The sequence below is a fragment of the Accumulibacter sp. genome, assembly GCF_023806625.1.
GTDB lineage: Bacteria > Pseudomonadota > Gammaproteobacteria > Burkholderiales > Rhodocyclaceae > Accumulibacter.
Genome location: NZ_JAMTDX010000004.1, coordinates 1 through 50,013, shown reverse-complemented (window position 1 = coordinate 50,013; position 50,013 = coordinate 1). Strand labels below are relative to the sequence as shown.

34 protein-coding genes and 1 pseudogene are annotated in these 50,013 nt (G+C 67.3%); 12 read left to right on the top strand and 23 right to left on the bottom strand.

Annotated features, from left to right (window positions below; genetic code table 11):
* Positions 1 to 203 precede the first annotated feature (203 nt).
* The gene (locus NFW05_RS00880; protein WP_295301960.1) at positions 204 to 1,457 is read left to right on the top strand and encodes an ISL3 family transposase; all 1,254 of its coding nucleotides are present in this window, start codon (positions 204 to 206) and stop codon (positions 1,455 to 1,457) included.
* Between the two features lie 502 nt (positions 1,458 to 1,959).
* Entirely contained in the window at positions 1,960 to 3,303 is a 1,344-nt protein-coding gene (locus NFW05_RS00875) for a hypothetical protein (RefSeq protein ID WP_295301958.1), read from the top strand.
* A gap of 91 nt (positions 3,304 to 3,394) precedes the next feature.
* Here NFW05_RS00875 and NFW05_RS00870 read toward each other — a convergent pair whose 3' ends face one another.
* Genes NFW05_RS00870 through NFW05_RS00845 form a run of 6 tightly spaced genes read right to left on the bottom strand, consistent with a single transcriptional unit; the run spans position 3,395 to position 10,569 of the window.
* A complete protein-coding gene (locus tag NFW05_RS00870) occupies positions 3,395 to 4,081 on the bottom strand; it encodes a response regulator (protein WP_295301956.1) in 687 nt (228 codons plus the stop codon).
* Complete coding sequence (locus NFW05_RS00865; RefSeq protein ID WP_295301955.1) at positions 4,078 to 5,628, bottom strand: ATP-binding protein; 1,551 nt, start codon at positions 5,626 to 5,628, stop codon at positions 4,078 to 4,080. Before NFW05_RS00865 ends, NFW05_RS00870 begins: the two co-directional genes overlap by 4 nt.
* On the bottom strand, positions 5,625 to 7,775 hold the full coding sequence (locus tag NFW05_RS00860; protein WP_295301954.1) for an urea transporter: 2,151 nt from the start codon (positions 7,773 to 7,775) through the stop codon (positions 5,625 to 5,627). Before NFW05_RS00860 ends, NFW05_RS00865 begins: the two co-directional genes overlap by 4 nt.
* Position 7,776: 1 nt before the next feature.
* Positions 7,777 to 9,186, bottom strand: coding sequence for an alanine racemase (locus tag NFW05_RS00855; RefSeq protein ID WP_295301952.1), 1,410 nt, complete (start codon positions 9,184 to 9,186; stop codon positions 7,777 to 7,779).
* Between the two features lie 19 nt (positions 9,187 to 9,205).
* Positions 9,206 to 10,318 carry an ATP-grasp domain-containing protein gene (locus tag NFW05_RS00850; RefSeq protein ID WP_295301950.1) on the bottom strand — a complete coding sequence of 371 codons (1,113 nt, stop codon included), beginning with the start codon at positions 10,316 to 10,318 and terminating at the stop codon, positions 9,206 to 9,208.
* The gene (locus tag NFW05_RS00845) at positions 10,315 to 10,569 is read right to left on the bottom strand and encodes a PqqD family protein (protein WP_295301949.1); all 255 of its coding nucleotides are present in this window, start codon (positions 10,567 to 10,569) and stop codon (positions 10,315 to 10,317) included. Before NFW05_RS00845 ends, NFW05_RS00850 begins: the two co-directional genes overlap by 4 nt.
* A gap of 169 nt (positions 10,570 to 10,738) precedes the next feature.
* On the opposite strand from NFW05_RS00845, the gene NFW05_RS00840 reads away from it, so the two are divergent.
* The 3 genes and pseudogenes from NFW05_RS00840 to NFW05_RS00830 form a co-directional block, all read left to right on the top strand.
* The gene (locus NFW05_RS00840; RefSeq protein ID WP_295301948.1) at positions 10,739 to 11,983 is read left to right on the top strand and encodes a DUF1566 domain-containing protein; all 1,245 of its coding nucleotides are present in this window, start codon (positions 10,739 to 10,741) and stop codon (positions 11,981 to 11,983) included.
* Positions 11,980 to 12,705 carry a hypothetical protein gene (locus tag NFW05_RS00835; RefSeq protein WP_295301947.1) on the top strand — a complete coding sequence of 242 codons (726 nt, stop codon included), beginning with the start codon at positions 11,980 to 11,982 and terminating at the stop codon, positions 12,703 to 12,705. Before NFW05_RS00840 ends, NFW05_RS00835 begins: the two co-directional genes overlap by 4 nt.
* Positions 12,706 to 13,215: 510 nt before the next feature.
* Positions 13,216 to 13,695 (top strand): annotated as a pseudogene (locus tag NFW05_RS00830) (XdhC family protein); the annotation flags it as partial.
* Between the two features lie 267 nt (positions 13,696 to 13,962).
* Here the strand turns inward: NFW05_RS00830 and NFW05_RS00825 are convergent.
* On the bottom strand, positions 13,963 to 14,907 hold the full coding sequence (locus tag NFW05_RS00825) for an aldo/keto reductase (protein WP_295301946.1): 945 nt from the start codon (positions 14,905 to 14,907) through the stop codon (positions 13,963 to 13,965).
* A 320-nt stretch (positions 14,908 to 15,227) separates the two neighbouring features.
* Between NFW05_RS00825 and NFW05_RS00820 the strand changes: the two genes are divergently transcribed.
* Together NFW05_RS00820 and NFW05_RS00815 are read left to right on the top strand one after the other, a co-directional pair.
* Entirely contained in the window at positions 15,228 to 15,908 is a 681-nt protein-coding gene (locus NFW05_RS00820; protein ID WP_295301945.1) for an alpha/beta fold hydrolase, read from the top strand.
* Complete coding sequence (locus tag NFW05_RS00815; protein ID WP_295301944.1) at positions 15,892 to 17,007, top strand: aminopeptidase; 1,116 nt, start codon at positions 15,892 to 15,894, stop codon at positions 17,005 to 17,007. The genes NFW05_RS00820 and NFW05_RS00815 overlap by 17 nt, the downstream gene beginning before the upstream one ends.
* Positions 17,008 to 17,009: 2 nt before the next feature.
* Here NFW05_RS00815 and NFW05_RS00810 read toward each other — a convergent pair whose 3' ends face one another.
* The 6 genes from NFW05_RS00810 to NFW05_RS00785 all read right to left on the bottom strand — a co-directional run bounded on the left by NFW05_RS00810 (position 17,010) and on the right by NFW05_RS00785 (position 26,122).
* Complete coding sequence (locus NFW05_RS00810; RefSeq protein WP_295301943.1) at positions 17,010 to 17,705, bottom strand: tetratricopeptide repeat protein; 696 nt, start codon at positions 17,703 to 17,705, stop codon at positions 17,010 to 17,012.
* 42 nt (positions 17,706 to 17,747) lie between these two features.
* A complete protein-coding gene (locus NFW05_RS00805) occupies positions 17,748 to 18,971 on the bottom strand; it encodes a glycosyl hydrolase 108 family protein (RefSeq protein WP_295301942.1) in 1,224 nt (407 codons plus the stop codon).
* Between the two features lie 167 nt (positions 18,972 to 19,138).
* Positions 19,139 to 20,890, bottom strand: coding sequence for a dihydrolipoyl dehydrogenase (gene lpdA / locus NFW05_RS00800; protein WP_295301941.1), 1,752 nt, complete (start codon positions 20,888 to 20,890; stop codon positions 19,139 to 19,141).
* A gap of 15 nt (positions 20,891 to 20,905) precedes the next feature.
* Positions 20,906 to 22,234: a dihydrolipoyllysine-residue acetyltransferase gene (gene aceF / locus NFW05_RS00795; RefSeq protein ID WP_295301940.1), complete on the bottom strand. Its 1,329-nt coding sequence runs from the start codon at positions 22,232 to 22,234 to the stop codon at positions 20,906 to 20,908.
* 12 nt (positions 22,235 to 22,246) lie between these two features.
* Positions 22,247 to 24,940 carry a pyruvate dehydrogenase (acetyl-transferring), homodimeric type gene (aceE, locus tag NFW05_RS00790; RefSeq protein ID WP_295301938.1) on the bottom strand — a complete coding sequence of 898 codons (2,694 nt, stop codon included), beginning with the start codon at positions 24,938 to 24,940 and terminating at the stop codon, positions 22,247 to 22,249.
* A 375-nt stretch (positions 24,941 to 25,315) separates the two neighbouring features.
* The gene (locus NFW05_RS00785) at positions 25,316 to 26,122 is read right to left on the bottom strand and encodes a hypothetical protein (protein WP_295301937.1); all 807 of its coding nucleotides are present in this window, start codon (positions 26,120 to 26,122) and stop codon (positions 25,316 to 25,318) included.
* A gap of 344 nt (positions 26,123 to 26,466) precedes the next feature.
* On the opposite strand from NFW05_RS00785, the gene NFW05_RS00780 reads away from it, so the two are divergent.
* Positions 26,467 to 26,742 carry a type II toxin-antitoxin system prevent-host-death family antitoxin gene (locus NFW05_RS00780; protein WP_295301936.1) on the top strand — a complete coding sequence of 92 codons (276 nt, stop codon included), beginning with the start codon at positions 26,467 to 26,469 and terminating at the stop codon, positions 26,740 to 26,742.
* 241 nt (positions 26,743 to 26,983) lie between these two features.
* Positions 26,984 to 28,345: a VWA domain-containing protein gene (locus NFW05_RS00775; RefSeq protein WP_295301935.1), complete on the top strand. Its 1,362-nt coding sequence runs from the start codon at positions 26,984 to 26,986 to the stop codon at positions 28,343 to 28,345.
* A gap of 89 nt (positions 28,346 to 28,434) precedes the next feature.
* On the opposite strand, the gene NFW05_RS00770 is transcribed toward NFW05_RS00775, so the two are convergent.
* On the bottom strand, positions 28,435 to 28,863 hold the full coding sequence (locus NFW05_RS00770) for a hypothetical protein (protein ID WP_295301934.1): 429 nt from the start codon (positions 28,861 to 28,863) through the stop codon (positions 28,435 to 28,437).
* A 266-nt stretch (positions 28,864 to 29,129) separates the two neighbouring features.
* On the opposite strand from NFW05_RS00770, the gene ptsP reads away from it, so the two are divergent.
* On the top strand, positions 29,130 to 31,259 hold the full coding sequence (ptsP, locus tag NFW05_RS00765) for a phosphoenolpyruvate--protein phosphotransferase (protein WP_295301933.1): 2,130 nt from the start codon (positions 29,130 to 29,132) through the stop codon (positions 31,257 to 31,259).
* A gap of 684 nt (positions 31,260 to 31,943) precedes the next feature.
* Positions 31,944 to 32,732, top strand: a complete 789-nt coding sequence (locus tag NFW05_RS00760; RefSeq protein WP_295301932.1) for an SPFH domain-containing protein — start codon at positions 31,944 to 31,946, stop codon at positions 32,730 to 32,732.
* 242 nt (positions 32,733 to 32,974) lie between these two features.
* On the opposite strand, the gene NFW05_RS00755 is transcribed toward NFW05_RS00760, so the two are convergent.
* Entirely contained in the window at positions 32,975 to 33,427 is a 453-nt protein-coding gene (locus NFW05_RS00755) for a hypothetical protein (protein WP_295301930.1), read from the bottom strand.
* The gene (locus tag NFW05_RS00750) at positions 33,396 to 33,890 is read right to left on the bottom strand and encodes a hypothetical protein (RefSeq protein WP_295301929.1); all 495 of its coding nucleotides are present in this window, start codon (positions 33,888 to 33,890) and stop codon (positions 33,396 to 33,398) included. The genes NFW05_RS00755 and NFW05_RS00750 overlap by 32 nt, the downstream gene beginning before the upstream one ends.
* Before the next feature lie 193 nt (positions 33,891 to 34,083).
* On the opposite strand from NFW05_RS00750, the gene NFW05_RS00745 reads away from it, so the two are divergent.
* Positions 34,084 to 35,079, top strand: a complete 996-nt coding sequence (locus NFW05_RS00745; RefSeq protein ID WP_295301927.1) for a YafY family protein — start codon at positions 34,084 to 34,086, stop codon at positions 35,077 to 35,079.
* A 378-nt stretch (positions 35,080 to 35,457) separates the two neighbouring features.
* Here the strand turns inward: NFW05_RS00745 and NFW05_RS00740 are convergent, their stop codons facing one another.
* From NFW05_RS00740 to NFW05_RS00710, 7 genes are all read right to left on the bottom strand, one after another.
* A complete protein-coding gene (locus tag NFW05_RS00740; protein WP_295301925.1) occupies positions 35,458 to 36,360 on the bottom strand; it encodes an efflux RND transporter periplasmic adaptor subunit in 903 nt (300 codons plus the stop codon).
* Between the two features lie 2 nt (positions 36,361 to 36,362).
* Positions 36,363 to 38,372: a hypothetical protein gene (locus NFW05_RS00735; RefSeq protein ID WP_295301923.1), complete on the bottom strand. Its 2,010-nt coding sequence runs from the start codon at positions 38,370 to 38,372 to the stop codon at positions 36,363 to 36,365.
* Positions 38,365 to 40,512, bottom strand: coding sequence for a PqqD family peptide modification chaperone (locus NFW05_RS00730; RefSeq protein WP_295301921.1), 2,148 nt, complete (start codon positions 40,510 to 40,512; stop codon positions 38,365 to 38,367). The genes NFW05_RS00735 and NFW05_RS00730 overlap by 8 nt, the downstream gene beginning before the upstream one ends.
* A gap of 22 nt (positions 40,513 to 40,534) precedes the next feature.
* Positions 40,535 to 42,244, bottom strand: coding sequence for an HlyD family efflux transporter periplasmic adaptor subunit (locus NFW05_RS00725; RefSeq protein ID WP_295301919.1), 1,710 nt, complete (start codon positions 42,242 to 42,244; stop codon positions 40,535 to 40,537).
* Positions 42,245 to 42,505: 261 nt separating this feature from the next.
* Positions 42,506 to 42,817 (bottom strand): DUF3467 domain-containing protein, encoded by a 312-nt coding sequence (locus NFW05_RS00720; RefSeq protein WP_295301917.1) that lies wholly within the window; start codon positions 42,815 to 42,817, stop codon positions 42,506 to 42,508.
* A gap of 65 nt (positions 42,818 to 42,882) precedes the next feature.
* Entirely contained in the window at positions 42,883 to 43,446 is a 564-nt protein-coding gene (locus NFW05_RS00715; RefSeq protein WP_295301915.1) for a cohesin domain-containing protein, read from the bottom strand.
* A 176-nt stretch (positions 43,447 to 43,622) separates the two neighbouring features.
* Positions 43,623 to 49,937 (bottom strand): cohesin domain-containing protein, encoded by a 6,315-nt coding sequence (locus NFW05_RS00710; protein ID WP_295301914.1) that lies wholly within the window; start codon positions 49,935 to 49,937, stop codon positions 43,623 to 43,625.
* Positions 49,938 to 50,013 lie beyond the last annotated feature (76 nt).

Below are 50,013 nucleotides of genomic sequence, written 5' to 3'. Positions count from 1 at the left end.
GGGTCTATGTCGTTTCGTGTGGAAACGGCGTATGCGGAGGGGCATCGAGGGTACGGCGATGTCAAGGGCGGACGAAGTCCGGGCGAAGCCGAACCCTTGACATCGCCATACCCTCGCCAACGCTTCCGCAAGGCCGATGGTGGCAGACAGCCGCCATCGGCCTGGAGGACAATCGCGGCCTTTCGCTTGTGTCGGGGTGGGTCATGATCGAGATGCTCTTCACCCAGGCGCTGGGCCTGGTTGCTCCGTGGCAGGTCAAGCAGGTCGACTTCAACCGGGAGGCCGGCCGGATTGACTTTCAAGTGACGTTTGGCGGCAGCCGGCACGTCTGCCCGGCCTGTGGAGCGGCGGCGCAACCTTTCCATGATCGACTGGCGCGCTCCTGGCGACATCTCGACTTCTTCCAGTACGAGGCGTACCTGCACGCCGAAGTGCCGCGAGTGGCGTGCTCGGGCTGCGGGAAGGTGACCCAGATTCCCGTGCCGTGGGCCCGTGAGGGGAGTCGCTTCACGCTCCTGTTCGAAGCCTTGACGCTGATGCTCGCACCGACCATGTCGGTGCTCGCGGCTGGCCGCCTGGTTCGTGTACCGCCCCGTCGGCTGTGGCGGGTCATTGAGCACCATGTCGGCAAGGCCCGTGCCAGAGAGTCGCATGCCGAGGTGCGCGCGGTCGGAATCGATGAGACGGCCTGCCGGAGGGGCCAGCAGTATCTCTCTGTTTTCTATGACCTGAATGCGCAGCGTCTGATCTTTGCCACGCCCGGCCGGGACAAGTCCTGCCTGCAGCGGTTCGCCGAGGACCTGACCGTACATGGCGGGCAACCGCAAGTGGTCACGCATGTCAGCATGGACATGAGCCGTTCGTTTCAGGCCGGCGCCGCCGAGCACTTCCCGCAAGCCACCGTCTGCTTTGACCGCTTTCATGTCGTCGCACTCGGCAGCAAGGCGCTCGACGAGGTGCGACGCGCCGAGGTCAAGAGCCAGCCCGAACTCAAGGGTACGCGCTGGAGTCTGCTCAAGAATCCATCCGCCTGGACGATCCCGCAACTCCAGACCATGCACTGGCTGCAGCGCTCCAACCTCAAGACCGCGCGGGCTTGGCGCATCAAGCAGGCCTTGCGAGCCATTTACGCAACGGCCCGATCGCCTGACGAAGCCCGGCCCCTCTTCCACCGCTGGCTTAGCTGGGCCAGGCGCTGTCGACTCGATCCCTTCAAGCGCCTGGCCCGAACGCTCACCACCCACCTCACCGGCATCCTCAACGGCTTCGAAGCCGGCAAGCACAACGGCCGCGTCGAGGCCATGAACCGCGCACTCCAGGAAGCGCGAGCCCGTGCTCGTGGCTACCGCCGCATCGAAAACTTCATCGCCATGGCCTATCTCGTCGCCGGAAAACTCACTCACTTGCCCACCCCGCCTTTCGCCCAGATGGCCACCGTTCCACACAAGACGGAGTAAACCCAAACCGCGCTCTCCAAGATTGTTGGCGCCCGGACGTCTGCTCATCTCTGGATCCGCCGGACGGACTACGGATGGATCCGGCCCGAGCGGTGATAGGGGTTGCGGCCACGATCGGTCAGCAGTCCTTCGGTTACGCTTCGTCGCAAGACTCCAAGATGCCTCCAAGATGTCTCCGCAGCCTCTGCGCAGTCCATCGCAACAATGCGATTGAGCACGCGGGAAGTTAGGGGATCCTCACAGTCATTGATTGGGCTTGACTGCCCCGCAGGCCGAGTAAACGCGAACCTTTGAAGGGCGTTCTGCAATGAAATCGCAACCGACCGCAGTTTTCCTGGCCATTGGACTGATGACGTCCTTGGCGGCAGCCCAGAGCTCAATGCCACCGTCGCCATCGAGAGACGCGTCTGCCGGGAGACGCGAACCGCCGCCCAATGCTTACGCCGATTGCCGCGGCAAGAAAGCCGGGGAGACGGTACAACACGAGACGAGGGAAGGGGCCGTGGCCGCCACTTGTGTCGAATCGCCGAATGGCCTGGTGGCCAGACCCAGTCAGCCGCGTGGTGGTGGAAATCGCCCGGAGGGGCGTAACGAGGACCGCGACGACTCCCCGGGCTATGGCGGTGGCTTGCAGCGCGAGGAAATGCAGCGCAACGCCGGTCAGGATCGCCGCAGTGACGGAGGAAACCGTGGCGGCAGCAAATACTCCCTGGAGCAGGCCATCTCCAACCGTGCCCAGCTCAACACCATCGCCTTCGATGGGCTGGCCTTCCTCACCGGTGACTTCGGCTACGACACCTTCCTGCCCCCCGGCAAAGTATCCGACTACTTCGGTTTCCAGTACATGCGCGACATCGACGCGCGTGAAGGCGGGCACAACACCAACTTCCTGACCAGGATCGCCCACAACATGCTGGCAATCATGAACGACAGCCAGAAAGCGCAACTGATCGCCCTGGCCAAGGATCAGGAAAGCGACATCCACCGCTTCGCCGAAATGCGCCTGCCGCTGATCAAGGCCTTCCGCCTCAACCTCGAAGGCAAGCTACCCGCCGGCAGCAGTGGCCTCGACAAGCAGGCGGTCATGAGATACTCGGCCGACCTCTATGCCCTCGACGGCAAGCTCTCCTACGAGCGTGCCCGGGGGATGGCCAGGGTCTATCGCAGCTTCACCGATGCGCAGAAGGCCGCCCTGGCACGGCTCAAGTTCGGCGACTCGGGCACCTGGCCGGAAGTGGCCGAGCCGCTGGACCGCCGCAGCCTGTCGCACGAGAACCATGTCGCCGTGATGACCTACGCCAGCGAAATGTTCTCCTGGGTAGCCGGTTCGCTGGAGGCCGACACCTACTTCTGCCCCGAACGGCATGGCATGTACTTCGGCGGCTTCGGCATGAAGACTGCCCCGGCGATGGGCAAGCGGGATTACTCGATCAGCACCACGCTGACCGGCAACAGCGGGGAGAACTTCATCGCTACGCTGAACGAGTCACAACGCCGCCACATCACCGCGTTGCCCGACCTCCAGAGACAGGATCTCAACGAGATCGTCCGCGTGCGCCGCGAAATCTCCGCCGAGTTGCGCCGCTTCCTGAAGGGCGAGACCGCCGACCAGAACAAGGTGCTGGCGCTTTCGAGGCGCTACGGCGAACTGGACGGCAACCTGTCCTACCTCTATGCCACCGCCTTCGCCAAGGTCGGACAGACGCTGACGCCACAGCAGAAGCAGACGCTGAGCTCAATGCGCGTATCCAACCCGAACGATCCCAAGGGACCGTTCCTCTACTCGGCGCCGATCAGTACACCCAATGTCGGGAACACGGACATGTTCTTCGGCGGGCGGCGATAGGTCGGATTCTCGTGCAATTCACTTCATCAACTTGTGAAGGCATCATGCGAGATCATCCCGACGGCGAGGTGGCCTTCGGTTGCCAGCTTGCTCACCGTTCGAAGACAAAACCTACGCCGTAGATCGAACGGATCGGTTCGGCGTCGGGCATGGCCTGCGCCAGCTTCTTGCGCAGGTTCTTCATGTGGCTGTCGACTGCGCGCTCGCTCACGTCGAGGTTGTCCTCATAAATGGCGTCGAGCAACTGGCCCCGCGAAAACACCCGGCCGGGCTTTGCCGCCAACGCCTGCAACAGCTGGAACTCCTTGGGAGTGAGGTCGAGCCGCTTGCCGTTGATGCTGGCCTGCCAGCCGGCGGGATCAATGTCCAGTCCGGATGTCGGCGCCGGCAGGACGGCGCCCGTGTCGGCTACTGGGCGACTGCGACGCAGAACCGTCTTCACGCGCGCCACCACCTCCCGCGGCGAATAGGGCTTGCACACGTAGTCGTCGGCACCGAGCTCGAGACCGATCAGGCGGTCAACTTCCTCGACCTTGGCCGTGACGAGAATCACCGGCAGCGTCGACGTCTTGCGCAACTCGCGCAGGATGGAGAGGCCATCCATGCCCGGCAGCATCAGATCCAGCAAGAGCAAGTCGGGCGGAGAACGCCGCAGCTCACTCATGGCCTGATCGCCATCGGCGATGGTCGTCGCGGCAAATCCCTCGCGCTTGAGGTAATCAACGAGGATCTCGGCGAGATCGGTTTGGTCTTCGACAACGAGAATCCGTGTGCTCATGCATTCTCCAGCGGAAGTTCGATGCGGATCGCCAGCCCGCCCAATTCGGAGAGGCTTGCGCTGACACAGCCCCCGTGCGCTTCGACCAAGGCCTTGCAGATGGCGAGGCCCAGGCCGGAGCCGCCCAGCGCCCGGCTGCGCGAGGGTTCGGTGCGATAAAAGCGCTCGAACAGATGGGGCAACGCCGAACGCGGTGGCGCGGGTGCGCTGTCGTCGAACTGCAGGGCCAGGCGCTCTGCATTGATGCCGACGGTGATACGCAGGCGGCCGCCGGCATCCGTGTAGCGCAAGGTGTTCTCCAGCAGGTTGGCGAAGACCTGGGCCAGTCTTCCGGCATCGCCGCGTACTTGCCCCTGGGTGTCCAGCATGCCGGAGACCTCCATGGCAATGTTTGCGGCCGCGAAACGCTCGCGGAAGGATTCGATGGCTTCGTCGAGCACGGCCAGGGGCGAAAACGGCCGATGCTCCATTGCGCCGGCACCAGGGGCTTGGTCAACCGTCAGGCGCAAATCGTCGACCAGAGCAGACAGTTGTTGCACCTGCTTGTGCAGTCGAGTCAAGGTCGCTGCGTCCGCGATGCGAACGCCGTCCTGAAGCGCTTCAATTTCGGCACGCAATACCGCCAGTGGAGTGCGCAGTTCATGGGAGGCATCCGAAATCCAGGCGCGGCGCGATTCCTCGACCTTGGCCAGGCGCTCGGCCATCGTGTTGAAACTGCCTGCAAGTTCGCCCAACTCATCGTCCCGTCGCACCGGAATCCGGGCATCCAGCCAACCCTCGGCAATGCGGCGGGCGCCATCGGTGACATCGCGAATCGGCGCCAGGAGGTGGCGTGCCAGCAGCCACGCGGCGAGCAACGACAATCCGAGCGCAGCGAAACCGGCCAGCATCAGGTTCCGGTTCTGGCTGGCGAGAAACGCCTTGTCCAGTTCCTGCACCGACGTCGGCGAGGCCTCGAGCGTCAGCCGACCGACGAGCTTTCCCTGGTGCAGGATCGGCCTTTCGGCGCCGACACGCTCTCCATGGGGATTGCCGGCCAGTCGCTTGCCATCGGCGTCGAGCAGGGCCAGGCGTGGCCCGATCCGCAGGGTATCGTGGGGAGGGGGCGGACGATCGCTTTGCGGGTCAGGTCGTCCGGGCGGGGGAGCAGCCTCCGGCCCCGGTCGTGGCGGCGTATCGTTCCATGTCGGCGGGGGTGGATGGTCATCCCCGGCGGGTCGAGGAGGTGGTTCGCCGCGTTCTTGGGCGAACCCCGGCGGACGCCCCGAAGGCTCCGCGTTCGACCCGCCGGGCGGGTTCGGCCGGGAAAGGCGTCGCCAAGTGCGTTCCGGATCGGCGCGCAGGAAATCCCAGCTGCCGTTCGCCGCATATTCCCCTTCGACATTCGCGATCAGCCAATCGAGCCTTGCGAATTCCGCTGCCGTCGTGTAGCGCTCGAAGCCTTGGCCGAGATTCCAGCGCATGGCGAGCGCCAGCAGCAGGACCAGGGCTGTGGCAAGGGCAAAAATGGCAATGAAAACCTTGCGCTGGATGGTCAGGCGAATCATGACAGTGCCAACGAGGAACAGCTAACCGACCAGGCCGGGACACCATGATCCCCGCGATTGCCATATCCGGCAAGCGTCGCATCGACCAGCAACCGGTCATCGACCCAGAGAGCAAATGCCACCGGGCCGTGGTCCTCCGACAGCCAGCCGATGCTCTCCGCGAGGATCACTCCGAACAGGCTGTCGATGCGATGCCGCCCCGTCTGCCGCCACAGTCCCTTCGCCGCATCCCACTGACGCGCATAACGGCTTTCAAGATTGGCACCGAAGGGATGGCGCAACAAGACACCGATGCGGAGCCAGGGCGGCAGGGGCAGCAAGGCCGCGTCGGGCGCATCGCGCCAGCCCTCCGCGCGCGGACTGAACGGCGTCAGGCCCCAGGCCAGCGCGAAGGCATCGAGAACGACGTCCGGGGCGCCGCTGCGGCCATGCAATGCCAAGAGGCCGGGACCGCTCACCGCGTCGAGGCGAGCCCCGCTCTGCGAGATCAAGGTCGTAATGCCGAGCAAGCCGGTCTCCGCACTCAGCTGCCAGGGGTCGCCGCGTTGGGCGAAGTTCCAGACACGGCCATGCCGCGGCGCACAGGCAGCGGCGAGGCACGCGGAGCCAACGGCCAGTTCGACGGAATGATCGGGCGCTGGACAGGCATCGAGGGTATAGGCATGGCCATCGACCAGCGCATGGCTCAGGTGGAAGGGCACGGTCGCGGCCCCCAGCCAGAATCCGCGCTGAACATGCAGGTGCAGGTGTGGCTGCGCCGAGCGTCCGGAGTTGCCGCAACGCGCGAGCGGCATGCCCGGTACCACGCTGGCGCCGGGAGCGACCGTCAGGCTGCCCTGACGGAGATGGCCCAGCATGACGCAGAGGCCGCCGCCGATGTCGATCAGGAGGTAGTTGCCCCAGTTCTCGGTCATGTTCATGGCACCCGGGGCATTGTCGGCAATGTCGTCCCGGCAAGCGACCACCGTGCCCCAGGCGGGCGCCAGGACCGGGGTGTCGAAGGCCAGGAAATCCTGCAGCGATCCGCCATCGCTGCGATAGCTGTAGCCGTTTTCGGTACGGATGAAGTCCATGCCGTAGCGCCACGGCCCCTGATGGGTCAGTTCGCCATCGAAGCCCTGGGCCAGGCTCATTTCCCCGGCGAACGGCGGCAGCAGGCCGACGCTGCCCGCGGCCAGCCCGCGAGAAGCCGCGAGCCGTCCGGCCACCAGGCTGTCTTCGGGCCTTGCCGGAGTCGGCAACCAATGCCGTGACCACCAGGCACTGGTGTCGGGTCGCAAGGCAGCATGCGCGAGCCAGACCGTGAGCAGGAAGGGGGCGGAAAGCGCAGGGATGCCAAAGGGAGCAGTCAGTGCGAGCATCGCGGCGGACAGCGCCGACGCCACCACGACGCCTGAACCGGCGACCAGCAGCGTGCGCAACGTCGGCGCCGACAGGACGCCGCCGAGGAAGATCGCGACCAGCGCGCCGTTGAACGCCGCCAGCAGGAGCAGCCCGTCGGGCGGCACATCGACGGCCAGGACGATCAGCACGTGGGCCAATACGCTGCCGCCCAGCGCGAGCAGGGCCAGCGCCCGTGACGCCATCAGCAGGGCAATCAGCACCAGCGCGCCGGCCACCGGATGCGCGACGTAAAACAGCGCGCCGACATTTGACAGGGCGGATGCCATTGCCAGCGGAATTCCTTCCGGCCAGCTTGCCCACTGCCAACGCATCGGTATGGACAAGCCTTTCGCCACGGCGAGCAAAGTCCATGCCGTGACCAGGAAGGGCGCGCCCAGCAGCGGCAACCCACGCGCGCCCAGCGGGCCGGCAAATATCTGGCGCAAGGCCGATCCAAGCGGGATCGCCAGGGCGCCACCCAATGCCGCGAGGAGCAGGACACGCGGCTCGCCGGCATAGAAAGCCCCCAGCGCCAGGCCGGCGTAGATGGCGTTCAGCACATCGGCCTCGCCCGGCAGCGCGGGCAGGCGCAGGACAGCGCGCGCCAGCATGGCAGCGAGTCCGGCGATCAGACCGGCACTGCCCGTGGCGGGATCGCACAGGGTGGCGGCAAGCACCAATGTGCCGATCAGCCGTCGCTTTGCCAGGAACAAGGCACCGTAGGCGTCAAGCAGCTTTGCTGCAAGCGAAAGCAGGATCCTCATGTCAGCCTCCGGTGGTTCGGAGCGGAACGATGCGCGCGGTCTCGCCGCCGACGCGCGACAGATGCGGCGGAATTCGTTCCGGGCCGCACACCACCTCGAGACTTTCGGCTTCCCGAATCACGCTGACCTCCCTTTCGCCATGGATCAACACCGTGGCCGGACGGTACTCGATGAACTGCATGGACTGGGTGGTGTTGTAGGCGCCGACCGGATTCACCACCAGACGATCTCCGACGGCAAGCGGCGGCAGCTGCACTGAGCGGCGCACCACGTCGATGTTCATGCACAGCGGTCCGTACAGCACCGTGTCACGCGGCTCGCCGCGGGCTGGCGACGCCAGGCGCACCGGGTGGTCATACCACAGCGCGGTGAACAGCGCGTTCAGGCCGGCATCGAGGATTGCGGCAGGGCGGCCATCGGCCAGTTCCTTGCGGCCCACCACCGAGGTGATCAGCGACTGTGCATCGTCGATCACCGCTCGGCCGCTCTCGAACACGAGGGCCGGCCGATCTTCGCCGTTCTCCACCCGATACGCGGTACCGACGAGGAAGGCGCTGCCGATCGCCTCGGCGTACTCTTCGATATCCGGCACCGCCTGTTCAGGCGGCAGGTAGATGCCTTGCAAGGCATTCCGGGAGGGCAGGCCGCCGCCGATGTCGATATAGCCCAGGCGCGTCCCGTCAGCTTCGACTTCCCTGGCCAGAGTACACAGCGCGGCTACCTCGGCGGCATAGGCGCGCGGATCGAGAATGAAGGTGCCGATGTGGCAATGCAGGCCGTTCATGCGCAGGTGAGGACTGCTCTTGACCCTGGCTATCGCTGCGCGCGCCGCGCCGGATTCGAGGTTGAAACCGAAGCGGCTCCACGATTCGGTATAGCCCGTATTGAGGTTGAGCCGCAGCGTCACCGGCACGCAGGCGCTGCGCTCCCGGCCGATGCGTTCGATGAACTCCAGTTCGTCGAGATGATCGACATGGATCAGTGCGCCGTCGGCGATCGCCCGTTCCAGAATCGCCCGAGACTTGTTCGGGCCGTTGAACAGGATGTGTTCGCCGGGCACACCCAGCGCACGAGCCTTCTCGTACTCGAAACGCGACACGACTTCCGCCCAGGAGCCTTCCTGGTGGAGGATGGTGCAGACCGCACCGTTGTAATTGGTCTTGTACGACCAGCCATGGATGACATTCGGGACCCGCTCGGCGAAGGCTTGTCGGATGCGCCGGATGTTGGCCCGCAGGCGCTGCTCGGACGTGACGTACAGCGGCGAGCCGAAACGCTCGACCAGGCCGTCGATGGCGACGCCGTCGATAGTCGCCTGCGCGTCGGTGCGCACACGGCGATGGCCGAACTTGTTGAGTGATTGGAACTCCAACGGCATGATGCGGGGGACTTCCCAGGTCAAATCAGTCATGGCGAATTCCTTTAACGAATCAGGCGGCGTGGGCAAGCATGCCGATTGCCGGCAGGGTGCTGCCAGTGAGCGTGAGGTTGGCGATGTCCACGATCGGGACGATGGTTTCGCGGGCATGGCGGATAAAGGTGGTGCCTGGGCGCGGCGGCGCCAGCGGCAGGCGCTCGGGCTTCGTTCCGTGCAGTAGCGCCAGCAGGGCAGCCGGCAGGTTGCGGCCGACGCCGTGGCTCAGGTAGATCCACGCCGGGAAGCGCGGATTGATCTCGATCAGGTGCAGGGTGCCGCTCTCGTCGCGCAGCATTTCCAGTTCCAGCGGTCCGCACCAACGCAGTTCCGAAAGCACTTTCCGGCCAACCTCGCGAAGGTCCGGATCGTCGATGGCAACGCCCGCCCAGGCCTTGCCCTTGTCGGTCAGTGCCTGCTTCTTCATCATCACCTCGCCGACCATGGCGCCGCGACCATCGCCAAGGGCGGTGAGGTTGACTTCGTCTCCCTCCACGTATCGCTGCACCAGCACCGGATAGCCCCAGCTGGCTGCCATTTGCTGGAAGCGCAGCTTGGCTTCGGCGGGGGAGTTGACGACGTAGGCATCGTAGAACACGCTCTTGACCACCAGCGGATAGGCCCAGCCCTCCACCGCGCAGGTATCGAAAAAGTCGGCGCCGGGAAGACGGCGCACGTCGGGCGTGGCGACGCCGGCGGCGGCGCACAGTTCCGGCAAGCGATCCTTGTCGCGCCGGCGCAGTTGTTCACGTCCGGGAATCATCATGCGCACGCCGCGCCGCCGTAGCTCGGCTTCGATAGCGATGAAATTGGGCAATTCGGCGTCTAGGCAGGGAATCAGCGCATCCACCGGCTCCACCTCGAGCACCTCGTCGAGCCGTTCCAGCAGAGCGGCGGCGCCGGCCGCCGGGTAAGGCAGCAGATGCCCGCTGTCGCAGGTCTCGCGCTGGTGGAGCCCGGGGTCGAGCGTCTCGTAGCCAAGACCGACGATGCGCCCGCGAAAGCTTCCTTCCTCGCGCAGGCAACGTGCCACGGCAACACCGGGGCCGGGGTTGTCGGGCTTGGCGTTCATGCCGGTAACGGCGATGTTCCAGCGTGTCCAGTGTTGCAGCTCGGCATGATGGATCATGATGCGTACCTCCCCAACTGCTCGATGAAGCCGTCGATGCCCGCGGCCACCACCGATTCCGGCTGAGCGCACAGCCCCGCCAGGCGTTCGATCAGTTCATCCCGTGAAGCGCCGTCCTGCAGCATCAGCAGGGCAACCTGCGCGGTGGCGTTGACGCTGTAGCTGCGACCGGTGCGGGTATCGAAAGCATGGGCGCCGCCGTTCAGGACGATCGCCTTCAAGCGCAGCGAATTGATTGTGTGGGTTTGCATTTCCGTCTCCTGTGTCGATGACGCCCTGCGTCATCCCTGGGACGGATTCTGGAAACCGATCTGGCACTGAACAGGGAGGAATCTGGGAGGAATCGTGGCGAGGCTGCCAATCTTCCTCCGATATTGCGGCGCACACTTTGCACCATCGTCGACAGAGAAAGGAATTCCCGTGAGACCGCTCAAACCCATGCTTGCAACTGCATGGCTGGCTGCGGTTGCGGCCAGCCATGCGGCCGCGGGCAGTTACCCGATCGCTCCGACCGGACAGCGCGCCTGCTACGACAATGCCGGCAGGGCAATCTCCTGCACCGGCCCCAATTCTGCCCTGGGCGGACAGGATGCATATTTCGCCAGGACGGCATTGCGCTATCGCGACAATCGCGACGGAACGGTGACGGACCTCAACACTGGCCTGACCTGGCAACAGGCGCTTGGCGCCAAGGTTCGCTGGAGTGAGGCGAAGGAAGGCGCTGCCGCCTTGCGCCTGGGGGGCCGATCCGACTGGCGGTTGCCGAGCATCAAGGAGTTGTTCTCGCTGATGGACTTCTCCGGCACCTCGCCCATGCCGGGCCGCTGGGGCAAGCCGTTCCTCGATGCCATCTTCGCATTCCGCTACGGCGATACGTCGGCCGGCGAGCGTCCGATCGATGCGCAGTTCTGGAGCGCCGACGAGTACCACGGACGCACCATGGGGCGCAATATGACCGTTTTCGGGGTTAACTTCGCCGATGGCAGGATCAAGGGCTATCCCAAGCTGCAGGGGCCGCGTGGCGAGGCCAGGATGTTCGTGCGTTACGTGAGAGGCAACCCGAGCTACGGCATCAACGACTTCAAGGACAACGGCAACGGCACGGTGACGGATCGCGCCACCGGGCTGATGTGGATGCAGGCGGACAGCGGCACGCTGAAGGCCGGCCCCAGCGGCACCGGTCGCATGGACTGGCCGCAGGCATTGGCCTGGTCGGCACAGCTGACCTATGCGGGTTACAGCGACTGGCGCATGCCGAACGCAAAAGAACTGCAAAGCATTGTCGACTACCGCCGATCGCCGCAGGCAACCGGAGGGCCTGCGATCGATCCGGTCTTCACGAGTACACCGATCATCGACGAGGGTGGCAAGACCAACTACGGCTTCTACTGGACCAGTACCAGCCACCTCGATGGACACCTGCCGGGCAGCACAGCCGTCTACATCGCCTTCGGCGAAGCGCTCGGCTTCATGCGCTTCCCGATGTCCGGCAACGATGTCACTTTGCTCGATGTTCATGGCGCCGGTGCGCAACGCAGTGATCCCAAGCAAGGCAATCCAGAAGACTACCCCGAAGGCATGGGGCCGCAGGGCGACGTGCGCCGCATCTACAACCTGGTGCGATTGGTGCGCGATGTCGCGCCCGCTGCGGTGTATCGCAAATGAAGCCCGCCGCGCTGCTTCTGCTGGCGTGCCTCACTGCTTGCACTTGCCTCGAAACACGCCCGGCCAAGGTTACCAGCGTATATCCGCCGGGATCCATCAACGCTGACAAGCCGGTAACCGCGACCCCTTCACCGACGAAAGACGAGGCCGTCAAGTCACCTGAACTGAAGGTCGGTCAGTCCTGGACCTATCGTCGCATCGACCTCTGGCGTAACGAGGAAACCGAACGCTTTCGCCAGAGCTTGTTGTTCGAGGAGTCCGGCCGCTGGATGGTGCGCTGGACCATCCTTGATTCCGATGATGCCGTGCGACGCGGCAGCATTACCGGCGAACGGTTCGATCCCCGCCACCACGGCTTCGCCGACGCGCGCGTGAAGGGCGAGTACGCACCGCTGAGCTTTCCGCTGAGCATCGGCAAGACCTGGAAACTTGACTTCGAAGTGACCGCCAACGGCCGCAACACGCGTATCGAGCAGACCGCGCATGTCGTTGGCTGGGAAAGCGTCAACGTTCCGGCCGGACAGTTCATGGCCCTGCGCGTGGACCATGCGGGGCGATACTACGCTAGCGAGGGCGGCTACAACTGGAGTGGCACTGTGAAGGAGAGCTACTGGTATGTGCCAGCGGTTTCCCGCGCGGTGCGCCACGATTACGCCGACACGCGCGCGAACGGCGCAATCTCGGACCAGTGGCGCGACGAGTTGGTCGACTTTGCCCCCTAGCAGAATGCACGGAGTCGGCATGCGGAAATGCCCTCCGATGACCACAGCCTGGCAATCAATCCGTGGCCTGCTTTTCTCCACGGCGAGTGGTTATCAAGAGCGGCCGGTCGACTACGGAACCGGCCATTGGAAGCCTGAGAGTCGAGCGGCGGGAGTGACGCGGGAGCCGACCGATGGGCGCAGCGGACCAACGGCAGCAGCGTGTCGGGGCCGGCTGTAGCGGAACGGCGAAGTGGACGCAGAGTCGAATATGTCCGGCTACCACCGCTGATCGCCTGTCCAATCCGTCTCAGGATCCTGCCGATGATCTCCAGCAAAGTCAGTGACCAGTCCCCGACCATGGGTCTCGCGGAGAATCGGCCGCTGCGCGCCAACGACCTGCTCGCCTGAACCCGCACCGCACCGATGGACAGCACCGATCGGCAGGCCCTCGCAGCGCTGACGCGCTGGAGCAGCAGCGGACACCGCGTCGCCCTGATCATCCTTGCGCGCACCTGAGGATCGGCACCGCGTCCCGCTGGCGCGTGGATGGCCCTACGCGATGACGGGGTCGTCGCCGGCTCGGTTTCCGGCGGCTGCATCGAGGACGATCTGATCAGCCGGATGCGCGCTGGCGAGTTCGCTGGCGATCGTCCGTCGACCCTCGTCTACGGCGTCCGCAGGGCGCAGGCCGCGCGCTTCGGCTTGCCCTGCGGTGGAACGCTCGAACTGGTCATCGAGCCACGCCCGGACCTGTCTCTGCTCGCGCAGATCGAGCAGTCTGTCGCCGCGGGCCGACTCGTCGCGCGTACGCTCGAAGTCGCCAGCGGGCGCTGCAGCGTCGACGAAGCGACCCCGGACGAGGACACGCGCTGGGACGGCAAGCTGCTGCGCACCGTGCATGGGCCCGCGCGGCGCCTGCTGATCATCGGCGCCGATGCGTTCATGCCGCTCCATCCCCGTGAGCGCGGGGAACACAGTGCTCATCGGCCCCAGGGGGAACTCACTTGATCAGGGTCGAGGCATCGGCAACCCCCTTCTTGACGGACGCCGCGCCCGATCTTCGCGTGCCCGTTATTCGGTTCCGTGCGGAGCGTCGGCGCATTGGACCTGCAGGATGCCCTCGAGCAGCATCGCCCGGACGCCAATGTGCTTCCTCGTGCAGTTCTGCCGGACTTGCAGGCGCTCGCCCGCACTACGCACACAGCCCAGATCCGACGGCGCACTCATCCTTCGGCGGGCAACATGGTCGGGGCGCCTGCTCACCTTCTCGCTGGCTCAGACACGCGCCAGATGGTCGACCATCCGGGCCTGCTCACGGACATCGGGCAGACGGCCGCGAGCGGCCGCCAGGTTGTCCTCGACATGCTCCGGCTTGCCGGTCGCCGGGATGACGCAGGTCACTGCCGGCCTGGCGAGGATGAACTTCAGGAAGAACTGCGCCCAGCTCGCGCAATCGAAGTCGGCGGCCCAGTCGGGCAGCGGCTTGCCGCGGACCCGTGAGAACAGCGCGGCCTTGGCGAACGGGCGGTTGACGAGCACCGCGATGCCCAGTTCCTGCGCCAGCGGCAGCAGGCGCAATTCGGCTTCGCGTTCGGCCATGCTGTAATTGAGTTGCACGAAATCGGGCCGCGTGGCCCGCAGCACCGTCTCGAGTTCCCGGTAGGCGCCTTCGTGATAGTGCGTGACGCCGAGGTAGCGGATGCGTCCCTGCTGCTTCCAGTCGCGCAGGGTCGGAAGGTGTGCCTCCCAGTCGACGAGATTGTGCACCTGGAGCAGATCGAGGCACTCCGTCCGTAACAGGCGCAGCGACTCTTCCATCTGCCGAAGGCCTTCGCGACGCCCGCGAGTCCACACCTTGGTCGCCAGGAAGAGGTGACTGCGCAAGCCCAGCCTGGCCGACAGTTCGCCGACGATCGCTTCCGAGCGGCCGTACATCGGGGAGCTGTCGACCACCTGCCCGCCAAGGGCCACGAAGCGTTCGACGACCGGCTCGAGCATTGGCGCGAGCGGCGGCGCAACGTCGAAGGTATCGAAGGTGCCCAGCCCGACGGCAGCGATCGCCTCGCCCGACGACGGAATGATCCGCCTGAGCAACCCGTCCGGTGCTGGACGGGCCTTCGCGCCAAGCGCACTTCCGGCCAGAGCGATGCCGCCGGCAGCCATCGTCTTCAGCAGCCTGCGCCGCTCGCCCCGGACCGGCCTGTGCTCTTCAGCCTTCATCGCCTGTTTCCCCGCTCGTCGCCTCTGGCAAGACGATCGCCCCTGGCACCGACACCCCGGCGCTGCCCGGGCGATTTCTCCGGATGCCGATCGCAGCGTGGAGCGCTCTCACGGAAAGGCTATCACGAATCGGTATCCGCCAGGTCGGGCCGCACGTGGGGCCTCGGCCGCGGCCGACGAGCAGCCGGGCAGACCGAGCACGACGCCACCGGCGGTGCTAGCATTCGTCTTCCCTGGTGCCGGAACCGGTCGTCCACCATCCGGCCCCCGGCAATAGGCGAACCGGCCGGCGGGCCTGGCCCGCGACAACGGATCGACGAATGTCCAAAGACGACGCTAGCATCGCCGGCGGCCCGCCGGCCGACACGGTCATCCTGGTGCACGGCCTGTGGACACCGGCCCTCGTCTGCACCCCGCACGGCCGCTGGCTGCGGCGCCGCGGCCACCAGGTCCGATACTTCGCCTACCCCAGCGTGCGCGCGACTCTGTCGGAGAACGCGCAAGCCTTGCGCGGCTTCGTGGCGACGACCGGCGCAGCACGGATCGACTTCGTCGGGCACAGCCTCGGTGGCCTGATCATCCTCGAAATGCTCGCCGGCCCGGCCGATCCGCGTTTTCGCCGTGCGGTGCTGCTCGGCACGCCGTGTCTCGACAGCCATTGCGCACGCCGTCTGGCCGGCGTCCCCGGAATGACGACGATCCTCGGACGCTCGATCATCGAGTGGCTGTCGCGCGCCCAGGCAACCGGCATCCGCGCGCCCAGCGGAATCGAAGTCGGCGTCGTCGCCGGAACGCGCAGTGTCGGCCTCGGCCGGGTCGTTCCCGGCCTACCCCGGCCGAACGACGGCGTGGTTGCGCTCGCCGAGACGCGCCTGCCCGGCGCGAAGGACTCCGTGGCCTTGCCGGTCGCGCACTCCGCGATGCTGGTCTCGCGGCGCTGCGCCGCCGAGATCGCCTCGTTCCTCGAAACTGGCCGGTTCACCGATGAGCGGCCGGGTTGAGCGCTGCTCGCTGGCTCTGCTCGTCGCCGCGCTGCTCGCCGGCTGCGGCAACCTCGGCTACTACACCCAGGCGATCGGCGGACACTTGACGGTGATGCGCTCGGCAGTGCCGATCGAGGTGGTCCTCGCCGACCCGGCCAGCGATCCCCGACTGCGCCAGAGACTCGAGGAGGTGCTTGCGATCCGCGATTTCGCGAGCCGCGAACTGGCCCTTCCCGACAACGGCAGTTATCGCAGCTACGCCGACATCGGCCGTCCGTACGTCGTCTGGAACGTGTTCGCGGCGCCGGAGTTCTCGCTCGAGCCCCGGCGCTGGTGTCTGTGGATCGTCGGCTGCGTCAGCTATCGCGGTTACTACGACCATCAGGCCGCCGAGCGATTGGCCGAGGGCCTGCGCGACCAGGGAGACGACACCTTCGTCGGCGGAGTCGCCGCCTACTCGACTCTCGGCCACTTCGCCGACCCGGTGCTGAGCAGCTTCCTGCGCCTCGGGACGGTCGAGGTCGCGGGGGTCGTGTTTCACGAACTCGCCCACCAGGTCGTGTATGTGGCTGGCGATCCGGTGTTCAGCGAGTCGTTCGCCACGGTGGTCGGCGACGAGGGGCTGCGCCGCTGGATAGAGAAGAACGGCACGCCCGCCGAGCAGGCGGCGGTGGCCAGACGGCGTGCCCGCGAGACCGCTCTGGCCCGGCTGGTCGGCGACTACCGGTCGATGCTCGAAACGCTCTACGCCGAACCGTTGCCCATCGACGCGAAGCGCGAAGCCAAGGCCCGGCTGTTCGCCGGCCTGCGCAACGATGCCGCGGGCCTTGGCGCCGGCCCATCGGACGGGACCGCTGCCGGCCCGGTCTTCGCCCGGGTGCCGAACAACGCGACCCTCGCTTCGCTTGCGCTCTATGGCGACCTGGTGCCCGCCTTCGAGGCGCTGCTGGCCGAACAGCAGCACGATCTGCCGCAATTCTACGCGCGCGTCCGCGAACTCGCGGCGCTGCCTGCAGAGGCTCGTCACGCGGCGCTGGCCAGTCTGCTGCCCGGCGCCACCGAGCGATCGGCAGCGACCTCAGGCGCCGCCCATGCGTCGAAGGCGGCGTCGCGGTAGGCTTACCGAGCAGGCTTCGCCAGATGGCGATCGAGCGCCTCGAGCAGCTTGCCGGGCGCGTCCATCTCCCGGGCAAGCGCCGTCGCCCGGTCGACTTCGGCGGTGCTCATTCCCTTGGCCAGGTTGGCGCGATGGGTCAGCGCCGGATTGTTCTGCGCCACACGCCCGGCCGACACCGTGTACAGCGCATACGCGGCGACGGCGTTGCGCGCCACCCCCTGACCCGTGTTGTAGAAATTGCCGAGGAGCAGTTGCGCCCGCGCATCGCCACCGTTCGCCGCCAGCCTGTACCAGCGAGCCGCCTCGCGCAGGTCGGGGGTGACGCCCGTACCGCTCTCGTAGATCACGCCGAGCAGCAGCTGCGCGCCGGGGTGTCCCTGATCGGCGGCCTTGCGATACCACTTGAGCGCCTCCTGCAGGTCGCGATTCACCCCGTCGCCGTTCTTGTACATCTCGGCGAGGGCGAACTGGGCCTGCGCGTTGCCCTGCCTCGCGGAAAGCGCGTACCATCTGACCGCCTCCCGCTGGTCCTGGGCAACTCCCTGCCCCAGGTCGTACATGTCGCCGAGCCTCAACTGGGCCGCCGGATCACCCATTTTCGCAGCACGGATCGTCGCCTGCACCGACGGATCGGCCCTCTCGCCGGCGAACAGCGGTGCACACCAGCAACAGGCTGCGCAGAGCACCGCGCAGACCACCCCGCGGAACCCTGCAGAAGGACGGCAGACCACGGCGACCGGTCAGGCGGCGACCATCAGCAGCGCCTGCTTGCGGATGTCGGCGACGCGATTCTCCCAGCCTCTGCCGAAAGTCGGGTAGGTATCCAGCGAGCGATAGAAATCGAGCCGTCCGCTGGCCAGCGCCTCGACGAGTGCCGCCGGGTTGCTCGCGCGCACCGCGCGCAGCGTCAGGTTGCCGATCGATCCGTCCTGCTCGGCACCGGCGACCTTCTGCAACAGGCGCACCGAGCGCGTGATGCCGGCATTGACGCCGAAGTCGAAGACCATCAGGTCGACGCCTTTCGGCAGGTCGTCACAGCGCATCGCGTTCCAGTAGTTGGCGCGGTAGATGTCCAGCGCCTCGGTTCTTCCGAGAGTGCGGACGTCGTCGGCCGAAACCGGGTGGCCACGCCACGCGGCGAGCGTCGCCTGGGTGATGCCCATCATCGTCGGGCCACCAGGGTCTTCGGGGTGATTGGAGAAACCGCCTTCCTTGCCGAGAACGAGGTCGACACAGAGATCGAAGCGGCTCGGCATCCCCGGGAGCGGCTGGGCGAGCGCAGCCGACGTGGCGGGGGAGGCCTTGATCAGCGCGTCGATCTGGGCCGTCGACGCGGCGCGCACCTCCTTGAGCGTATCGGCGGCCTGTTCGGCCTGCGTACGCTGCAGGGCGACGACCGCACGGTCCTTCTCGCGCGAACCCTGACTCGAACCCAGCCAGAAGTTGATCACCGCGGTGAAGCCGGCGACGAGCGCACCGATCAGGACGTTGAGCAGGGTGATCGCCTGATCGCCGGTCGGCGGAGACTTGACCAGCCAGATCGTAAACACGAAGAAGCCGACGAGGACGACGATCGACACGCCGACTGGCGCGAGGCCGACCAGACGCCCGGCCCAATCCTTCTCGTGCAGCGCCTCGAGCATCGTCTGCGACGCGCGGGTCCGGTCGGCGACCTGCTGGGCCAGCGTGGCGACCATCGCCTCGCGCTCGCTCTTCGCATCGGCGAGTTGCAGCTCGACGTAGCGCTGGTTGATCTCGGCCAGTCGGACCTGCAGCTCGGCGGCCTTCGCCGGGTCGAGCTTGATCGCCTCGGCAGCCGCTTGCGGGTCGTCGGTCCCGGTCACCTCGCGGACCACTTCGGCGACCTTGGTGGCCACCTCGCCCGCCCGCTGGCCGGCGAAAAGGCCGATCAGTTCGGGAACCACGCTCGCCGCAAGCGAAACCAGCGGAATCAGCGGAAGCATCGGCCTTTCCTCCGGATCAGGGCCCACAGCAGGCTGCGAACCCGGTTGACGCGACTGATCCCACGATAGGCGATCGTCGGCCAAAGGTCAACGCGGCGACCACCGACCGGTGCCCGGCCACCTCCCCGATCGGCTCGGGATCGGGCGCCGCACGAGTGCCTCTCCGGCTACTTCCTTTTCGCTGCCGGCAGGTCGGTACACACGCCCTCGTAGACCTCGGCGGCCAGGCCGATCGATTCGCCCAGGGTTGGGTGCGGGTGAATCGTGTGACCGATGTCGGCCGCGTCGCAGCCCATCTCGATCGCCAGGCAGACCTCGCCGATCAGGTCGCCGGCGTGCGTGCCGACGATGCCGCCACCGATCACCCGATGCGTCTCCTCGTCGAAGATCAACTTGGTGAAGCCCTCGTCACGACCGTTGGCCAGCGCGCGTCCGGACGCCGCCCACGGGAAGACGCTCTTGCCGAAGCGAATCCCCTCGGCCCGGCACTGGTCTTCGGTCCTGCCGGCCCAGGCGACCTCGGGGTCGGTGTAGGCGACCGAGGGAATCTGCAGCGCGTCGAAGCAACGCTTGCTGCCGTTCGCCGCCTCGGCAGCGACGTGGGCCTCGTGCACGGCCTTGTGCGCGAGCATCGGCTGTCCGACGAGGTCACCGATGGCAAAGATGTGCGGCACACTCGTGCGCATCTGCCGATCGACACGAATGAATCCGCGTTCGTCGACCACCACGCCGGCCGACTCGGCGCCGATCCGTCGGCCGTTCGGCGTGCGGCCGACGGCGACCAGGACGAGGTCGAAACAGTCCTTCTCGCCGCTGCCGTAACTCACTTCGATGCCTTCGTCCCCGGCACTGGCCGCGACGACACCGGTGTTCAGCAGGACTCGCTCGAAGCGCTGCGCGTTCTTTTTCTCCCAGACCTTGACGAGGTCGCGGTCGGCGCCGAGCATCAGCCTGTCGGCAAGTTCGGCGACGGTGATCCGCGCGCCGAGCGCCGAGTAAACGGTGGCCATTTCGAGCCCGATGATGCCGCCGCCGATGACCAGCATGCGCTTCGGGATCTGGCGCAGCTCGAGCGCTCCCGTCGAATCGACGACCCGCGGATCATCGGGCATGAACGGCAACGCGACCGGCTGCGAACCGGCGGCGATGATCGCCTTCGCGAAGCGGATCAGCGTCGTCCCGCCAGCCGGAAGGGTGACTTCGAGATGGTTGGCGTCGACGAAGCGGCCGACGCCCTGGACGACCTCGACCTTACGTCCGCGGGCCATTCCCGCCAGGCCGCCGGTCAGCTTGCCGACGACCTTGTCCTTGTGCGCACGCAGGCGGTCGAGGTCGACACCCGGCGAAGCGAAGCTGACCCCGCACTCGGCCAGATGCTGCGCCTCCTCGAGCACCGCGGCGACGTGCAGCAGCGCCTTCGAGGGAATGCAGCCGACGTTCAGGCAGACTCCGCCGAGAGTCGGATAGCGTTCGACGAGTACCGTCCTCATGCCGAGGTCGGCGCTGCGGAACGCCGCCGAGTACCCCCCGGGGCCGGCGCCGAGGACGAGCATTTCGCACTCGAGGTCGGCCTGTCCCGAGAACGCCGACCCACCCTGCTCCGGCGCCGCCGGCGCAGCGCCGGATTCGGGCGCGTGGGCAGCGTCCGGCACCGGAGCCGCACTCTCGGCGCCCTGAGCGGCGACCTCGATCAGCGCGATGACCGATCCTTCGGAAACCTTGTCACCGACGCGGACCCGGACTTCGCGGACGACACCGGCGGCGCTGCTCGGCACGTCCATCGTCGCCTTGTCCGATTCGAGGGTGACCAGCGCGTCGTCGATTGCCACGCGGTCGCCTGCGGCGACGCAGACGTCGATCACCGGCACGTCGTGGAAGTCGCCGATGTCCGGAACCTTCGCTTCAACGATCTGGCTCATGATGCCTTCTCCCGATCAGAGCAGCACGCGCCGCAGGTCGGCGAGCAACTGGGCGAGGTAAACATTGAAGCGCGTCGCCGCAGCCCCGTCGATGACCCGGTGATCGGCGGTCAGCGAAAGCGGCAGGATCAGCCGGGGCGCGAACTCACGGCCGTTCCACACCGGCTTGATCAGCGACTTGCTGACCCCGAGGATGGCCACTTCGGGCGCGTTGATGATCGGCGAGAAGCTCGTCCCGCCGATCCCGCCGACGCTGGAAATCGTGAAGCACGCGCCGGTCATTTCGCCGGGCGTCAGCTTGCCGTCGCGCGCCTTCGCCGCCAGCTGGCCGGTCTCCCTGGCCAGTTCGCCGACCGACTTCCGGTCGGCATCGCGGATCACCGGAACGACCAGACCCTGTGGGGTATCGGCGGCGAAAGCGATGTGGCAATACTGCTTGAGGATCAAATCGTCGCCATCGAGCGAGCTGTTGAACTCGGGGAACTTCCTCAGCGCGACGGCGCAAGCCTTGATCAGGAAGGCGAGCATGGTGATCTTCAGTCCCGACTTCTCGTTCTCACGGTTGACCTCGACGCGGAAGGCCTCGAGATCGGTGATGTCGGCGTCTTCGTGATAGGTGACCGCGGGGATCATCACCCAGTTGCGGGCGAGGTTCTGCGCCGAAATCTTGCGGATCCGCGCCAGCGGGCGGACCTCGACCGGACCGAATTTCGCGTAATCGACCTTCGGCCAGGGCAGCAGATCGAGGCCGCCGCCAAGCGCAGGCGCCTCGGCGGCTCGCACCTGCGGCGTGGTCAGCACGCCCTTGACGTAGGCGCTGACGTCCTCCTTGAGGATCCTGCCCTTCGCGCCACTCGCCGGAACCTTGGTCAGGTCGACGCCGAGCTCGCGGGCGAACAGGCGTACCGACGGGCTGGCGTGCGTCCGCGATCCGGACGGCAGAGCCGGCGCGGCAGGCGCAGCGACCAGCGGCGCTGCCGGAACCGCCGGAGCTGGTGACGCGACGCGCACCGGCTCGACGACCGTCGCCGCGGGGGCAGCCGCCGGAGAGGCGAGCGACTCGGACTGCGCTGCTGCCGCCGTCCCGCTCGCGGCGGCCGCCGTGTCCCCGTCGAGGACGACGACGACTCTTCCCTGCGACACCTTGTCGCCGAGCGCGACGCGGATCTCGCGGACCACCCCCGAGGCCGAGGAGGGAACGTCCATCGTCGCCTTGTCCGATTCGAGGGTGACCAGCGGGTCATCGATCTTGACCGCGTCGCCGACGCGCACGCAGATGTCGATGACCGGCACGTCGTGGAAATCACCGATGTCGGGAACCTTCACTTCGATCAGTTGGCTCATCGTGCAACTCCCCTAGACGGTAACCGGATTCGGCTTGTTGACGTCGATGCCGTAGCGGGCGATCGCTTCGGCAGCCCTGCCGCGATCGATCTCGCCGTCGTCGGCCAGCGCCTTGAGCGCTGCCAGCGTCACCCAGTAACGATCGACCTCGAAGAAGTGCCTGAGCTTCTCGCGAGTGTCCGACCGCCCGAAGCCGTCGGTACCGAGAACGACATAGCGCCGGTGGACGAAGGGGCGAATCTGCTCGGCGAACAGGCGGACGTAGTCGCTGGCCGCGACGATCGGGCCACGCGTGTCGTCGAGACAGTTCTCGACGTGCGAGAGCTTCGCCCTGGCCGTCGGATTGAGCAGGTTCCAGCGCTGCGCCGCGTAGCCGTCACGCGCCAGCTCGGTGAAGCTCGGGCAGCCCCAGAGGTCGGCGTCGACTCCCCAGTCCTTCTTGAGCATTTCGGCTGCGGCGATGACCTCGCGGAAGATCGTCCCCGAGCCGAGCAGCTGGACCCTCGGCGCGACCGGATTGGTATCCGACGACTGGCCGCGGCGGAACAGGTACATCCCCCTGAGAATGTCCGCCTCGGCACCCGCGGGCATCTCGGGATGCTCGTAGTTCTCGTTCATCACCGTGACGTAGTAGAAGATGTCCTCCTGCTCCTGGTACATCCGGCGCATCCCCTCGCGCATGATCACGGCGATCTCGAAGGCGAAGGTCGGATCGTAGCTCAGGCAGTTCGGAATCACGCTCGAGAGGACCAGCGAATGTCCGTCCTCGTGCTGCAGGCCCTCGCCGTTGAGCGTCGTCCTGCCGGCCGTCCCGCCGATCAGGAAGCCGCGCGCGCGCTGGTCGGCCGCCGCCCAGCAGAGGTCCATCGTCCGCTGCAGCCCGAACATCGAGTAGAAAATGTAAAAGGGGATCATCTGCACGCCGTGAACCGAGTACGAAGTCGCCGCGGCGATCCAGTCGCTCATCGCGCCGGCTTCGTTGATCCCTTCCTGGAGCACCTGCCCGTCCTTCGACTCCTTGTAGAACATCAGCTGATCATGGTCCTCGGGAACGTACTTCTGCCCCTCGGGGTTCCAGATACCGATCTGGCGGAACAGGCCCTCCATCCCGAAAGTCCGCGATTCGTCGGGAACGATCGGCACGACGTGCCGGCCGACCTTGCGGTCCTTGAGCAGGATGTTCAGGAAACGCACGATGGCCATCGTCGTCGAGATCTCGCGACCCTCGCCAGAAGCCCTGAGCAGCGCGTCGAACGCCGACAGCTCGGGGATTTCGAGCGGCGCAGCCGTCCGTCGGCGCTTCGGCAGGTAGCCGCCGAGGTCCATCCGCCGCTGGCGCATATAGGTCAGCTCGGGCGATCCCTCGGCGAACTTGAGATAGGGAAGCTCGTCGAGCTGATCGTCGCGCACCGGCAGGCTGAAGCGATCGCGGAAACGCCGGATCGCGTCGTAGTCGAGCTTCTTCTGCTGATGCGAGATGTTCATCGCCTCGCCGGCCTGGCCCATCCCGTAGCCCTTGATCGTCTTGGCGAGGACGAGCGTCGGCTGCCCCTTGTGCTCGAAGGCGCTCTTGTACGCGCTGAAGATCTTGAAGATGTCGTGGCCGCCGCGATTCAGCGACCAAACCTGGTCGTCGGTCCAGTCGGCGACGAGTTCCCTGAGTTCCGGGGTGTTGAAGAAGTGCTCACGGACATAAGCGCCGTTCTTGGCCTTGAAGGTCTGGTACTCGCCATCGACGATCTCCATCATCCGCTTCTTGAGCAATCCCTTCTTGTCGCGGAGGAACAGCGCGTCCCAGTTCGTTCCCCAGATCACCTTGAGGACGTTCCAGCCGGCGCCGCGGAACACGCCTTCGAGTTCCTGGATGATCTTGCCGTTGCCACGGACCGGCCCGTCGAGACGCTGCAGATTGCAGTTGATCACGAAGATCAGGTTGTCGAGCCGGTCGCGCGCAGCCAGGCCGATCGCCCCGAGCGATTCGACCTCGTCGGTTTCGCCGTCGCCGAGGAACGCCCAGACCTTCCGGTCGCCGGCTTTGATGAAGCCGCGGCTGTCGAGGTACTTCATGAACCGCGCCTGGTAGATCGCCTGGATCGGTCCAAGGCCCATCGACACGGTCGGGAACTGCCAGAACTCGGGCATCAGCCAGGGGTGCGGATACGACGAGACGCCCTGGCCGTCGACCTCGTGACGGAAGCGGTCCATCTGCTCGTCAGTCAGGCGCCCGAGCAGGTGCGCGCGCGCATAGACGCCGGGAACCGAATGCCCCTGGAAGAAGATCAGGTCGCCGCCGTGGCTCTCGGTCGGTGCGCGCCAGAACCACGAGAAGCCAACGTCGTAGAGCGCCGCGGCCGAGGCGAACGAGGCGATGTGCCCACCGACGTTGCTCCGCCGGTTGGCGCGCACGACCATCGCCATCGCATTCCAGCGAATGTAGTTGTGGATGCGGATTTCCATGTCCGCGTTCCCCGGGTACTTCGGCTGCTGATCGACCGGAATCGTGTTGATGTACTCGGTCGTCGCGCTGTAGGGGATGTTGATTCCTTCGTGCCGGGCCTGGGCAATCATTTCCTGGATCAGGAAGTGCGCCCGCTCGGGTCCCTCCTGGTCGATCACGCCGCTCAGCGCGTCTCGCCACTCCTGGGTTTCCTGTGGATCCGGGTCGCCAAGGTCGGCTGACAGCGGGTTTTCGGGCAGAGATGCCATGGCTTGATCTCCTGGTCTGCAGAATCGTGGAATCTAGAGGACTCGGCCGTGGGCCGTGGTCGAGGCGAGCGCGAAGCGTAACAACTTGCCGCGCCGAGCGGTACCGCAGCGCAGCAATCATCACCGGGAAACCGCCTCGAGGATAGCCGTCGCTACCCGGCAGGAGGCGATCGGCCGGGACGTCGTGGCCCCCCGACCGCAAGCGGCGATCGACGACCGGTGTGCGGTGTGTCCTTCCGGCGAACGAGCCGAGCGTCAGCCCGCGGGGCCTCCCGGGCTCAGGCCAATCGGCCCGCAGCGGCGGCCACCGACCGCGGCAACCCGGATTCGCTCAGCGGGTGCCGCCCGCTCCCCCGGCCAACCAAGACGGGAAATCTAACCGACCGGCGAACGGGCGCCGCGCCGACTGGCCAGCGCAAGCAGGCCGAGGCCGAGACCCAGCAGGGCGAACGACGATGGAAGGGGCGCGCTGAACAGGATCGGCACCCCCGGATCACCCTGGGTAATCGGCTGGTCCAGACCGGCGAGTTGGAAGGTCATCTTTCCCCGGTCACCGAGGTCGACGACCACCGGGTCGCTCGCGGATATGCTCAGCGTATCCTCGTAGTAGCCGATGGTCAGAAGCGCCGGCTGGGGCACCAGAGCGTCGAAGTAAACCTTGGACTGGTCGGCGATCGTCACCCGACGGGCCAGATCAAGCGAGGTCTGGAAGAAACTGCTTGGACCGCCTCCGTTCGACCCGCCGCCGGTCTGTCCGACGATGAAGTCGAAACCTTGGTCGAGCGTGCCAGCGCCGACGGGAATGACGACACCGTTGACCACATCGAAAGCCACCGAGATCTGGTGAAAGATCACCTGGTCGAGCGCAAAGCCATACCCGTAGGTCGCCGCGTTGGAAAAATCCGTGCCGTTGAGACGGTTCGTATCCAGCACGTCCTGAGCTGTGCGGAGAGGGTTCGTGCCCACCGAACCCGTGCCGTTGCACGCGTTTCCAGCAAGCGGATCGGCGCTGCAGTCACCCAGCCCGACGAACATGCCGGGTGCGGGCGAGCTGAGCGGCGCGACCGGAACGGTGAGCGGATCGACTCCGGCGACCGTCAGAGTGAATTGCGCCGCCGACGTGAGCGCCGGAGCAGCGAGTGAGAGAATGCATCCAAGGCCCTGCCACACGGTCTTCTTCATCCTGGCTGCTCCTTGCTGACCGGATTGTCAATAGGGAAATTCTAGCAGCCTGTCGGACTTTCGGCTAGCCGCCTGCCGAACATCCTTAAATCATGACCATTGAAGCGCCCGAGGTCGGGCATGTCGCACTTCGTCGGCGCCGAGCGCAAGGCCGGCTAGCTGCTGCCGCCGTCGCTCGACGATTGGCTGAACCAGGATCACCGGGCGCGATTCATCGTCGAGGTGGTCGACCCGCTCGATCTGTCGAAGCTGACGCGGCAGTACGCGGGGCGGGGATCGCAAGCATTGCCACGAGACCCCATGGAGATGATGTTCGGTCCTCATCGAACATCAGGATCCCGGTCATGCGCTGCTCCTCGCAAGTCAAGCCCATCAGCGACCTCGACGCGAACGCAGCCGAGGTGCTGGCGAATCTCGCGGAGCAGCGCGAGCCGCGGTTCATCACCCAGAACGGAGAAGCCAGGGCGGTACTGCAGGATGTCGTTTCTTTCGAGGAAACCCAGGAGACGCTGGCGCTGTTGAAGATCCTCGCGGTCGGCAGCCAGGAAGTGGCGGCGGGCAAGGTCAGATCCGCCTCCGAGGTCATCGCCCGTCTGCGCGCCAGCCGGGCAGTCGCCTGACGGCCGGAGGGCCAGGCAATCCCTCCTGGCCGGCAGGCTGCCCGGAGCATGAGCGCTCGCTCCCGGGCGCCGTCCCGCCGCAGCAGCCGCGAGTCCGCCGAGCACGTTCTGCCCCCGGAGAGCCTGGTCATGCCTGTGCGCGGCCGCCAGAAATCGGGGGCATTGGCGCAGCCGGTGAGCCTGCGGCCGGCTATCCTGCGATCACCCGCCGGCAATGGTGCCGGAAGTACAGGAGACTGCGATGCCCGACGCCAACACCCCCCGCATCCTCATCCACCCGCTCAAGCCCGCGCTGATCGCGGCCCTGCCCCAGAAGCTGCCGGTCCTCGTCCGCATCCAGGCGCCCGATTCGCCAAGCGAGGAGAAGAAGGCGCGCCAGCCCTACTGCTTCGCCCTGGTCGTCGACCGCTCCGGCTCGATGGCCGGCGAGCCGCTGGTCGAGGCCGTGCGCTGCGCCCGCCACATCGTCGACCGGCTCGAGCCGAGCGACACCGCCGCCCTCGTCGTCTTCGACGACCGCGTCCGCATCGTCGCCCCGGCCGCCCCGGTCGGCGACCGCAAGGCGCTGCACACGGCGTTGGCCACCATCCAGCCGGGCGGCTCGACCAACCTGCACGGCGGCTGGCAGGCCGGCGCCGACGCGCTGCTGCCGGACTCAGCCGGGGCCGCGATCGCCCGCGTCATCCTGCTGTCCGACGGCAACGCCAACGTCGGCGCGCTGACCGACAGCGACGGCATCGCCGCCTGCTGCGCCAGAGCCGCCGAGGCCGGCGTGACCACCTCGACCTACGGCCTCGGCCGCAATTTCAACGAGGACCTGATGGTCGCCATGGCCGAGCGCGGCGGTGGCAACCACTATTACGGCGACACCGCGGCCGACCTCTTCGAGCCCTTCGCCGAGGAGTTCGACTTCATCTCCAGCCTGTGCGCCCGCCACGTGCGCCTGTCGCTCGCCGCGCCCCAGGGCGTCACGATCCGCCTCCTCAACGACTACCCGGTCGATGGCGACGGCGTGATGCCGGTGGTCCGCCTGCCGGACATTGCCTTCGGCGCCGAGGCGTGGGCGCTGGTCGAACTGGAAGTGCCGGCAACCCTTGCCCGGGCGGGCGCCGCGCCGCTGCTGCAGGCAGCCGTCACCGCCGCGACGCCGGAAGGCCTGCCGCTCGCCTTCGCCGATGCGACGCTGGCCGTCGATGTGGTAGCAGCCGCCGTCTGGGAGACGCTGCTGGAGGATCCGCTGGTCGTCGCCCGCCGGGCCGAGATCGAGGCCGGCAAGCTGCTCGCCCGCGCCCGCCAGGCGGCCGAATACGGCGACTGGGGTGCCGTCGAGCAGATGCTCGCCGAGGCCCGGCAGCGCTTCGCCAGCCAGCCCTGGGTGATCCAGGTGCTGGAAAGCATGGTCGACATTGCCCGCTCGATGGACTCCGCCCGTTTCCGCAAGGAGGCGCTGTACACCTCGAGGAAGATGGATGGCCGCCTCTCCGCCAAGGCCGAGCTGCTCGGGAGCCTCGCGGCGGAAGCCGCCGTCCCGAGCTTCGTCCGGCGCAAGGTCGCGCAGGGCAAGGCGCAGTTCAGGAAGCAACCGGACGAGCCGCAGAAATAGACGTCTGGCGAGGTCGACCGCGGCCATCGGGTCGCGGCCGCCCGGGAGTGGTCCGCACAGAGAGGAAGCTGACAGCCCGGGCCAGGCGCTCAAGGATCCCGACAGGCCCCGTCGCGGTCGGGTGTCAGGTCGAAGCCGGCGTCCTCGGCGGCTTTTTCGATCCGCCTCCTCTCGAGGATCGCGGTCGACGCCGCTGGCCGGGCAAATTCCCGCCACGCGTCGAGGAAGGCCTTCAGTTCCTGACCGCTGCCCAGCGCCAACCCCGGAAAGCTGCCGCGCGGGCCGGAGACCACCCGCTGGCACCCCGTCCGCGCCGCCTGCCCGGCGACCCAGGTGGCGATCTCCGCTGTGCTGTGCCCGAGCAGCGGCGCCAGCGCCTTGGGGGAGGCGCCGACCTCGACCGTGCCGGCGCAGCGGATGTCGCCGGAGCCGAGGACCTGGCGGCAGAAGGGTTCGAACAAATCGTGCGCGGTCGCCTGGAACGGGTCGCGGTCGGCGCCTTCTGCCCTGGCCGACAACGCCGAAGCACCACCTTTCGCGCCTGGCCAGCCATCGTTCCTGACACCGGCAGGCGGCAGCGCAGCGGGTCGAGGCTCCCTCCCGCCAGCGACCGCCCGGGGACGACTGGCTCTCGCCACGCTGGTGCCGACCGTGAAACCGTCGGCAACAACTTGTTACACGGTCTAACGATCTCGCGGGCGACGCGCGGCACAATTACCCGAAGCCAGGTCACCCTGGACCGACGTCAGCGGCAAGGAAACGTTCTCGGCAGAGGAGTCATCGCATGAAGGTGACCATTGCATCGATCGGCAGCAGGTACCCGCGGGGATCGAGCCTGTTCCTTGCGGCGCTGGCCCTGTGGATCGACATCGTCACCGGACGGGACGTCCAGTTCCCGCTCGTCTATGTCCTTCCGGTGGCACTCGCCGCATGGCGAGGCGAACGCCTGTTCGCCAGCCTCCTCGGAGTCGTGCTGCCGCTACTGAGGATTGGCTTCGAGATTCCGTGGGAAGCCGAGCCATCGATGGCCGTCGCCGGCCTCAACGTGCTGATGGAAATCGCCGCGATGTGGCTCTACATCGTCCTGATCGGCGCGATTCGCGCGCGCACGACCGGTCTGCAGGCAGCGGTGAGGACCAGGGAGTCGGAGGTGGCCCAGTTGCGCGCGTATGTACGGATGTCGAGTGCGACGTTGAAGGGACGCGGACTTTCGCCGGGTATGGCCGACGGTCGCGCGTGGCTGCACCTGCCTCCCGAGAGCGAATGGACGACGCGCAGCGACCCGATCCCGGCGGGCGAGGTGCGGCGCGAGGTGGCGCGTCTCGACGGCGCTCTGGCGGTAGCGGGCCGCGACCTGGAGCAGGTGCAGCGCCATTCGCAGAGGGAGTTGGCGCCGGAAGAGAGTGGTCTCCTTGGTGTCCAGCTGGCGATGCTCAATGACGTCGATTTCTGGGAGGTCTGCCGCAGACGAGTGGTCGACGAGATGATCTGCGCGGAGAGCGCGGTTGCCCAGGAAATCCGGGGGATGGCCGAAATGCTCGAAGGATCGACGAACGAAGTGATGCGCCAGCGGGGCGCGGACATCCGTGACGTCGGGCGACGGGTCCTGCGCCACCTCGTTTCGACCAGCGATTGCGCGGCAAATCCTCTCGCATCGCTTCCCGAAAATACGATCGTGATCGCCAGGGAACTTCTTCCTTCGGACATGCTGCAGATCGATCACCGGCATCTGGCCGGTCTGGTGACCGAGGACAACAGTCCGTCCTCGCATGTCGCGATTCTCGCGAGATCACGAAACATTCCGGCGGTCAGCGACGTCCGCGACGTTACCCTGCTGCTCGAAACCGGGGACCAGCTCCTGGTCGATGCGGAAGCCGGCACGGTGGTCGTCGCGCCGACGCGGGCACAAAGCGAACTTTTCGCCGAGCGCCGGATGCGACATACGGGACACAGCCCGGTGGCTCCCGACGAGAAGGCGGCCGAATCGCGAACCCGGGACGGTGTTCCGATCGTCCTCTACGCGAACATTTGCAGACCCGACGAAGCACGCCTGGTTGCGGAGTACGGTCTCGACGGCGTCGGACTCTTCCGCTCGGAGTTCCAGTTTCTCGACGTTTCCCAGCCGCCTGCCGTGGAGGAACAGATTGCCGCCTACTCGGCGGTCGCGGCAGAGGTCAGGCCATTGCCTGTCGTCTTCCGGACGATGGACTTTGGCGGAGACAAGGTCCCCCAGTTCCATTCTCCCGAGACTGATCTCGCCTTCCGCGCGGGCAAGCGGGGGCTGGCCTTTTCACTGAGCGAGGAAACGATGCTCCGCACGCAGTTGCTGGCTCTCGCGCGATCCGCGCCAGCCGGCGAGGTGCGCGTGATGTTTCCGATGGTCACCGGCGTCGCCGATCTTGCTGCAGCGCGCAAACTGCTTGGCGAAGTGCTTGCCGACGCGGGGCTCGGCGATCGTCTGCCTGTTGGCGCAATGATCGAAACCCCGGCAGCCGTGATCAAGATTCACGAGATCGTCCGCATGGTCGATTTCGTGTCGATCGGAACCAACGATCTGGCGCAATTCATTCTCGCCACCGACCGGCGCGCGCACGATGCTTCGGGCGTGGCCGGCTTTCTTCACCCCAGCGTGCTGCGCGCGACGGAACACGTCGTTCAGACGGCGATCCGACAGGGAACCGCCATTTCCGTTTGCGGCGAGGCAGCGGCAGATCCGGCGGGCGTCTGCGTGCTGCTGGGAATGGGTGTGCGAAGCCTGAGCATCAACCCGCTACGCGCGCCTCGCCTGCGCAATTTCCTGCGCCAGACGACCGTTGCGCAAATGGAAGCCGTGGCCAGGGACGCGCTCGCGGCGGCAACGCCGGACGAGGTGGAGCAGATCGTTGTCGGAGCCGTACGCGGCGCGCCGGGTTAACGCCCATTCTCCAGTCCGAGGAAAGGAGATCCGACGCCACTTCCGCAAGGGTTCCAGGCCCTGAGCGGCCCTGACAGCCGTCGTGATTCGGGGAATCCGTGCCGACGGACGGAGCCTGAAGACCCGGCCAGAAGCGTAGCGCGAGGGTGGCCATGGGTCGCCGCGGCGGCCTCGTGAGCCACCGTGGCGACCCATCGCGCAGGCGGACACGCCACCGCGATCCGATGCGCGCGCTGCCTTTCCGTCGGCTTCCGCGCTGCCCCCGGCCTGTCCTCCAGCGGCGCATCGATCGCTTCCTCGAAGCACCGGATCTTCCCGGCCGTCGTGGTCCAGACTCCCGACATCTCGAGGATCTCTTGGTCTGGGCAGCCCGCTGCCGCCTTCCGCAGAATCCTCGCCCGCGTCTTCTTCCTGGCTGCGCGCGGGTGGGTGCTGACCGATTCGGCAGCGCTGCCATCGAGATCAGGTGCAGGCCATCGGCAAGCTGTCCGACCAGACCCCCCAACACCAGGCTTGCGCGCATCGTCGAGTGCTGCGGGCCGATATGGCGGAACGGCAGCCAGAGACGCGCGCGCATTTCGCAGCAACCAGGGATCGGGCTGCGCACTCGCAGGCCGGAAGTCGTCCCGTCGATTCGACGGTATAAGATGGAGGCCTGACGGAATTGACTTTCGGAGGCCTTCGATGACCACTCTGGAGATTGTCGCGGTTGCCATCGCAATCGTCCTGCTGACCGGGCTGCGCATCGCGCAGGAGTATCAACGCGGGGTGGTATTCCGACTCGGCCGCTATCTGGCTCTGCGCGGACCGGGCTTGTACTGGATCATTCCGCTGGGAATCGAGAGAGCGGTGACGATCGACATCCGTACGCGAACGGTGTCTGCCGAACAGCAGGAGACGATCACGCGCGACAGCGTGACGGTGAAGCTCAACGCCGTCCTCTGGTACCGGATCACCGACGCCGCCAGGTCGGTCATCGCCGTCGCCGATGCGCCGGCGGCCGTCTATCAGCTGGCTTTGACGAGTCTGCGCAATTCGATCGGACAGCATGATCTCGACGAAGTGTTGCAGGAGCGGGACAAGATCAACGAGCTGCTGCGCAGGAACATGGCCGAGTCGACGGTCGCCTGGGGCGTCGAAGTCGAGCGGTTCGAAATGAAGGACGTGGAGTTGCCTGTCGGAATGCAGGAAGTCATGGCCATGCAGGCGCAGGCCATCCGCGAAAAGCGCGCGCGAATCATCAAGGCTGAAGCAGAACTCGAGGCGTCCCGGAAGCTCGCCGACGCCGCTCAGCAGATGGCGAACAATCCGGTGGCAGTCGAGCTGCGCCGCATGCAGATGGTCACCGAGGTCGGGGCGGAGAACAACAGCACGACCGTGATGATGATCCCGTCGGAGTTTGTCTCGCTGGCAAAAAGCCTCGGCGAATATGTGCGCGAACGAACATCGGAAAACCCATCCGCCCATTCGTAAGCGGGTTCTTGCCGGATCGTTCGAAGTGCATTCGGGGCGGGTCGGCTGCGGAAGCGGAGCGGGTTGCCGGCGATGGTGTGGCAATGCAGCGCCGCCGGCGCGAACTCGACGGACACGCCCTCGAGGCTGGCCGTGCCGGTCCAGGTCCGGCTGGCCACCAGAGGGTGGCGGGCCAGGGGATGCCGGTTGGCGAGCGCGCTGGAGCCGCAGCGCGTTCTCGTCGCTGCGAGGGACGCAGCGGATCAGGAAGGATGCTTCCAGACATTCGAGGTATCCGGAGAGCCGTTGCCTGCCGATGTTGGCCTGTCTGGAAAGCGCCTCCAGGCTCGCTTCGTCGCCGGTGTTGAAGGCCAGCACGTTGAAGAAGCGGTTGAGCTCCTGGGTGTCCGAGATGCCGCAGGGACTGGGCAGGTCGTTGAGCAGCACCTTGTCGATGATCTCCTGGCGCGGGAATCGCGCCCCGCGTTGGCACGCACGGCCGGGCTGGTGACCGCCTCGGGGAAGCCGCCGAAGTTCAGCCAATTGAGGAATTCGCCGTTGAGGCCGTCGATGTCGGGGGGATTGGCCGCCAGGCGCTGGCGCTCCTGGTCTTCCTCCTGCCCGGTATGGCGCCCGAAGCTGGCCGGCGGCGTGGCGCCGTAGTCGCCCAGGAACTTGCCGAGTTCATCGAGCTGGCTGTTGGCCAGCGCGTTCATCGGGTAGATGACGATCGCGCGTCCGCGGCGTCCTGTCCGCTGCCCTGGCCTCGAGCACGGCATCGACGATCGGGATGAAGCAGGCGAGCGACTTGCCGGACCCGGTGCCGGTGGTCAGAATGTAGCTGGCGCCGGACCGGGCAAAGCCGATCGCTTCTTCCTGGTGCTTGAACAGGCGCAGCGAAACGCCGGCCGAACTGGCGCTCTTGCCAGCTCGGAAAATCCGGCCACACTCGGGATGCAGCGCTCCGGCCGCGGCCAGCTCGTCGACCGTGTGCCCCGCCTCGAAATTGGGATTGATCGGGATCAGCGGTTCCGGCCAGTAGCGCTGCGAGTCGTACGCCGACTCGACGAAGCGTGCGATGTCTTCGCTCCGGATCCGGGTGAAGCTGCGCATGAACTGGCGATAGTCACCGACCAGCTTTTCCCCGAACTCGAATACGTCGATCGCTTCCCGCTCCACGGTGGCGCGCCAATCCCGCGCCAGGCCTGTTGCCGTCGTTCCCCCAACGCCGCCGACCAGCCGCGACCCCGGCCCGACGCCGACATGCTACCGGGAATCGCCGGCCAGCGTTCGGAGCGAAATCAGGATACCATCCGCCGGGCTCAATTCGAGAGCCAGGCAGGAAACCACGACAACCATCGGAGGCAGGTCGATGAGCGGCATGGAACGTATCTACCAGATCGACCAGATGCTCGGCAACCGGCCCTTCGTCAGCCGCGCCGAACTCCAGGAACGGCTCGGCATTTCCTGGGCGACCTTGAAACGCGATCTCGCCTACATGAAGGACCGCCTGAATGCGCCGATCACCTACGACCGCCACCTCGGCGGCTACCGCTTCGAGAAGGCCGGACCGCGCGTCGGCCCGCAGTACGAGCTGCCCGGTCTCTGGTTCTCCGCCGAGGAAATCCATGCGCTGCTCACCATGCAGCACCTCATCTCCAGCCTCGACAGCGGCGGCCTCCTCGGCCCGCAGATCCGGCCGCTGCTGGCCCGCCTGACCGGGCTGCTCGGCAGCGCCGACAACCCCGCCGAGGAAGTCCAGCGGCGCATCCGCATCCAGACCGTCGGCGCGCGCGAATTTCACCTCGACCACTTCCAGGCGGTCGGCTCCGCGCTGCTGCGGCGCAAGCGGCTGATCATCCGCTACCACGCGCGCGGCACCGACGAGGTCACCGATCGTGAAGTCTCGCCGCAGCGCCTGAACCACTACCGCGACAACTGGTACCTCGACGCCTGGTGCCACCTGCGCGACGGCCTGCGGGCCTTCTCGGTGGACGCGATCGAATCCGTGGAGATCCTCGACAAGCGCGCGAAGGACGTCTCCGACAGGCGCCTCGACGAGGTGCTCGGCGCCGGTTACGGAATCTTCTCCGGCGACCAGGTGACCTGGGCCGTGCTGCGCTTCACGCCGGAACGGGCGCGCTGGGTCGCCGCGGAACGCTGGCACCCGAAGCAGAAGCGGAAGACGCTGCCCGACGGCGGCTGCGAACTGCGCGTGCCCTACGCCGACGACCGCGAGCTGATCATGGACATCATGAAGTACGGTAGCGAGTGCACCGTGGTCGAACCCGACGCGCTGCGTCAGCGCGTGGCGGACGAGATGGCCGCGGCGCTGACCCACTACCGGGAAACTCCGCCCGGCCGGTGAGTCGGCGGGCCAGCGCGCCGCATCGGCATCGAGCGCATCACTCACAAGAGCTGCGCCGGCTGGCGCGACTGGATGTTCGCGGTGACCGGAGGACCCAGACCTCCCGGGCTGGCGGCTGCATGGCCTTGCCGCCAATCCGGTCGGTCTCCATCCGGTGTCGGTGAATGGCAACCGGCGCATCACCTTCACCTTTGCGAGCTGCCAAGCTGGAGCTGCTGTGCGGCGAGATCCGCGGCGGCCTGGACAGTGGTGCGAGCGAGACCCGGGGCGCCGAAACCGTCAAGTGAATGCCACGCAACGGCCTGACCTCCAAGCCAGTGGCCGCGTGGATGCGCGGGATGGGCTTGGAAAGCGGACGAGAACTTCCCGCCGGCCGCACTACGACGGCCTGCCTGCGGGCACGGCGTTCGGCTTCGCTTCGGGGCGCGGCGCACTCCCCGGGCTGGCGAACGAGCGCCCGGCGACGCCCGGAAAACTCGCCTTGCACTTGATTCCCGCGGGGAGTTTGAGGCCGGGGTTGGGCAGTTCGAGGCGCACGCCGAAGGTCCCGCTGGCCGCGTCATGGACGCGGTCGATGACCTTGACGGTCGCCTTGTGGCGCCCGCCGACCGGAGCCTCGGGCAGGACCTCGACACTCTGCCCCGGCGTGACCCGGCCGAACGCCTCATTGGGCATCAGCACCTCGACGTAGAGCGTGCCGATGTCGGCGAGACGCAGGATCGGCTTGCGCAGATCGCGGTTGTCGGCCAGTTCGCCGGCGTTGAGCAGGCGGTCGACGACGACGCCGTCGACCGGGCTCTTGATCGTGCGCAGGCGCAACTGCTCGGAAAGCCGGCGGTACTCGATCTCGGCGAGCTTGCGGTCGTCGCGCGCCTCGATCAGCTCGGCCTCGGCGAGCTTCTTCTCGGTCAGCGCCTCGTCGCGGTCGTGCAGCGAGATGAACGACTGTCCGGCGAGCTTCTCGCGGCGCTGGTACTTGGCCGACGAGAACTCGACGCGGCTCTCGCTGCTGCGGATTCGCCCCTGCATCGTCGCCCGGTAGCGCGCCGCGTCGGCGGCGGCGCGCTCGACTCCCGAGTCGATGGTCACCAGCACCTGGCCGGCCTTGACCAGGTCGCCGCGGTCGACCCAGATCTTCTCGATCAGCCCCTCGCTCGCCGCACGCACCTCGAGCGTCTTGCTCGGCTCGATGATGCAGTCGAACTCGCCGGCACCGGCCCCGCCCGCGGCGAGCAGCGCGAGAACCGTCAGGCGCCACCGCCGGGTACCGTCACTGGCCATCCCTACTCCCCTCTCCCGGCAAAGGCCAGAGACTTGGCCACCCGCTTGTCGATCTCCACCGTCTGCCGTCGTATCCGTGAATTCTGCCTTTCCGCCGCGCCCTGCGCCAGACGCCTGAGCAGCCAGGCGAGCTGCGCCGGCAGCAGTCCATCGGGCGACACCCGCCTGCGCAGCCAGCCAAGCAGCCGCGAGGCGTGGGCGACGAACAGCTCGTCGTCGAGCGCGACGATCGCCTCGCACGATCCGGGGTCGCCCTGGCGGCCGGCACGACCGAACAGCTGGCGGTCGATCCGCGCCGAGTCGTGGTACTCGGTGAGGATCACGTGCAGCCCGCCGGCCTCGCGAACCGCCGGACCGAGGACGATGTCGGTCCCGCGGCCGGCCATGTTCGTCGCCACGGTGATCCGCCCGGCCTGCCCGGCCTGCGCGATGATCGCCGCCTCGTCCGCATCCTGGCGCGCGTTGAGCACCTCGTGCGCGAGGCCCGCCGCGGCCAGCGAACGGCTGGCCACTTCGGAGGCGGCGACCGAACGCGTCCCGATCAGCACGGCGCGACCGGCAGCGCGCATCGCCGCCGCCCGCTCGACGACCGCGGCCCAGCGCCGATCGCCATCGGCGAACACGCGCTGGCCGAGGTCGCGCCGGATCACCGGCCGGTTCGGCGGAATGCGCAGCACGTCGAGCGCGTAGATGGAGCGCAGCTCGGGCGCCACCTCGGTCGCCGTGCCGCTCATCCCGGCCAGGCACAGGTAGCGCCTGAAGAAGCGCTGGTAGGTGATCCGCGAAATCGTCTCGCGGCGCTGCGAAGGATCGAGCCCCTCCTTGACTTCGATCATCTGGTGCAGCCCTCGCTCCCACGAACGGTCGGCCATCACCCGGCCGGTATATTCGTCGACGATCTGCACCTTGCCGTCGCTGACCAGGTACTGCCGGTCGCGATGGAAGAGGTGCCGCGCCGACAGCGCCTGCTCGACGAGTTCCTCGCGCGCGCGAGCGATCGTCCACAACCCGGTCTGCCCGCAGGCGAACCCGGCGACCGCCGCGCGCCCGGCGTCGGTCAGCTCGACGCTGCGCTCATTCGGCCGCAGCACATAGTGCTCTGGCTCGTTCAGGCTGGCCGCGAGCGCCAGCGCCTGCTCGTAGAGTCCCCGCCCGTGCGGATCCTCGACGTCGCTGGAAATGATCAGCGGCGTTCGCGCTTCGTCGATCAGCACGCTGTCGGCTTCGTCGACGATTGCGTAGAACAGACCGCGAAGCAGCGCAGGCTGGCCGGTGCGCCGGCCTGTCCCGGCGAGCCAGCGCTCGATCGCCGCGCGCGGACCGCCCGGACCGCGCTTCTGGCTGATCCGGTCGCGCAGATAATCGAAGACGAGATCCTTGTTGACGCAATACGTCACCGCGCAGGCGTAGGCCGCGGCGCGCTGCGCGTTGTCCTGCCCGGGAACGACCAGCCCGACGCGCAGCCCGAAGAATTCGTACACCGGACCGAGGTGCTCGGCGTCGCGGCGGGCCAGATACTCGTTGACCGTGATCACGTGCACCGGCGCGCCGGCCAGCGCGACGGTCACCGCCGGCAGGACCGCGGTCAGCGTCTTGCCCTCGCCGGTGTGCATCTCGGCCAGCGACCCGCGCAGCAGCGCGTAGCCACCAATCAGCTGCACCGGATAGTGGCGCTGGCCGACGAGCCGCGAGCACACCTCGCGGACCAGCGCGAAGCACTCGACGACGTGGGCCTCGACCGGCCCCTCGCTGGCCAGAATGCCGCGGACGGCGGCGATGCGCCCGCGCAGACCGGCGCTGTCGAGCGCCGCGAGTTGGTCGCCGAGCGCCTCGACTCGTTCGGCGAACTTCCAGAGCCGACGCACGCGCAGCGTCGACCCGCGCTGTGCCCAGCGGCCGAGCAAACCGGCGATCAGGCGGTCGAACCGGTCGTCGTCGACATCGCGGCGCTCGGCATGGGCTGCGTGCGCGAACTCGTCGATCCGCCAGCTGGCGAGCAGCGCCCTAGACATTGAAGCGCGCCAGGAAGAGTTGCCGCAGGCGCCTTCCCCACTGCGCGGCCAGCGGCTCGGCGTGGTGATGAAAGCGCACATAGACGCGCGTGCCGATGTCCACGGCGCCGACGTCTTCGGGCAACTCGAGGTCGAACTGGAACAGCCGCTGCAGCGACCTGAGCCCGTCCGGATCGCGCGGATCGGTACCGTGCGGGCCGCCGCCAGCGAGCGCCAGCGCCTTGTGCGGCAGGCGATCGTGGCCGCCGGGAACTTCGCGCAGCACGCGCGCCGGGTAGGTGTGCGCGAGTCGGTCGGTGATCTTCACTTCGACCGCCGTTCGCCGCTCGCGAACCAGCGCGATGTCGTCCTGCCTGACGACTGCCCGGACGAGCCGCGGCGGTCCGGAGACGATGTAACCGAGCAACTCGCCCTTCTTCACGTAGCGCCCGGGCAGGTCCTGCGCCCGGGCCAGCTTGATCGCCCCGGGAACGCCGGCGACGACGGCCAGCGAGGCGAGCTTCTCCTCGGCGCGAGCCAGTGCGACGCGCTCGCGCTGGAGGTCCTCGAGGACCGCCGCGGCCTGCACGCGCTCGTCGAACATCAACGCTGTGTACTGCACGGCGAACTGCCGGACGCGCGCCTGACCCTCCGCGACTTCGGCGCTCAGTTCAGGCGCGGCGGTGACGACCAGCACCTCGCCGGCGGCGACCTGCGCGTCGGGAGCGACGAACAGCTGCTCGACGAAGCCGTCGGCGCCCGTGCGCACCTCGGCGTTCTCGGGCACCCAGACGACGCCCTCGGCGTGCGTGCGCAGCGGCAGCGGCACGAGCAACACGAACAGCGCCAGCGCGGCGAGGCCTCCGTAGGCGACGAGCCTGGCGCGCGTTCGCGTGCGCTGCAGTTCGGGGCTCGACTGGATGTAGGCGATCGCTTTGACGAGCGGTACGACGAACATCGTGATCGCCGCCCAGATCGCCAGGACGACGCCGACGAAGAAGAATTCGCCGGCGATGAACAGGGCGATCGCGATCATCACCAGCGTGCGGTAGACGAACGACGCCGCGCCGTAGAACGAGAACCAGCGCCGCTCTCCGGCCGTGGCCACCGGCCGCTCGACCGCGGTCACGCCGAACAGGTGGCGCTTGGCCAGCCACTGCCAGTACTGGTTCGAGCGACCGCCGAGATTCGGGATTTCGATCAGGTCGGAGAGCACGTAATAGCCGTCGTAGCGGAGCAGCGGATTGCCGTTGAACAGCAGCGTCGAAGCGCCGCCGACGAGCACGACGTTGAAGGCGATCGAGCGGACGAGCCCCGGTTCGACGAGCGCCCAGACGATCATCGCGATTCCGGCGAGGAAGAGCTCGACGAGCATCCCCGCGGCGCCGACGAAGGCCCGCCGCCACTTGCTCCGGAAGGCCCCCGAAGCCGTCGCATCGACGTAGGGTACCGGGGCCAGGACGAGCAGCATCAGGCCCATCTCGTGCACCTCGCCGTCGCCCGACTTCACCGCGTAGCCGTGGGCGAGCTCGTGCAGCGCCTTGATCAGCGGGTAGATCAGCCAGAGCAGCAACAGGTTCTTCGTCGCCAGAACCTGGTCGCTGAGGTTCGCGGTCAGCTCCGGCCAGTGCACGCCGGCGAGGACGATCCCCGGCAGAACGGCGAGCAGCCAGACGACCAGCCCGAGCCAGCCGGCCAGCGGCCTCACCAGCGGCCAGGTCCGGCTCAGGAAGTCGTCGGGGTCCCAGAGCGGGATGCGCATCGACATCGGGTTGATGAAACTCTGCAGAAGCTTGCGCCGTTTCTGCTGACTGCCGCGCTCGGCGAGTTCGTCGACGTCGGGTGGCAGATCGGCCTGCAGCAGGTCAGCGGCGTGCAGCTGCGCGAGCAGGCGGATCACCTCGTCCTGGGTCGGCGCTTCGCTACCCGAGCGGGCGGCGACCTCGCGCCAGACCTCGTCGACGGTCCGCCGGCCGTCGAGCAGCTGGATCACGCCGTACGCTGCCGGGCTGAAGCGGTGCAGCTTGCCCGAAGCACGGTCGTGCACCACGTACCAGGCCTGGCCGCGGAAACGCTGGCGCTGGATTCGTGCATGCGCGCGCAGCTCGGGACGCAGCCCGGCGACGCGATACCACGAAGCACTGAGGAACGGGGCGGCCATGATCGGCGACCGGCGCGGCGCCCTACGGCAGCCAGGTCCACGCCTGGAGGCGCAGCCAGTCGGTCAGTCGGTGCGTCCAGATCCACGCGTAGCTCTGCTCGCCGGCGCTGATCTTGCCGACCCCTTCCATTCCCGGACGCAGCTCGAGGTCGCTGCGCGCGAGCCGGGCCTCGACGCGGAAGACGTTCTTGCCGTCCTCGGGCTCGGCGACGGCGATGTTGTGCACCTCGAAGTCGAGCACTTCGCCAGCCAGACCGGCGAGCACGAGCTTGCCCGTCTGCCCCGCGCGCACATCGCGGATGTCGCGATCCTCGACCTTGAGGATCACCCGGTACGCGTCGAGCGGAGCGATCTCGAAGAGCAGCTTGCCCTGTTCGACCGGGGAACCGAGCAGCTGGCTCAGGTCGCCCGAGACGACGATGCCGTCGAATGGCGCGACGACCTCGGCGCGGGCGAGTTTCTCCTCGACAAGCACGAGTTGCGCCTCGGCCTGCTGCATCTGGGCCAGCGCGACGTTGGCGTTGGCCCGCTCGTGCCTGGCCAGCGCATCGCGATAGCGCGCGCCGTGCTGCTCGCGCTCGGAAAGATGGCGCTGGCGCTCGACGAGCAGGTCCCGGTCGTCGAGCCTGGCCAGCACCTGTCCCTGGCGGACGACGAAGCCGGCGCGCACTGGCGCCTCGCGCAGGAAGCCGTCGAACGGTGCGACCGCCGCGCGCTGCACCTCGCCCTCGACGACCGCCCTGGCGCTGACCCGGTACTCGCCTTCGAGGAAGAAGACGCCGAGGAGCAACACCGTGGCGACGACCAGCGCGACGCGCAGCCCCGGCCGCCGCGGGTTGCGCAGATGCGCCCAGGTGCCGCGCAGCTTGTCGGCCAGCCGGCCGGCGAACCAGCGGTGCACTTCGAGCCGGCTGTCGAGCAGCGGCCCGAGCAGCGCGGCGACGGCCTCGAAGGCGCAGAGATCGTCGGCCGTGAACGGCTCCTGGCGCTCGAAGCTCAGTACGCCGATGCCGGCGCCGCGGCTCGCCAGCACCACCGAGCAGACCGCCCGCGACCCCGCGAAGTCACGGTGCGCGATGGCGATTCCTCCGCCGCCTTCGCCGAGCGGCGGATACGCGACGCTGCACCGCTGGTCGAGCGCCTCGTCCATCGCGTTCTCGAGCGCGGCGACGAACTGGCTTTTCTTCTCGAAGAACGCCGAGTGCGACAGCGCCTGCAGCCGTGCGCGGCCGCGACGATCGATGCCGAGCGCGACGCGCTCGCAGGCGAAGCGACTGGCCAGGTCGTTGACCAGCGCCAACGCCATCGGCCCGAGCCGGTGATGCTCGCCGGCGACCGCGAGCACATCGAGCGCGCTGCGCGCCCGTTCGAGCGCCAGAGCGTCGGCGAGCCTGCGCGTGCGCAGGAACAGCGTCGCCAGCCAGCCGATTCCCCAGTGCAGTTGGCGCAGCACCTGCTGCAGCGACCCATCCGCGCGATCGGCGACGTCGAGAACGACCGCGCCGTGCAGCTCGCCTTCGACATCGACCGGATACGCGACGACGACCAGTGCCCCGGCCTGACCACGCAGCACGAGCCCGCGCCGCTCGCCGAGGCACTGCTCGGCGGCCGGCGCCAGATGGCCGACGTTGCTGTCCATCGATGGCCAGATCGCCGCCGGGACGAAAGTGCCACCGCCCTGCTCGAGGAGCAGCAGCGCCGCCCGGACGTCGCCGATCTGCAGACACTGCACTTCCAGCCAGTGGATACAGAACTCGGCCGCGTTCCGCGAAGAGGCAAAGGCGCTCCATGCGGAGTCGTCGCGCTGGCGTCCAGCGTGAGCTGAACCCTCGGCGCCGCCCGACGCCTCGCCCGACGAAGTCTCAGCGGAACGCTGCGCAGCCGACTGCAATGGACTGCCTCCCAACATTTACGCCGCGCGGCCGCTGCGGGCGCAGCGTCGCGAGCGCGACACACGCCTGGCGCGGCACCCTCCCCGCGACGACTGCCCGCGCTACGTAAGTTCGCCGTAGCGCTGCTCGTACTCGGCGATCAGCTGCGCGAGCATCGTCGACAGGCGCTTCGCAGCGAACGGGCTGAGCATGATCCGGTGCGACAGTTCGATCGTGATTTCCGACTGTGCGCGATCCCAGCTGTTGTTCACGCCGAAGTTGAGGACGACTTCCTCGCGCGTGCTGTTGGCGTTGGCGAAGTTGGCGTAGGAGCTCTTCAACCCCTCGGTGTCCCAACGGATTCTCGGCATCTGCGGCGCGGCGCCCTCGGCCGGCGCCGGTACGGCGTTTTCCTGCTTGTCGCTCCGGTTCATTCCCGATTGCCTCCCCTGAGCATTGACCCACTCCCGCGCTCCCGCCGTCACCCCTGGGCGGCGGATCACGCCCCTGCCCGACACCGCTCCGAGGCCAGCGCGTGACAGCGCGACGCGAGCAGCGCCAGCGCGGCCGCCGCGAACAGCCACGACCCCCGCGGCTCGGGGATTTCGCCGGCAGGCACGACGGTCAGGCTGTGCGTCACGACCTCCGCTCCCTGCTCGTCGAGGATCGCCTCGAAGCTCAGACCGAAAACCCCGGCATTGTCCCCGATATCGAGCTCGACGTCGACCAGCGTCCCTGAAGGCACCGGCGAACCGTCCCCGGACGCCAGACTGATCGCCACTTCGCCGGCCGCCGTTTTGTTGGCGACGAGCGAAAACCCACCGGTCGCCGTGCCGAGCGTCGTCCCCACATAGCTGAACGCAGCCGGATCGAAGCGGAACAACAGGTCCGCAGCGATCAGCCCCTGCGTGTCCGATTCGAACAGCGACACGGTCATCGCCCGGGTGCCCTGGGCTGCGCTCGCCGGAGCATCGATCGACAGCGCCGCCTCCGCGCCGGCGGGAATGTAGCCTAAGAGAAGTGCGCACAGCGACAATGCGCACGCATTGCCAGCCAGGTTCATGTCTCGTCCTTTCCTGTGAGATCGTGGCTTTACCGTGAAAGTCGCGTCAGCGACTCACGAAATTCCCCTCTCCCGGACGTGGGAGAGGGGTCGGGGGTGAGGGAAACGGTCATGACTTTCATGATCAGGGGTGTCTCGAGAGTAATGACCGTTCGCCCGGATATCGTTGCTTTCGCTCAGAGGATCGCCGTCGTCACCGGCGGCCTGGTCACCGGAACGACCGGCAGCTTGACCCGAAAAGCGGGCTTCGCTGCGCCCTTGCCCGTCTCGCCGCCGTTGCCGAGATAGTCCCTGAGCCACGGCTTGTTTCGCACCTCGTCGGCGATCGACGCGCTGACCGCCGCCGGCGCATCGAAGTGACCGGCCAGGTCGACCACCGGCGAGACGGCCATCCTGCCGTCGTCGCCCGACGGAATCGCCGGAACCTCGGCCAGCGCGGCCGGCGCGGGCCATACCGCGCCAGGCAGCGCCGCCCCGCCCAGCGTCGGTGTCTTCCGCGCACTCGCCGCAGCGCCCGCAGCGACCGTCGCGCTCGCCGGTCCGGAGCGACTCGCCGAGAGCGCGGCATCCCCTGACCCGATCGCCGGGAATCGCTCGGCCCGGGCCGACCCGACCGTCACCTGACCGTCGGTCGCGTCGAGGCCGGCCTGCGGCGAGACGCCGAGCGTCAGGTGGCCGTCGTTGAGCCGAGCGTACTGCAGGTCGATCGCCGCGATTCCCGGAGCCGCGTCGTCGCGGATGCGCAGGTCGATCTCGAGCAGGTTGCCCGAACCGCCCGCGAGCGCGTCGAGCCGGGCCATGTCGACGGTGATCCGCCCGGCTTCGCTGCCGGCGACGAACCACGCGAAGTCGCCGGCCAGCGAACCGCGACGAACGCCGACGAGCTCGAAGCGGCTGGCGTCGTAGGCGACGGTGAGCTGGACGCTTTCGAGGCCCGCCGCGGTGTCGATGCGCACCGGAACCGTGACCACCTCGCCGGGTTCGCCGCTGGCCTGGACCGCGATGTCGACCAGCGGATCGGGACCGGCGAACTGCAGCGGACCGACTCCGGCCGGAATCGGCGGAATCTCGAGGCGGTCCGTGGAGCTCGCGCCGGAGAGGTAGCCGACTTCCTGGAGCAACCGGCTGGCGTCGATCGAGGTCAGCGTGCCGCTGGCGTTGACGTCGGCGACGAGCAGCGGATCGACGTTCGGGTACGCCGCGAAGCCGCTGTCGAGCCTGACGAGGACGCGCTGCACTTTCTGCGCGTCGAGCGTGCCGTAGCTGGCGTCGCCGCTGGTATCGCCGAGATAGGCGACGAGTTGCAGCGCGTCGTCGCCGGTCCCGCTCCGCCCATTGACCCGGACGTCTTCGAGGTCGAGAACCTGCTTGGCGCCGTAGGCTGCGCTGTCCGGAACGCGGGCCGCGATGTCGAGCAGCCGGAGGCGGCCGGCAGCGAGTTCGGTCGGGCTGGTGAGGCGCACCGACAGCAGCCCGGCAGGAGCGGCGAGCCGCTCGATCGTCGTTCCGGCCGGCAGTTGCGCGCCAGCCGAAACGCCTTGAACGTCGAGAATCGCCGGGTCGTAGCGGAGGCTGAACTCGACCTCGGTCACTCCGCTCCCGTCGGACAGCCAGACCGGCAGCGCGCCGCCCAGCGACGGCGCGCCGAGATCAGCCGGCTGGCCCGGCCCGCGAACGACGTCGGGCAGGCTCACCGTCAGGCCCGCGTCGGCCGCGGTGAAGGAGGACTCGAAGGCGTCTCCGGCGAGTCCGTCCGCGTCGCCGTCGAGGGCTCGCCCGGCGAGGTCATGAACAGCCATCGCGCCGCTGCCCAGACGCACCGTGTAATCGTCCGCGGGCAGCGGCCCGCCGCTACGGATCAGGCTGATCCCCGCGCCGTCGGCGTCGACGATCAGCGAACCGCGGACGGCACCGGTCGCCGTCCCGACGAGCGTGACGTCGGGAGCACCGAGCCCGGCGTTCTCGCTGTCGTAAAGGTTGAGCGCCGGCGCATCGATCGCCCGGTTGAAACGCGCGTGGAAGCCGCTGGCCGTCGGGGTGAACGCGCTGACCCGAAGCGTCTCCGGTTCGGTGACCCACACATCGAGTGCGTTGGCCGGATAGCTGCCGTCCTCGTCGGAGGCCACGGCGGTGACGGTGAAGGCGCCGGTGGCGGCATAGGTGTGCGTCGCCACCGAGCGATCCCCGGAAATCCGTTCGGCGTTGCCGTCGCCCCAGTTGACCCGCCATTCGGTCACGCTGTCGGCCCCCGGGTCGCTGACCGAGAGGCCCAGCGTGTAGGGCTGACCGGCCGCGACGCTGGCCTCTCCACTCAGCAGCAGCGTCGGAGCGACGTCGCGGACGAGGATCTCGAACGCGCCGGTGCTGAAGGCCCCCAGCGCGTCGGTGACGCGAACGACAACCTGGCTGGTCGCCGGCCCGTCGGCCGCCGTCCACGCAAAGAGACCCGTATCGGCGTCGATCGTCGCACCGACCGGAGCGGCGTCGAGGCTGAAGGTCAGCGCGTCGTTCTCGACATCGCTGGCGAGGATGCGGAATTCGAGAAGCGTGCCCTCGTCGACGATCAGCGACGCCGGCGGATCGAGCGTCGGGGCGTCGTTGACCGGGTTGACGTTCAGGCTCACGACGGCGATCGTGCTCGGCTCGACCCCGCCGAACGACTGGTAACGGAAACTGTCCGGCCCGGAGTAGTCAGCGGAAGGACGATAGACGAAGCTGCCGTCGGGGTCGAGGCTGAGCGTCCCGTGCGCGGGCCCGTTGACCAGCGAGGCGGTCAGCGGATCGCCGTCGACGTCGCTGTCGTTACCGAGCACGCCGGGGGCGACGATGGTCAGCGGGGTGTCCTCGTCGGTCGCGTAGTCGTCGGGCGCGGCGATCGGCGCGCGGTTGCCGGCCCCCAGGATGGTCAGCAGGCCATCGCTGCCATCGGGCCCCGGCACCGGCTGCGGCGTCAGGACCAGCCCGTCCTCGTTGAGGCTGACCCTGGTCAGGTTCAGCGCCGTGGCACCCGAGGTTGCCGTGGGCCTGATCCGGAAATCAATCTCGAGCAGGCTGCCACCGCCCGCCGGGCGCGGGGTGGTGAGCGCCAGGCCAACGGTGAGCGCTCCGGTGGCGCTGTCGGCCGGGGTCGGGTTGGTGACGATCGTTGCACCGGTGGTCACCAAGCCGGCACGCACGGCGACGACTTCGAGCAGTGCCGGGTCGTAGACGAGCCGCAGGTCGGCCGCTTCGAGTCCGACGGCGTCATCGATCAGTACCGGGACGGTGATGACGCTGCCCGGAATGCCGCTGAGGTTGGTCGGGATGTGCACGTAGGGGTCGGCCCCGGCCGGGGTGATGGGAAGCGCCGGAACCGGCAGCGGCGGGATCTCGGGCCGGTCGATGCCAACCGCTTCCTGGATGATGCGGGTGGCGTCGAGCGAACTGACGGCGCCGTTGCCGGTGATGTCGGCGACCAGCACCGGGTCGGCGAGCGGGTAGGCGGCAAAGCCGCTGTCGAGTCCGACGGCCTGACGCAGCACGCGCTGACCGTCGAGCGAGCTGTAGGAACCGTTGCCGGTGGTGTCGCCGAAATGGGCGACGAGGTGCACGGCGTCGTCGGCAACCGCCGCCAAGGCGCCTTCGTTGATCGAGACGTCGGCGAGGTCGAGGACCTGCTTGGCCCGGTAGGGGGCCGTCGCCGGGACGGCGGCGGTGAGGGTGAGCAGATCCTGTGCACCGGCGGCGAGAGGCGTCGGGAAGGACATCGCGACGCGCAGTTGGCCGGCGACGGTGAGGTTGGCGACGAGGGTGCTGCCGGCGGGAAGGCCGGCCGCGAGCGTGGAGTCGCTGATCGTGAGCAGGGTCGGGTCGTAGTTCAGGGTGAACTCGAGCGACTCGACGCCGCTGCCGTCGCTGAGACGGATCGGGATGCCGCTGACGGTGGCCGGGATGTTGACCGGCTGCCCCGGGCCGCGCACGACGTCGGGCAGCGAGAGCACGCGCGGCAATGGCCCGGCGACCGTGAGGGTCGTAACGGAGTCGCCACCGGGGGTGCCGTCGTCGTCGCCGTCGAGGAGGCGGCCGAGGGTGTCGATGACGCCGTTGGCGGCGCTGCGCAGTGTGAGCGTGTAGGTATCAGGCGCCAGCGGGCCGCCGGTCCTGACGAAACGGAAACCCTGGAGGTCGTCGTCGAGTACGAGCGAGCCGGTGACGGCGCCGGTGGTGGCGCCGACGAGCGTGACGTCGGCCGGGCCCTGGCCACCGGTTTCGGTGGCGTAGAGGTTGAGGGTGACGGGGTCGAACGGGCGGTTGAAGCGGATCGCGGCGCCACTTGCATCGGTGGCAACGGCGGTGACGGCGAGGCCGTCAACGACCTGGGTGGTGGCGTCGGGCGTCGCCGGCGCGACTTCGGTGTTGCCGACGTGGTCCTGCGCGACGCTGTAGAAGGCGTAGCTGTGGCCGGCCTGACCGGTGAAGGTGGCGGAGGTGGCGGTGATGTCGTCCTTCCAGAGGACATAGCTGCCGCCGTCGGTGGCGACGTAGATGTCGTGGCTGGCGACGCCGGAGCCGCCGGCGTCGTCGGCGGCGGTCCACTGGACGAGGAAGTCGGGGCGCGTGCGCGTCGGCGGCAGCGGTTGCACGGCGCTGGTCGGGGCGCCGGCGTCGATGGTGTTGAGGGCGTCCTTGGCCGGGTCGGTGCCGGCGGCCGGGTTGTGCGGGTCGATCTGGTTGGTGGCGATCCACGGCTGGCCGTCGAAGGAGATCAGGGCGATGTTCCTGATCTGGGTACCGGTGGCGAGGCCGGGTTTCGGGTCGATGAGGTAGGAAACATGGCCCATGCCGCGACCGGTGCCGTCTTCGGGCGGCAGGAAGCCGGTGAGCACATCGGGCGGCAGGCTGGTGTCCGGGTCGATCGAGTAGAAGTGGGCATAGACCTGGCCGGTGGCGAGGTTGATGCCGGCCTCGATCTGGACGTCGAAGTCCTGGCCGTTGTAGTGCACCGGGACGGTGGTCTCGAAGTGCGGGGCGCTGGCGGGGATGGCGATCAGGTGGTCGCCGAAGCCGATTTCGGTCAGCGCGAAGGTGGACCAGTCGAGGTCGGGGTCGAGTTGGTCGGTGATGGTGACGATCTGGGCGGGGGCGGTGGCGGTGGGGTCGTTCTCGAAGTCGATTCGGTAGGGAAGCGTGATGGATGAGCTGATGTAGGACGCAGTGCCGAAACCGGCGGGGCCGAGTTTTTGGTTGGGGTCAACTGAGCCTGGAATTCCCCATCCGCCCCCAGGGCCCGGGACATCGGGTGGTTTCGGTATCCCTGGGAACATCGGCCCACCTAACCAATCCACCCAATTCCCAGCGTCCTCGGGGTTAAGTAAATCGTACATTAGATTTCCAGCCGTTTCTCCAATTCCCCAACCGGCAGTTATTGGAGCAATTATCGGAACCCACCTCGCAGCAACCTTTCCAATGAGTTTACGTTCTGCCAGTAAGTGAAATTTGCCAAAGTCAACCCGAAGTATCCTCCCCATCTGCGAACCAAGTCCAAGTCTCTTGTCGCTGAAAAAATCGTAATTGATACGAAAATACTTCCTTGGAATGCCGGGAATTCCAGTAACGTAGCTCTTCTCCAACCCAAGAGGATCAATGGCGTCTGTAGGACCATTCTCGGCGTAACTGTATGAGTTTACGCTGCCGCTTAGTATTCCAATGGGGTCTGCTTGCGTGAATCTTCCGGTTTCCGTTTGATAGTATCTTGCTCTCATGTAGATCGACCCGCCTGCCTCGCTCCTAACACCAAACTCAGCTACAAAACGGAAGGGGTTTTGGATCGCGCCAGACTGATATGCAATGCTTCCGAACGGGGTATATGAATACGTGCCCAATACGTTGCCGATCGACCCAGTCAGAGCATCCGAACTGCCGATCGCATCAAACGTATACCACGCCGTCGTCCCGCTGGTATTCTGTGACAACAAGCCGAATCCGTAGTCGTAGCCTGCGATGAGACTTCCCACTGCATCGTATTCACCGACCACATTGCCCAACCCAACGGGATCGATCGTGTATCGTGTAACAACCCCGTTGTGACTGGTCGCAACCCGCTGGCTGAACGCGTCGTAGCTGTATGCCCACGCATCCGCACCCTGCTGCACGGCAATCAGCCGGTTCTCGTCGTCATAGCTGTAAAGCACGGTCCCGGACGGCGAGGTCTCCGAAATCAGGTTGCCGTCGGCGTCGAAGGCATAGGTCGTATTGCCCACCTGCGTGTACTGGTTGAGGTTGTTGGTCGTGTACGCCGTGGTGACGCCGTTCTCGACGGTGCGGATGCGGTTGCCCATCGCGTCATAGACATACAGCAGATCCTGGTCCGGGATCGCCGGGTTGGTCGAGGCGAAGACGCCATGGGTGAGTTGCCCGATGTCGTCGTAGGTGTAGGTCCAGGCACCGTCGAGGGTGCCCATGCCGATGCGCCGGCCGCGACTGTCGTAGCTGTAGTCGAAGCGCGAAAGCACCGTAGCATCCGCCTTGTGGTTAGAGGTGGCCCCGTTTGTTTGGACAGCAAAGGCTCTTCGATAAGTGGAGCCCTGC

What these genes read in the sequence shown, in the direction of transcription:
- NFW05_RS00760 (WP_295301932.1), top strand. Translation starts at nt 31,944, where the DNA reads ATGACCACTCTGGAGATTGTCGCGGTTGCCATCGCAATCGTCCTGCTG.
- NFW05_RS00730 (WP_295301921.1), bottom strand. Translation starts at nt 40,512, where the DNA reads ATGGCCGCCCCGTTCCTCAGTGCTTCGTGGTATCGCGTCGCCGGGCTG.
- NFW05_RS00715 (WP_295301915.1), bottom strand. Translation starts at nt 43,446, where the DNA reads ATGAACCTGGCTGGCAATGCGTGCGCATTGTCGCTGTGCGCACTTCTC.
- lpdA (WP_295301941.1), bottom strand. Translation starts at nt 20,890, where the DNA reads ATGAGCCAGATCGTTGAAGCGAAGGTTCCGGACATCGGCGACTTCCAC.
- NFW05_RS00870 (WP_295301956.1), bottom strand. Translation starts at nt 4,081, where the DNA reads ATGAGCACACGGATTCTCGTTGTCGAAGACCAAACCGATCTCGCCGAG.
- NFW05_RS00820 (WP_295301945.1), top strand. Translation starts at nt 15,228, where the DNA reads ATGTCCAAAGACGACGCTAGCATCGCCGGCGGCCCGCCGGCCGACACG.
- aceF (WP_295301940.1), bottom strand. Translation starts at nt 22,234, where the DNA reads ATGAGCCAACTGATCGAAGTGAAGGTTCCCGACATCGGTGATTTCCAC.
- NFW05_RS00880 (WP_295301960.1), top strand. Translation starts at nt 204, where the DNA reads ATGATCGAGATGCTCTTCACCCAGGCGCTGGGCCTGGTTGCTCCGTGG.
- NFW05_RS00805 (WP_295301942.1), bottom strand. Translation starts at nt 18,971, where the DNA reads ATGCTTCCGCTGATTCCGCTGGTTTCGCTTGCGGCGAGCGTGGTTCCC.
- NFW05_RS00835 (WP_295301947.1), top strand. Translation starts at nt 11,980, where the DNA reads ATGAAGCCCGCCGCGCTGCTTCTGCTGGCGTGCCTCACTGCTTGCACT.
- aceE (WP_295301938.1), bottom strand. Translation starts at nt 24,940, where the DNA reads ATGGCATCTCTGCCCGAAAACCCGCTGTCAGCCGACCTTGGCGACCCG.
- NFW05_RS00775 (WP_295301935.1), top strand. Translation starts at nt 26,984, where the DNA reads ATGCCCGACGCCAACACCCCCCGCATCCTCATCCACCCGCTCAAGCCC.
- NFW05_RS00780 (WP_295301936.1), top strand. Translation starts at nt 26,467, where the DNA reads ATGCGCTGCTCCTCGCAAGTCAAGCCCATCAGCGACCTCGACGCGAAC.
- NFW05_RS00745 (WP_295301927.1), top strand. Translation starts at nt 34,084, where the DNA reads ATGAGCGGCATGGAACGTATCTACCAGATCGACCAGATGCTCGGCAAC.
- NFW05_RS00755 (WP_295301930.1), bottom strand. Translation starts at nt 33,427, where the DNA reads ATGAACGCGCTGGCCAACAGCCAGCTCGATGAACTCGGCAAGTTCCTG.
- NFW05_RS00740 (WP_295301925.1), bottom strand. Translation starts at nt 36,360, where the DNA reads ATGGCCAGTGACGGTACCCGGCGGTGGCGCCTGACGGTTCTCGCGCTG.
- NFW05_RS00815 (WP_295301944.1), top strand. Translation starts at nt 15,892, where the DNA reads ATGAGCGGCCGGGTTGAGCGCTGCTCGCTGGCTCTGCTCGTCGCCGCG.
- ptsP (WP_295301933.1), top strand. Translation starts at nt 29,130, where the DNA reads ATGAAGGTGACCATTGCATCGATCGGCAGCAGGTACCCGCGGGGATCG.
- NFW05_RS00855 (WP_295301952.1), bottom strand. Translation starts at nt 9,186, where the DNA reads ATGACTGATTTGACCTGGGAAGTCCCCCGCATCATGCCGTTGGAGTTC.
- NFW05_RS00850 (WP_295301950.1), bottom strand. Translation starts at nt 10,318, where the DNA reads ATGATCCATCATGCCGAGCTGCAACACTGGACACGCTGGAACATCGCC.
- NFW05_RS00860 (WP_295301954.1), bottom strand. Translation starts at nt 7,775, where the DNA reads ATGAGGATCCTGCTTTCGCTTGCAGCAAAGCTGCTTGACGCCTACGGT.
- NFW05_RS00735 (WP_295301923.1), bottom strand. Translation starts at nt 38,372, where the DNA reads ATGTCTAGGGCGCTGCTCGCCAGCTGGCGGATCGACGAGTTCGCGCAC.
- NFW05_RS00720 (WP_295301917.1), bottom strand. Translation starts at nt 42,817, where the DNA reads ATGAACCGGAGCGACAAGCAGGAAAACGCCGTACCGGCGCCGGCCGAG.
- NFW05_RS00845 (WP_295301949.1), bottom strand. Translation starts at nt 10,569, where the DNA reads ATGCAAACCCACACAATCAATTCGCTGCGCTTGAAGGCGATCGTCCTG.
- NFW05_RS00825 (WP_295301946.1), bottom strand. Translation starts at nt 14,907, where the DNA reads ATGAAGGCTGAAGAGCACAGGCCGGTCCGGGGCGAGCGGCGCAGGCTG.
- NFW05_RS00865 (WP_295301955.1), bottom strand. Translation starts at nt 5,628, where the DNA reads ATGATTCGCCTGACCATCCAGCGCAAGGTTTTCATTGCCATTTTTGCC.
- NFW05_RS00785 (WP_295301937.1), bottom strand. Translation starts at nt 26,122, where the DNA reads ATGAAGAAGACCGTGTGGCAGGGCCTTGGATGCATTCTCTCACTCGCT.